Genomic DNA, 57,671 nt, shown 5'->3' with positions numbered 1-57,671 from the left:
TGCATATTTTTCTTTTAGCTTAAGATTTTTCTTTATTTTCGGTAAGTTGCGAACTCAAAAGCAATCCCAGTTTTGTCGTCGATGTGTTGTTCTGATGCCACTTTTTGAAAGTCCGCAGGAATTTCAGGATAGAAAATGTCTCCATCAACATTTAAATCGATGTGTGTTAATTCTAGACGATCGGTGATATTAATGGTTTGTTGAAAAATTTCTCCACCGCCAATAATAAAAATAGTATTTGGCTTTTCTGAAGATTTAACATCGTCCATAGAGTTTTTTAAGGCTTCTTCAATTGAATGAGCTACTTTAACACCTTCAAAAGACCAATCGAGATTACGCGTTACAACCCAATTGACACGCTTAGGAAGTGGGCGACCAATTGAGTCAAAATTCTTACGACCTAATATAATCACTCCACCTTGAGTGATTTCTTTAAAGTGCTTTAAATCGGCAGAAATATGCCAAGGAAGATCGTTATCTTTCCCAATACAACGTTGGTTATCCATTGCAACAACATGCACAACCTCTAAATTTTGGAAAGTCATAACGTTAAAATCCAAACCATAAAAAAAGCAATATCCAAATTCGGCTTATTAAAAAGCTGAATTTGGATATTGTAACTATAAAATCTTAAATTAAATAGCTTCTGTCTTTTTTAAGGTAAAATCAATTGTTAATATTGATTTTAACTATTTGTAATTTAATATAAAAATTAAACAGCAACAGGGGCTTTAATTGCAGGATGTGATTCATAACCTACAATTTCAATATCTTCAAATTTAAAATCGAAAAGATCGGTGATTTCAGGATTGAGTTTTAATTGGCACAGACCCATTGGTTCACGTGTCAGTTGCAACTGCGCTTGTTCGAAATGGTTGGCATACAAATGTGTATCCCCACCGGTCCAAACGAAGTCGCCCACACCAAGACCACAAACTTGTGCAATCATGTGTGTTAACAGGGCATAGCTGGCAATGTTAAACGGCACACCTAGGAAAACGTCAGCACTACGTTGATATAATTGGCAAGATAATTTTCCGTTTTGAACAAAAAATTGAAACAAGGTATGGCATGGTGGCAATGCAACATTACCTGCCTCATTTGGGTTCCAACCAGACACGATTAGACGACGAGAGTTAGGATTGGTTTTGATTTCATTGACCAACCATTTGATTTGGTCAAAACCATCTTGTTCATATAGGCCATCGGCTTTTTTGGTCGCCCCGAAATTACGCCATTGATGACCATAAACAGGACCTAATTCACCGGCAGGACGACCAAAACGAGCAGTTTGTTCTGCTGTAGACCATTCATCCCAAATCGAGACTTTGTTGTCTTGCAAATATTGAACATTGGTATCGCCTTTAAGGAACCACAACAGTTCAATCACGATAGAGCGGAAATGAACTTTCTTGGTGGTCAGTAAAGGGAAACCTTGAGAAAGATCGAAGCGCATCTGATGACCAAATACAGAACGTGTTCCCGTACCCGTACGGTCGCCCTTGTCGCCGCCGTTGTCGAGAATGTGTTGTAAAAGGTCTAAATACTGGCGCATGTCTCTCTCATAATTTGCTAAATTTCTTGTGGCACATATTAGCTTGTTTTGCGTGTGGAAGGAACTGTGATGGGCGCTTGAATATAGTCAGGTTTAAAAAATCCAAAACATACGGTGTTTATTTGGTGATGAGAAAATTTTGCAGGCAACAAGCGCTGGATTTTCTGAGTTGAAGACGTCTATTCATAACAACTACATCAAGCGTTAACGAGACAATATGTCTGTTAAATCAAGCATGAGCTTAGAAGACTTAAACTTTATTGTTTACTTATTAAGCGATGTTCCATTCGCAGCGGTGAAAAAAAATACAGATAAGTTTGATTAAAAAATAAACGTGATTTTTCTCATTATGAAGAGGTGATTTTGAACAACTATTTTTGATTAAAAGTTTGATATCAAAAATAAATCTATTTGAATTAAAAATAGACGGTCGTATTTAATTGTGAAGATTTGTTTAAGAAATCTTAAATTTTTTACATGAAAAAACATGATTTACGCGGTACTATCACCCTCGTTAAAATTTTTGAATGCCTAAATATAGGCGGGAGTGTGGGTTAAAGAATGGCTTATGATCACAATGTAAACTTGAGTGAAGTGCATGCTCCAGTTCAGGCAAATATCATAATTCGTTCTCAGGCGAGTAAAAATACGGGCAAGTCCAATACCACTCAAAAAGCAGCGACTAAAAATGTGGTATCCCGCAATGGTCAGCGTATTGATATCGATCGTTTGACTGGATTTTTACAAGGCATTACCCGTCAAAGCAGTACTCAGAAATGTGCCCGCAGTGTTCGTCTAGCACTTGAGTCCGCTGGGGCACGTTTTAATGGTCATCCCGTTGCCGCAGCAGATTGGGGTAGCACATTACAAAAAATTGGTTATCAAAAAATTAATTTAGCGTTTGATCGACCAAAGAAAGGCGATATTTATATTATCGACCGCAATCAAAGTAGCCGTTATGGTCATATCGCAGCATATTCAGGTAAGGATTGGGTGTCTGATTATCGTCAAGCGGGTTATGCGGTCTATCGAACTCCAAATGTGAAATACAGCTATTACCGCTTAGCGGATTAACAGCCCATGGCTGCAAAAAGGTTAGTCTTCAAACCTTTTTGCACGCTGACTGTAGATCGAGACGATAAATAATCCAATTGCCGCAAAGCCCATACATTGCAGCGCTAAAATCCAGCGTTGCTCATTGGGTAGAAAATAAATTAAGCACACTAAACATAAAATTGGCAAACTAGCCAAACCCCATTTTAATGACGGAGACAGTGTTTTTAGTTTGTCTTGTCTGAGCTTATAAAGCAGATCAATCATCAAACCAATGGCTAAACTTATGCCCGCAAAGCGGGGATCAAGTTGTTTTTGTTCAGCGCATAGAAAAATAAGCACACAGGTACTGATACAAATGAAGAGCTTGATTTGTCGGTTACAGCACTCAGAGTACCAAAACGTCAGCATTTAAACTTTACCTTGGGGTGAAGTTTTCTCGTTTTTATTCAGTAGAGAAATCGGGGAGAGCAGGCAGATCGCCAAAGCCATAAAGCCAATGCCTTGAGCACCCGGAATCAAAATTTCACCCTTATTCATGTTGATAAAAACCAATGCTAACAGCAGTGCAATCGGTATCCAGGTCAATAAACGATAGAGCAAACCTGTTGGGTTTTTTGCTGCAAAATGAATCTTGCAATAACGACAAATCAGGAAAATGACGCCTGTACCCATGAACATTAGAATGGCTTGAAGTGTTAGGGGTTCCATCCAATACAGAACACTGGTCAGTACGACCATCGCAATAAAAAACAAGATTTTTTTAAGTACAGAAACGCTGGGGTTAAACCAAAATTCAAGCATGGATCGATAGTTTAAAAATAAGCTGAATAAACTTTAGCACAGATCAGTTGTCTAATTCAGTCACTTCATGTGCAGTAAATACGTATGAAGGGATAAATTTCAGCGCATAAAAAAGCGAGGCTTAGACCTCGCTTGCTTAAAGACAATTATAAAATATTAATGATTTTTTTGTGGACCCCAGTCATAGATTTTTTTCTGGTAGGCATACCACATCATCCATAGTCCAATCAGAATCATCGGAACTGTCAGGAACTGACCTTTACTCATCCATCCGATGAACAGTTGACCATTGTCCGGCTCACGGAAGAATTCAACGGTGAAGCGTGCGATTCCATATCCGATGAGGAACAAGGCTGAAACGGCATAACGTGGACGAGGTTTTGAACTAAACCACCACAGCACGATAAACAGAATTAAACCTTCACAGAGGGCTTGATAGAGTTGCGACGGATGGCGCACCAACTGAAGTGGATCGGTCGGGAAGATCATGCCGAAAGCAAAATTAGGATCGGTCACTGCACGACCATACAGTTCGCCACCAATAAAGTTACCAATACGACCAAACATCAAGCCTGTCGGAACGCAGGGTGCAATAAAGTCGAGGGTCTGGAACCAGGTCATTTTATATTTCTTGCACCACAGTAACATGGCAATCATGACCCCAAGGAAACCGCCATGGAAGCTCATGCCACCTGTCCAAACTTGGAATAGCCACAGTGGGTTGGCAAGGAATTGATCGAAACCATAAAAGAAGACGTAGCCAAAGCGTCCACCAATCACGACACCCAATGCACCGTAGAAAATCAGGTCAGAGACCATTTCTGCGTTCCAGCCGTCACGTTGTTTTGCACGGTAGGTTGCCAAGCCCCATGCAAATAAAAAGGCCAATAAATACATCAGACCATACCAGTGAACTTGTAGTGGCCCCAGTGATATCGCCACAGGGTCGATATTTGGATATGTCAGCATTGCTGTTCCTTGTCATTATGTTTTGCACAGATTTTAGCTGAATGCGCTGAAAAATGTTGTACATTCAATGTGTAAAGATATTGAGAATTGAATATGTGCATTGTGGCTTTTGCTTGGCAGGTCTTGGATGACATGCCACTCTGCCTGATTTCGAATCGTGATGAGTTTTATCATCGACCGACGACAGGCCTAAAGCAATGGGTAGATAGTCCGATTATTGCAGGGCAGGACTTACAGTCTGGTGGAACATGGATGGGGATAACCGCTCAAGGGCGTTGGGCGATTGTGACCAATTTTCGTGATGGCCGTGATCAGACTACATATCCCACTTCACGCGGCGCTTTGATTCAGCAATTTTTAGAATCAGAGCAAACACCCATTCGGTTTGCGCAAGCACTTGAACAAGTCCAATGTAATTATGCCGGCTTTAATTTATTCGTTGGCGACGCCACTCAAGCCGTTTATATGAGTAATCGCGGTGAAGCGCCACAAGTCTTAGCCAAAGGGGTGTATGTCACGTCTAATGGTTTAATGACTGAACATTGGGAAAAGACCCGACATTTACGTAAACGTTTCACGCAAGAATTTTTGCCGATGCTACAAAGCCAGCAACCACAGGCGGACATAGATGCCGCTGCGTGGGATATTTTGGAAGATGAACGTAAAATCATTCCAGCGCTGTTACCCAATACTGGGATTCAGGCGGAAATGGAACATTTGTTGTCTTCAACCTTTATTCAAAGTCCGGTGTATGGCACACGTTGTTCAAATTTATTGTGTATGCGGGATTCACAGTGGCAATGGCAAGAAAAACAGCAGCAGGGTGAGCAACAAGGACAGATCACACAGATAGAAGTGCATTTAAAGCAATAAAAAAGCCGACGATTCGTCGGCTTATTTTTTAGAGTTTTTTTATGCGGTTTTTTGCGTTGGCTGAGCTTGTTCTACCGCTTCGCCAGCTATCACACCACCATTTTTACGGGTGATGACAACGGTTGCAGAACGTGGGCGTGAGGTCGCTGCAGCATTGGTTTGTGATGCAGGCCAGTGGCTGGTCGGTTCAGCATAGGATGCTGAATCTTCGCCGGGATGTTGCACATTGATAAAAATCGCTTTGTAGTCAGGTGTCATCGTCACACCTGTGATTTCACATTCTTTAGGTCCAGTCAGGAAGCGACGTAAGTTTTCATCATTCAGTTTTGCACCCACAATGGTTTCTTGACCCGATGAGGTCGTAGCTTTTGTGCCATCACCGACTTGACCTGGAAGTGCAGCAAGCATCATACAGTTGGTGGTATCGGTATAAGCACCGTCATCGGTTTGAATCCATAACACACCACGTGGGTCGAACCACATCCCATCAGGTGATGACAAGTCATTATTGTCATTTAGACCAGATAAGTTAATGTTGCTCGCCATTTTTGCTTCAGCACCAAACAGGTAAATATCCCAAGTAAAGCTGAGTGCTGTGGTTGTATCACCATCTTCACGGAAACGGATAATATGACCGTTGACATTGCCTTTACCACCTTCAGGGTCGGTGTAGTTACGAGGGTTGGCAGCATCTAGTGCATGCGTCGTACCACGGTTCGAGTTATTGGTGAGGGTCACATAGACTTCACCATTGTCTGGATGCACAGCGACCCATTCAGGGCGGTCCATTTTGGTAGCACCGACAGCATCTGCGGCAAGACGTGCGAAGGTCAGAACATCTGCTTGTGAGCTAAACGGATACACGCTGTTGCTTTGGTTTAAACCATTGACGTTATAGCTCAATTCAATCCATTGACCTTTGCCGTCGTTGTTAAATTTGGCAACGTATAACTTACCGTTGTTCATGTATTTGTCGCCCGCGGCATAGCCACCGTTGACATCTTTTTTATTCCATTTTTGGTCTGATACAAATTTATAGATGTATTCACCGCGCGAGTCATCGCCCATGTAAAACGCAAGGTTGTCATCTTCACGTAAGCGACTTGCACGGCAGTCTTCATGTGCAAAGCGACCCAGTGCTGTACGTTTTACGGGGTTTTCACGACGGTCAAATGGGTCGATTTCGACAATCCAACCAAAGGTGTTTGGACCATTACGATAATCTTCTGCTGCCTGAGTACCGGTAACATTCGCTGACCAACGGTCATATAAATCTTGTGACTCATTACTTCCAATCGCCGTTTCCCAACCATAGCGTGAGTTTGCACCCGCTTTTAGGCCATAACGGTTGAGTGCCACAATTTCAGCAGGACTACGTTTGGCATCATCTGCTTTCGCACGAGCGAAGTAACCAATGAAGTTTTCTTCTGTCGTCAGGTAAGTGCCCCAAGGGGTATAACCATTACCACAGTTGTTGTGTGTACCACGGGTTTGTTGACCATTGGCTGAAAACTTCGTACTGACTAAGCTTGAGCCTGCAACAGGGCCTTTAAAGTCCATTACGGTCGATGCGGTAATACGACGGTTAAATGGAGAGTTTTGTACCAGTTTAACGGCTTGAGTCTTGCTGTCTTTTTCAATTTGAATCACAGAAACACCGTGTGCATTGACTTCACGGATAACTTCATCTTCAGGGCGACGGTCATCTACTTTGGTTGGGCCTTGTGGGTGTAAGAAGGTTGGATTGATGTATTCATGGTTCATCACCAACAAACCTTGGTCAGACTGTTTGGCATCATAACGTCCAGAGGTGATATTTAAACCAAAGAAGCTCATACCGTCATGGCAGTCACCAGAGCGGAATTGGAAGCTCGGGCCAGAAGGAACATTGTTATCATCCCATGCTGGGTATGCAGGGTTAATCGAGTCACCCATCGCATATAGCACATGCGCTTGATAGCCTTCAGGAACGGTCACGATATCGTCTAAATTCTTTTTCACTGGTGTGAAATTGAATTTGGTCGGTTTTTGATTTGGATCGGTAACTGGTGGTTTGGTATTGCTATTTGAACCTGAGTCATTGTCATCATTACACCCCGTTAATGAAGATGCCAATGCAAGTGCGACGGCACCACTCGCAGTCTTGGTAATCAAGCTACGACGGCTGATGCGCTGTTCTAAAATGTCACGAAAATGAAGGTTATCCGAAGTGTTGTTATCAAGTTCTTGATCTTCGTTATATGGCATGTTTGTCATGAATTTAAATCCTGGCAAAGGTGTGCTGGGTAAAAGTTGATCACATAAAACTATAGATAAAATATGACAATGCTTTGAAGCTAATGTTGCAAACTGATGAAATAGGCGTTTAGATTTCGCTGCATGAAAATTGCAAAACATTAAATGGGCGCATAAAAAAAGAGGCTATCTCAGCCTCTTAGGTGTAAAACTCACCAAAATTGTCGAAACATCAGTCTACTTAAGTTGTAGATGCACGTCGTTTTTCAATCAGCTTGCCAAAGAATAAACCCAGCTCAAAGAGCATCCACATGGGAATGGCCAGCATGATCATCGAAAGCGCATCGGGTGGCGTGGCAAACATGGCGACAAAAAAACAGCCAACGATAATAAAACGACGCTTCTCCACCAAGGTTTGAGTAGACACCACCCCGATCAAAATCAAAATTAATGTGATGATCGGAATTTCAAAGGTCAATCCAAACACCAAAAAAAGCTTTAAGCAAAAACTTAAATAACTATTGATGTCCGTCATCGGGGCGACCGTTTCAGGCGAAACACTCATAAAAAAATGTAGGATGGACGGCAGGGCAACCCAATAGGCAAAGGCAATACCGACATAGAAGAGGACGATGCTGCCGAATAATAAGGGCATCGCTAAATACCGCTCTTTTTCATACAGTGCAGGTTTGATGAAGGCCCAAAGTTGATAAATCACGAAGGGCATCGCGAGCATTAGCGCGACAAAGAAATTCAGCTTAAACGGCGCCATAAACGTGGCGGTCACATCCGTTGCGATCATGGATGAGGTCATCGGCAACTGCGCACGCAGAGGCTCTGACATCAATTGATAGCTTTGATTGGCAAAGGGCAATAAACAAAAGAACAGAATCAAAATGAGTCCTGTAATTTTGATCAAATGCCGACGCAAAATCACCAAATGTTTGGTGATTGGCATTTCTTCCAAATCAGGCACAGTGTTCTGTGAATTATTCAGTGAAAGATCTGTCATACGGCCACCTGATATTCTGCTAATGCATCGGTCGAACTTAATGTAGGAGCTTGGTCTGTTTTAATCTCGTGCTTTTTTTTCATTTGGGGTGTAGCCACGGCAAAGATCGTGCTCTGACCACGTACGATGTACTGATAACGTGGGGATAAATTTTTATTGTCAGGTAGGACGGCTTCTTGTTGTTTTTGCGCAGTCTGTTCTATGGGGTGTTGCGTTTGTTGTAATTCATTCATCTGCGCTTGCATACGCGCTTCGAGCTGTTGAATACGTTGCATTTCTTTTTGCATTTCTTCACGAAGTTCGGACATGCGAAGCTCACGATCAATATCTGTTTGCACGTTACTGATCAGTCGTTTAACTTTCCCGTACCATTTACCTGCAAAGCGGATACCTTCAGGCAGTTTTTCTGGGCCGAGTACGATCAGCGCAATAATGCTGAACACCAGTAATTCGCTAATACCAATATTAAGCATTATGACAACCCCTTAGCTTTGAACTGAGGAATTGGTTTTATTTTGAGCTTCATGCTCTAGCGTGCGAGGCTCATTAAGCTGCGTATTTGCTGCGTCTTCATCACGCATCGATTTTTTGAAATCTTTGACCGCGCCGCCGACATCTTTACCCAAGTTTTTTAGCTTAGAGGTACCAAAGAGTAAAATCACCACAATTGCAAAAATCAGTACATGCCAAATCGATAGTCCAGCCATCTTGTTATCCTCTTGTTGGTTTGCACAACATTTCAGCAGTTGTAGATGACAGTGAAGTGACCAAGATGTTGCAGTTTAAAGACAGCCGCGAAGCTTATGTTCAGTGTTACTATGCATGGATTGAGCAGTGAGGGTGGTGTAGTGGCGTTTCTTCTTCCGATATTGGGTTTTTTAAGTGGCCTCGGATTGGCATCATTATCAGGAACCGCATCGCTCAAATCGATTTTTTCTAGCTTACTTGCACGCTGTTTTATTCCAGCCGTAATCATCTACAACATGGTGTTCTATCAAGCAGGCAGTTTAGCGCTGATGCTCTTTAGCTTTAGTGTTGCCGTGCTGATGTTTTATTTATTTCGCTGGCTGTTAAAAGATAGTTTACGTGCCTTGTGTGTCAGTTATTTGAACTTGGCTTGGCTGGGTTTTCCTTTTGCATTAGCATTGTTCGGCCCTGAAATTAGTGCAGCGATGGTGGCTTTGTATGTCGGTGGTTCTATCTTTGGCAATATGTGGGCTGTTACAGCCGTCAGTTCAGCCCAACTACCATGGTCGAGCGTGATTCAAAAAGTGGCGATGTCACCGCCTGTATTTGCCTTGATGATTGCAGGTGTCTGTCGAATAGTTGGATTACAACATTTAGAAGAACATCAGATCTTAGATTGGCTGTATCAGGCTGCAAAAATTGGAATGAGTTTCACAGGAATGTGTGTCTTAGGCATGTGGCTGCGCCAAACTAAGGTACAGTGGCGTGATCTGATGAACAGTAGTCGTATTTATGCGATGAAACTCACCGTTGGCGCGGTGATCTGTGGTTTGAGTTATGCCTTTCTTCCGATTCCCCAGATCGAGAAATATATTGGGGTGATGTTCATGCTGTTCTGCTTACCCCCTGCAGCCAATATTGTGGCTTTAGAAACGCATTATCAAGGAACAGGCACTTCGGCACGTTATATTGCTTCAGGTACGATTATGAGCTGCATCGTCGTTAGTATATATGGGTTAATTTTGCATCTTTTTTCGCTTTAAAATGAAAAGTGAATTATAGATGCCCGCATAGGGCGACTACTTGAGCTGTTTTCGAATCTGCCAATCACGCACGAGGGCGTATATCATTGCGATACCTATCAGGCCTGGAAATCCAACCTGACCTTGCGACAGATTAAGCATGATCGACAGCACGATCACCACTGCAAAAATAGCGTAAGTGGTACGAAAGCCTGAGGTGAGCGGGTAGGTTAGTTGCGCATGGCAATGAGGGCAGCTTATTTTTTGAAAACCAAGAAATGAGCGTGTTGGGATTTCAGTTGAAGTGTGATGGCAAGCGTTGCATATGATCTGTATCGGTTGAAGTGCCATAATTATTCTATTTTTATTCAGGGATTGGAGTTAATCTTTGGCATTAAGATTAACTCCAATTCAAATTATTTCAAACTTGCTTTAAATAATTTCATCGCCTGACCACGATGGCTGATTTTATTTTTTTCTTCTTTTGATAATTCAGCACTAGAAACGTTTAGTTCAGGCAGCCAAAACAGTGGGTCATAGCCAAAGCCATTTTCACCGCGTGCTGCTTCCATCACTTCACCGCGCCAAATCCCTTGGAAAATTTGTGGGAGTGGGTCTTCTGCATGTTGGACCAAAGCCAAGACACATACAAACATCCCTTCGATGGCTTCACCCTCTTTACGGAGTGGTTTGAGGTCAGCAAGCAACTTGGCATTGTTAGCGGCATCATTGCCATGTTCACCTGCATAGCGCGCAGAGTAAATCCCTGGTGCGCCACCGAGTACAGGAACGCAAATGCCAGAATCATCTGCAATGGCTGGCTTGCCTGAAATTTTCGATGCGTGACGCGCTTTGATAATGGCATTTTCAACAAAGCTTAGACCGTCTTCGATGGCATCTTCAATGTTCAACTGACCTTGTGGAATCACTTCAACAGGAAGATTAAGCTCGGCAAACATTTTTTCAAATTCTGCAATTTTGCCTTTGTTATTACTTGCAAGCACCAAAGTGCCTTGAGATAACCAATCAGTTGAAGCCATGTGAATATTCACCATAAAACAAGATTTGAGGCTATTTTAACAAGATGCTGTGGCTGACAGGCAATAAAAAAGCACCCGAAGGTGCTTTTTAAGATTCAAAAAACTTATTGCGCTTGAATCCATTTGTCTGCACGGTCACGTGCTTGACGAATTTGGTCTTGGCTTAAGTTGGCTGCCAAAGCGGTTTTCTTACCTTCAGACAAGCTAATCACTTTGTTGTCGAGCATGCCATCACGAGTAGAAAGCTCATACCATTGGTATGCACCCATGTAGTTTTTCTTTTGCTCTTCCATCATGGCTAAGTTAAAGCTTGCGCGGTTATCACCACGGCTGGCTGCTTTTTCGAAATATTGACGAGCAAGCGCTTCATCTTTTTTAGTCCCAATGCCATCAGCGAGCATACGACCCACATTGAGCTGAGCTGCAGATAAACCTTGATCGGCAGCAGCTTTGTACCATGCAAAAGCTTGACGTTCATCTTTTGCAACGTCTTTACCTTGTTGATATTTAGTGCCTAAGTAAAACTGAGCACCAGGCTGACCTGCTTTAGCAGCTTTACTTAAGCTGTGAATATCCATAATTGAATATTGTGCAGCTTGGCTAGAAACTGAAGATGATGGAGCAACATAATCCGCATGGGCTTGTATGCTAAAAAGTCCAATCAGTAGCGTCGTGCTTAATAATAATTTTTTCATAGAGCGCTCACTCGATAAATTGCGACTTCACCAAATAGATTTGGGAGACGTTTACTCAGTAAACTATCTTGTTGATCCCCATTCACGGCAAGTCGGTTAATAATCCGGATGTTATTTTCAGCACACAGCGCTTCAAAATCACGGAAAGTACATAAATGAATATTGGGCGTGTTATACCACATATAGGGTAACGCGTCTGAAACAGGCATCATTCCTTTTAATGCAAGGAAAGAACGAGTCTTCCAATGTGCAAAGTTTGGAAAGGTGATAATGGCCTGTTTCCCCACACGCACCATGTCTCTTAAAAGAACGTCTGGTGCATCTACAGCTTGCAAGGCTTGTGCCATAACCACATAGTCAAAAGACTGGTCGGCAAAGCGACTTAAACCTAAGTTCAAGTCCTGTTGGATGATATTTAACCCGCGACTGACCGCAATTGCAATCTTTTCTTGATCAATTTCTAAGCCATATGCACGAATATTGTGCTTTTTGCTCATATGTGCAAGCAGTTCACCGTCACCACACCCTAAATCGAGTACGCTTGAATCTGGTTTAATCCAACGTTCAGCCAGTTGATGATCAATACGCATTAGTTGGTCTCCTTCGGTGTTTCTTGCAGGTGTTTTACACCGCCTAGGAATGCACGTAAGCTTTTCACATATAACGGAATCGGGAACAAGAAAGAGTCATGACCTTGTTCAGCATCAATATCCACATAGCTCACAGGCTTATGATTACTAATTAATGCATCTACAATTTCTTGCGAACGAGCAGGGGTAAAACGCCAGTCCGTTGTAAATGAAACAACTAAAAATTGACACTTGGTTTTAGACATCGCGGTTTTTAATGATTGCTCATATTCACGTGATGGATCGAAATAATCTAAAGCCTTGGTCATGATCAAATAGGTATTGGCATCAAAGTTACGGCTAAATTGCTCACCTTGATAACGCAAATAACTTTCGACTTGGAATTCGACGTCAAAGCCATACATAAATTTACCTGACTTTAAGTCACGGCCAAATTTTTGTTTCATGGCTTCTTCAGAGAGGTAAGTGATATGACCGACCATACGGGCCAAGATCAAACCTCGCTTAGGATAACTATCATTTTCTAAATAGCGACCATCATGGAAATCAGGGTCAGACAAAATCGACTGACGCGCCACTTCGTTAAAGGCAATGTTTTGCGCAGACAGTTTTGGTGTACTGGCAATAATCACGCACTTTTGTAAACGATCTGGATAGTCCACAGACCATTGTAGAGCTTGCATGCCGCCTAAAGAGCCGCCAATCACCGCATACCACTGCTGAATTTCTAAACGATCAGACAACATGGCTTGGGTTTTGACCCAGTCACGGACAGTCACTAATGGGAAATCAGGACCATAAGGGCGATTGTCATTTTCAGGATTTGGAGAGGTCGGTCCAGTAGAACCGCTACAGCCGCCAATATTATTTAATGCTACGACAAAGAATTTTGACGTATCAATGGCTTTGCCTGGTCCAATACATGCGTCCCACCAACCCGGTTTACGGTCATCTTCATGATGATAACCTGCTGCATGATGATGGCCTGACAGTGCATGACAAATCAAAATTGCATTAGATTTGTCTGCATTCAGTTCGCCATAAGTTTCAACCATGAGCTCAAAACGTGGGAGTATGCGATCGCATTCGAGCTCTAACGGCTCTTCAAAAATAAACTTTTGTGGGGTAACTAAGCCCACTGAGTCAGCTGGAAAAGACACAGGAATAATTCGCCTTAAATCTTTAGTATGAATAATAAAAGGATACCACTTGAGGGTATCCTTCTAAAGTCATTTTATTGCTATTTGATATTTATAGCATTGAATTAGACTGCAGCAGCAATCACTTGTTCAGTACTCAAAACACCTTGTTCAATTAAACGGTTAGTGCTGGCAATAATCGCCTCGATAGATGCGGTCACGATGTTGTCATGCACACCTGCGCCGAATGCAGACTTACCTGTACCTTTCACTTGAAGCTCAATCAACGCCAAGGCTTTAGCATGTGCGCCTGAACTGATGCTACGTTCTTCATAGTTCAAGACATCAATCGGTAACTGCAAGGCATTTAAGATAGCAGAGATTGGGCCGTTGCCTTCACCACGTAATTGCTGGATCTCACCGTTCACTTCGACATCAAGCTCAATGACTTGTTTGCCATTTTCATCATGTAAGCGGTAGTTTTTCGCCGCATAATGCGTGTCTTTGGCAGCCACATACGTGTCTTTAAATAAAGACCAGATTGCTTGCGCAGAAATCTCGGTACCGTCTTCATCTGTTTTTTGCTGTACGATTTGCGAGAACTCAATTTGAATACGACGAGGCAACACCACGTTGTAATTTGATTCTAACAAGTACGCAATACCGCCTTTACCAGACTGTGAGTTGACACGAATCACGGCATCATAGTCGCGGCCCAAGTCTTTCGGGTCGATTGGCAAATAAGGCATATCCCACATTTCTTCGTTCTTTTGGAACTCGAAACCTTTTTTAATGGCATCTTGGTGTGAGCCAGAGAACGCGGTGAAGACCAAATCACCAGCATACGGATGACGAGGGTGTACCGGCAAGCCTGTGCATTCTTCAATGATTGAAATGATTTCGTTAATGTTTGAGAAATCTAAGTTTGGCGCAACACCTTGGGTATACATGTTCAATGCAATCGCTGCAACGTCCACGTTACCTGTACGTTCACCGTTACCAAACACACAGCCTTCGACGCGGTCAGCACCAGCCATAATGGCCAACTCAGAAGCGGCAATACCACAGCCACGGTCGTTATGACAGTGCACAGAAATAATCACACCGTCACGGCGTTGAATGTTACGGTGCATCCATTCCACTTGGTCTGCATAGACGTTCGGACCTGAAACTTCAACCGTTGCAGGCAAGTTTAAAATCACTTTGTTCTCTGGAGATGCTTCCCAAATTTCAGTGACCGCATCACAGACATCTTTAGCAACTTCTAATTCTGTTGCAGTAAAACACTCTGGACTGTATTGGAATACAAATTCAGTTTCAGGCTGTTTTGCAGCGTATTCTTTGACTTTCGTTGCGGCATTAATCGCTAATTGTTTTGCACCAGCAACATCAACATTCAACACTTTATTGCGGAAAGTTGGAGAATTTGAGTTGTAGATATGCACGATTGCGCGTTTTGCGCCCTGCAATGATTCAAATGTGCGTTGAATCAGATGATCACGCGCTTGAACCAAAACTTCGATGTACACATCATCAGGAATATGGCCGCCTTCGATCAACAAACGCGTGAAATCGAAGTCGATTTGTGATGCAGAAGGGAAGCCGATTTCAATGTGTTTGAAACCAATTTTCACAAGCATTTGGAACATTTTGAACTTTTGTTCAATGTTCATTGGCTCGAAGATCGCTTGGTTACCGTCACGAAGGTCGGTACTCATCCAGATCGGCGCTTTATTGATTTCGTTATTTGGCCATTGACGGTCTGGTAAGTCTACACGTTGGTACATGCGACGGTATTTTTTGCTTGGATCTGCCAACATCATGTGAAAACTCCTTATAGCACCGTGGATAAATGTCGTGGATAAACGGCAAGGTACTACTTATATAGATTGTGTCTATTCTAGCAATTTACAAGTTTAATTTCGGAGTCTTTAGCCGAAAGTCGAAATAAATCTGTAAAGATTCACATGACTTAGCTTTACCGTAAGCTCGTAAATGTATAACTAAATATTAGTCCATATATTCCGGAAATAATTTCCTATTTTTGCGTCAAGATGCCATTACTGGAAAATATTTTTCTATAAAATTAGCTTTTTTGAAAAATATAATCTTTATTAATCTCATCGACGGTGGCTGTTCCCATCAATGCCATCGTAATCTCAAATTCTTCTTTCAGTATTTTGAGTACATGTGCAACGCCTAAAGCGCCCGCAGTCGCTAAACCATAAATGCAGGGACGTCCGACTAATACGGCAGACGCACCCAAGGCTATCGCTTTAAACACATCTGAACCACGACGAATACCACCATCATATAAAACTGGGAAATCCTGAGGCACAACATTTTTAATCAGTTCTAAGGCGGTGAGAGGGGGAATGCAACCATCCAGTACGCGCCCACCATGATTCGACACAATAATGCCTTGTACACCGTGTTGCAGGGCAAGTTCAGCATCATGTGGACTAACAATGCCCTTTAAAATAATTGGTAATGAGGTTTTTTGACTCAGCCAAAGGATATCCGCCCATGTCGGTGCGATTTTCATCAGACCGTTAAATACGGGATGGTCGCCATCATTGAGCTCAGGCAATGGGATATGTGCAGGGGTATGTGGATGCTGCATGCCTTCAGGCAAATGAAAAAACACTCGACGTTCACGGTCACGAATCCCTGTATGCGGGGAATCAATGGTGACTACAATCGCTGTGTAAGCATGTTCTTCTGCCATCTTGACCAGTGATAATGACTTTTCGCGCTCACCTTGCCAATACAATTGGAACCATTTGTAAGGATTGTCCTGCTTTAACTCACGCATATCTGTATTGGTAAACGTGCTGAGGATCATATTGCTGCCAAGGACTTCGGCGGCGAGGGCTGTTGCAGCTTCAGCATCAGGATGAAATTGTTGTTGATGACCTATCGGGGCTACAAAAATAGGATGTGGGAAACGTTGCCCTAAGATTTCGATTTGGGTATGACCTTGGGTTAGATCTTTCAGCATACGTGGTAGCAGTTGTATCTGTTCAAACTGAGACAAATTGCCACGGACACTGTGTTCATCCATCGAGCCGCCTTGCAAGTACTGCCATACCATGTTGGAAAGGTGTTTTTCAGCCTCGACTTCATAATCTGCAATCGTTTGCAAATGAGCTGGAATCTGAGTGAGTGGCGCTAAAATGTTGTGATCAGTCATTGTCAGTTTGTCCATGTCTATTGACCTTAAGCTTTAAATTTCGGCCCATTTGCGGATAAGGTTGTGATACAGACTAGTCAACTTGACGACTTCACTATGTGCATCACCCAATTGCATACGCAAATTTTGAATGCTTTGATCGAGATTAAATAACATGTGACGCTCAGCATCTTCACGGATCATACTTTGCAACCAAAAAAATGACGCAATACGACAGCCTGCATACACAGGAGTAACTTCATGAACACTGGTAGATGGATACAAAATCAAATCTCCGGCAGGCAATTTCACTTCGTGGTAGCCATAGGTATCTTCTACCACAAGTTCACCACCCTCATATTCTTCGGGTTCACTTAGAAAAATCGTGCAGGACAAATCGGTACGAATTTTTTGATTGCTGTCAGGCATCCAGCGAATGGCATTGTCGACATGGAAACCAAACGTTTCACCATTTTCATAGCGGTTAAAATAGGGCGGCAAAATATTGAGGGGGAGAGCCGCTGATGTAAAAAGCGCGTGTTGTGACAATTCATGCAGAATAATGTCACCTAAATGCTGTGTTAATGGATGGTCTATATCTAGCTGTTGGTTGTTTTTTACATTTTTAGACAGTGAGCCCGTAGTTTTTTGACCATTAATCCATTCTACTTTTTGCATTTCTGTGCGGAAGTAGTTGACCTGTTCTTTACTCAATACATTTGGGATATGGTGAATCACGGCCTAACCCTTTGGAACTGTAATATTAATGTTTTGATCATATACAAAAATAGCCTCGAAGCGAGGCTATTTGAGTCAATACTATAAATTATTTATGGTATTTATTTTTTCTTAGTATTTGAAGTTTACAGACAGAACTGCGCTGCGACCTTCTGCTTCAGTGGCATAGTGAGATGCGTAGGCTTTAGTGAAATAACGTTTGTCAGAAAGGTTATTTACATTCAACTGTAAATCCACATTTTTGTTAACAGTATAACGCGCCATAGCATCGTAGCGTACATAAGATGGAGCCCATTTGATGTTTGCAACATCACCATAAACTTTGTCTGAATATACTGCACCACCACCCAAAGTTAATTGCGGCAATATCTTATAGGTAGTCCATAATGTTGCTGCTTGTTTAGGTACATTAGGCATTTGGTTGCCATTATAAATGGAATTATCTGTACAAGTTGCTGTTGAACCTGAACCACGGCATGATTTACCATTTTTTGTTAATTCACTATTAAGATAAGTATAACCTGCCGAAATATCCCATTTATCGGTAATTTGACCATTTAATCCTAATTCAACACCATCAACTTTACTTTCACCTACATTCGCATAAGTTGTTGGGTCAAGTTGTACACGAGTATTTTGTTTTTCAGTACGGAAGATCGCTGCTGTTAAATTCAAACGATCATTTAACAAGTCCCATTTAGTACCCAACTCGTAAGTTTGTGCTTCTTCAGGATCGATCATTTGGTTATTAGCATTTATGGTTTCGCTGTTATCTCCCCAACCAGCATTTAAGCCAACAGGACTGGCAGAGGTAGCATAACTTGCATAAATTGAACCATTTTCAACAGGTTTAAAGGTTATACCTGATTGATATGTAAAGAAGTCTGAATCATTGTTAGCTGTATATGCAGCAGCTGAAGATGTAGCACGAAAGTTTTGTGCAGCTTCAAACTTGTCCCAGCGCACACCAAGATCAAGTAACCATTGTGGTGTGATTTCAATACTATCTAATAAATATACAGAAGTGCTTTCAACCGTGGCATCAAAGTCTTGGCGGGCTTCTAGACGATCTAAAAATGGTTTTTGAGTTGGATTGTTTAGAGAAGTACACCAATTGCTTGAGAGGTCTTTACAGTCGCTGTAAAACCCCGTTGAGGAAACTTTGCCATCTTTACTGTTAATGATGTTATAACCACCTTTGTCAGTTTCTTGCTTGCTATATTCAGCACCGACATTAAAACTGTGATTAATGGCACCTGTAGCGAATTTACCTGTCAATGCTAATTGATTTGTAAAGGTATCGCTATCTGTGATGGCAGAGTTTTGACGATGCCATACTTTGCCATTGGCTACATTGCCTTTGGAGTCATCAGGGTTTGTCCAAACATAATCATTTTTAGATTTGCTGTACATTGCAGTGTTTGTGAGGGTTAAGTTGTCAGTTAAATCATGTTCTAACTTGATTGTTCCTGCTTGGTTTTCTTGTTTTTGGAAGTCACGATCTTTCCAACCATAATAAACGCCTTGTTTTACTTCCGCAGGTTTACCCTGTGGTTTACTTAAACCAGCATCCCAATATGGAACACCTGAATCTGGAGTGTCATCCGATTTTAAATAGTAATAACTTAAAGTTGCACGAGTAGGGGTGTCTAAGCCAAAAGTAATACTAGGGGCAATACCTGCACGTTTGTATTCAGCACCGTCAGCTTGACCTGCTTTCTCATTCATGTGTCCCATAACGGCAACACGTGCAGCAATCCCATTGCCAAAATCTTTATTGCCATCTAGTGTTACACGTGCATAAGCATCTGTACCGCCAGCAACAGTACCTTCTAAGTGGTCGCCTTTTTTAGCCACTTTAGAAATCATGTTGATGCTACCGCCAACAGTACCTGCACCACCCATAGCAGAAGCAGAACCTTTGGTGACTTCAACTTGTTCTATGGCAAACATTTCACGGTTTTGTGAGGTTGAATTACGAATACCATCTAAATACATTGAGCTTTCAGAGTTATAACCACGAATAAATGGACGGTCGCCATTTGGATTGCCACCTTCACCAGCACCGAGGGTAATTCCAGGTACTGTACGTAAAGCATCACTTAAAGTTGTGACTTGCGTGTCTTCAATCAGTTGCTTAGAAATCACTGATACTGATTTTGGTGTATCAAGAAGGGGAGCAACAAATTTAGCATTCGCAGATTTATCAACTTTTAAGCTTGGTGCTTTTTCAGCAGCAACTTCTTGGTTAATCGTTGGAAGTTGAGTAACTTGCTCTTGTGCGATTGCATTAACGGCAATAACAGAAAGAGAAGAAGCAATTGCTGAAGAAACAATTTTCTTACGTGTTTTAATGAAGGCCATTTCGAACCCGATTTGGAATAGTGAATTTGTATGCGAATAATAATGATTCTTATTTTTTCTTACATCTTTATGTAATTGTAAATGGCGATAAATAATCGTATCGTGATAGCCCTATTTAATGTAATGATATAACAAGTATTAATTAAGACCATGTTTTTATTGGTTATTGATAAAATGTATTGTTTCTTTATGTTTAATTGAGATTATAAATATAGACATGATTGTGAATTAAATAAGAATAAATCGTAAAGTGTTGATGCAAAAAAACCTGCCGAAGCAGGTTTTTTAGTTTTGTCTTTTATAAGTACTAAAAGTTAGAAATCATAAGAAATGGATAACCAGTAGTTGCGACCAGCTAAGTAAGTTCCAGCCATTGAAGAACCTATTGTCATGTAGTCATAGTACGATGCCTCTACATTTTGGCTATTGATATAAGTTCCATTGCTTGTGAAGTCTTTATCTAATAAGTTATTTACAGAACCATTAATACGAATATTGTCGTTAAGGTTATAACTTGTACCGAGGTTAAATAAATTATACCCCTTCAACTTATTGCCAGTTGCAGCATAAATGATGCCAGCATCACCAGCAGTTTGGACTGTACTATAACGTTTACGATCAGATTTATACTCATGCTGTAACCAAACATCGAGTGAAGGATTAATATGCCAAGTAGATGTCATATTAAAAGCATTTTTGGGTACGTTATTTAGGTACGAGCCTTTATTTTCACCTTTTGTGATCTCACTTTCCATATAGGTATATGCAGCTTTAATATCCCATTCAGGGATAATGCTGTATTTCAAGCTAACTTCAACGCCCTTAGTTTCTGCTTCATTGGCATTAATACTTTGTGAAAAACTATCTTGAGTAATATGGGAACCATAGCTGACACAACCTGCTTGGTTTGGATTTGTTTCAGAGTAACAGTTCCAAAGGTCAGCTCCATCAGTTATCAGGTCTTCAATTTTATTAAAGAATGCCGTTGTCGTTAAGTCAAAGCTACCTTTGTTGTAATTAAAGCCTAATTCATAGTTAGTGGATTCTTCAGGTTTAAGATTAGGAGAGCCGACACCAAAAGTTGCACCTTGACCACTAACACTAATCACGCCATTGTGTAATGCTTTTGCAGAAGGTGCTTTGTAACCCGTACTTACACCACCTTTCAGTGTTAGATTTTCATTAGTATTCCAAACTAAATATGCTCGTGGGCTGAAGTGACCACCAAAACCTGAATGATCTTCATAACGTCCACCTAAAGTTAAAGCAACTGAATCTAAAAGGCGCCATTCATCTTCAGCGTAGAAAGATAATGAGTCTTTTTTGAATTTTGAACCCACGCCCGCAATATCGTCAGCAATTTCTGCTTCTTTATATTCGGCACCTACTGTGATTTTATGATCTGCAATAGGCATGACGATATGTGTATCAGCAACAAAGTCAGTGTTTTCTAATGTACGATCTGTACCTGCAAATGCATTTAATGGGAATGTGTTTCGTGGAATAGTCCGGCCTACGGTTTCAGTAGTTGTATGGCTTACGTAAGATGACCATTTACCAAAATTATAGTTACCCTCATGTCCAGCAGAAATTTGATCACGGTTAAATTCTAGTTCGTCTTTATAACCATTAGCACGGCTCGGTGTGTCTTGAGTGCCCAGTCGATTATCATCATTTTTATAGTTTTGACTTGAATGGAAGCCATCTAACCAAAAACTATTTTTATCATCTAAGTTAAAGGATAATTTACCACCAAAATCAAAATTATCTGCTTCACTTGGGCGTGGGTCACGGCCAGATGTACCTGGAATACGTTCAGATTTTTGACGGTCTAAATAAGAACCGCGTAGCTGCATCCCTAATCGTTCGCTTATAAGAGGGCCATTTAAAACAAAACTGGTTTTTGCTGAGTCGGCTTCCCCATTATGTTCCATGAGGTTACCACTCACAGTAACATTACCAGTCCATGTATCAGACACTTTTTTAGTAATAATGTTGATTACACCACCCATTGCTTCTGAGCCATAGCGAGTAGCCATAGGACCACGAATGACCTCAATACGCTCAATTGCAGCAAGGGGTGGTAAGTAACCATTTGATGATTCACCGAAACCATTTGGAGTTACGTCAGAAGATGTTGTTTGGCGACGTCCATCAATTAAAACCAAACTATAGTCATTACCTAGACCACGCATTTTTACGTTTAAGCCGGATGTTTTACCAATACCGTCACGAATATCAATGCCCGGAATGTCAGCTAGTAAATCTGCAATGCTAGAAGCATTTTTCTTTTCTATGTCTGCTTTTGTAACAACACTGATTGAAGCAGGAGCATTCTTGATCTTTTGTTCAAAGCCCGCTGCAGAAACAACAATGGTTTCCATCTGTTGAGCTTGAGATTCAGTCGTTTCAGCATGTGCGAAACTCGTAGTAGTTACAATTGCCCCAAATAAAGCAGCGGAAAGAGGGTTGAGATTAAATTTACTCATAAAAGAATTCCAAATATGGACAAGATAAATATATGAAAATAAATTAAAAAAATATCATTAAGAATAATAGTGAGAAAGTTTCTCATTTTCAATGGTGAATTAAAAAATAATCAATATTTCTTCGAAAAAAGCTGAAAAATTCTAAAAATAAGAAGGGCATCCATGCCTGAATTTATAGTGTTATAATCCATTTTTGTATATCTTTAATTGTTGTCATATAATGTGGCACTTTTTTTTAAAACTGTTTTAACTAACAAATTATCGAGGAAGCCATGCAAGTAACTTCTGAAGCGGTTTCGGGCGTTGCCCGTCGTTTAAATGTATCTGTACCGACGAGCCGTATTAACGAGCAGTTTGAAGCTCGCTTGAAACGCACTGCCAAAACTGTGAAGATCAACGGCTTCCGTCCAGGTAAAGTACCTGTAAACGTTGTTCGTCGTGAATACGGTGCTGGTATCTATCAAGAAGTTGTAAACGACATCATTCGTGACACAGTATTCGAAGCGATCCAACAAGAAAAAATCAATGCTGTTGGTATGCCAAACATTGAAAAAACTGAAATGAAAGATGATGCTTTAGTTTATGAAGCAACTGTAGAAGTTTATCCAGAAGTTGAAGTTAAGTTCGAAGGTCTAGAAGTTGAACGTAAAACAACTTCAGTTGACGACAAAGACGTTGAGAAGATGATTGAAAATCTTCAAAAACAACGCGCTTCATGGGTTGAAACTAAAGGCATGGCTAAAAAAGACATGCAAGTAACTTTCGACTTTGAAGGTACTGTTGATGGCGAGAAGTTTGAAGGCGGCGCTGCTGAAGACTTTAAACTCGTACTTGGTTCTGGTCGTATGATCCCTGGCTTCGAAGACGGTATCGTTGGTATGAAGAAAGGCGAAGAGAAAGTTATCGATGTAACTTTCCCTGAAGACTACCAAGCTGAAAACCTTGCTGGTAAAGCTGCTCAATTCAAAATCACTGTTAAGCTTGTTGAAAAACAAAAACTTCCAGAAGTTGATGCTGAATTCTTAAAAATCTTCGGTCTAACTGAAGAAGAAGGCGTTGAAAAACTGAAAGCTGACGTGCGTAAAAACATGGAACGTGAAGTGAAAAACGGTCTTCGTAACCAAGTGAAAGGTGCAACTTTTGATGCGCTTGTAGCTGCAAACGAAGTAGAACTTCCAGAAGCAATGGTTGCTCAAGAAATTGACCGTCAACGTCAACAAATGATCCAACAATTCACTCAACAGTTTGGTGCTCAAGGCGCTAAAGCGTTTGATTCAAGCATGCTTCCAGATGACCTATTCAAAGAGCAAGCTGAAAAATCAGTTAAACTTGGCGTATTAGTCAGCAAAGTATTAGCTGATGCTAAAATTGAAGTTGATGCTGCACGTGTTGATGCTTACATCGAAGACATGGCTTCTTCTTACGAAGATCCTAAAGAAGTAATTGAATACTTCAACAACGATAAACAGCAACGTGCTCAAATCGAAGCTGTTATTCTAGAAGACCAAGTTGTAGATCACATCTTAGCTTCTGCTAAAGTAACTGATACAACTGTGAGCTATGAAGACTTATTGAAAGAGCAACAAGCTCGTCAACAAGGCTAATTTCTAGCTTTCAAAAAAAGGCGCATTAAGCGCCTTTTTTTATCGAAATTTGCCCCCAAATAAGTTGTCCTGATTTCACAATGCTTATGAAAAAAATATCTGTTATTTAATTGGGAATCTTTTGCAATTTCGACAAATATCCCTCATATTGTGAATTATGGGTTGAGTCAGAAAAATTTAGGAATAAATAACGTATGTATGTTCCAACAATTGAAAACGCACTAGTGCCAATGGTGGTAGAACAGTCATCTCGTGGCGAGCGTTCTTTTGATATTTATTCACGCCTTTTGCGTGAACGTGTGATTTTTTTAACCGGTGAAGTTGAAGACAACATGGCAAATTTGATTGTTGCCCAAATGTTGTTCTTAGAAGCAGAAAACCCAGATAAAGATATTCATTTATATATCAACTCACCAGGCGGTTCGGTTACTGCGGGTATGGCGATTTACGATACCATGCAATTTATTAAACCTGATGTTGTGACTTACTGCATGGGGCAAGCAGCATCGATGGGTGCATTCCTGCTTAATGCCGGTGCTAAAGGCAAACGTTACTGTCTTGAAAATGCCCGTGTCATGATTCACCAACCACTCGGTGGTTTCCGTGGTCAGGCATCTGACATTGAAATTCATGCACGTGAAATTCTATTCATTAAAGAACGTTTAAATCGTTTAATGGCAGAGCATAGTGGTCAAGACTACGAAACTGTTGCTCGAGATACTGACCGTGACAACTTTATGACAGCGCAAGCTGCGAAAGAATACGGTCTTGTGGACGAAGTTTTATCTAAACGCCCATAAGTTTTAAAGAATTAATTATTGGAGTGAATATGTCCGAACATCCTCAAGGACAAAAGCATTGTTCATTTTGCGGTAAAACGCAGTCTGAAGTCGGGAAACTGATTGCAGGTGAGGACGCGTACATCTGTAATGAGTGTGTGGACGTATGTCTTGACCTAGTTCAGACCAGTCAGCAAGTTGAATCAAATGACTGGGCAACTCGTCCTTTACCAAAACCGCATGAAATCCGTGCTGCGCTTGACCAATATGTGATTGGGCAAGATGTTGCGAAAAAGACCCTCTCTGTTGCGGTATACAACCACTATAAACGCCTAAAAGTTGGCACCAGTGGTAAAAAACCAGAAGACGGAGTAGAGATTTCGAAAAGTAACATTATGTTGGTTGGACCAACAGGTTCAGGTAAAACACTGCTTGCTCAGACACTTGCGCGTCTTTTAGATGTGCCATTTGCGATGGCAGATGCAACGACTTTAACTGAAGCAGGTTATGTGGGTGAAGACGTTGAGAACATTGTTCAAAAACTCCTTCAAAAAGCCGATTACGATGTAGAAAAAGCACAAAAAGGCATTATCTATATCGATGAAATCGACAAAATTACCCGCAAGTCTGAAAACCCATCGATTACTCGTGATGTATCGGGTGAGGGTGTTCAGCAAGCGTTATTGAAAATGATCGAAGGTACGGTTGCGTCGATTCCGCCTCAAGGTGGTCGTAAGCATCCGCAGCAAGAATTTATTCAAATTGATACTTCAAATATCCTGTTTATCTGTGGTGGCGCATTCTCTGGTCTAGAGAAAATCGTACAGCAGCGTCAGGAAAAAGGAGGTATTGGCTTTACAGCTGAAGTGCGTAAGAAAGATGAAACTAAAAAATTATCTGACTTATTCCGCCAAGTTGAAGCGACAGATTTGGTTAAATTCGGTCTGATTCCTGAATTTATTGGTCGTTTGCCAGTCATTGCTACCTTGGAAGAACTCGACGAAGAAGCATTGATGCAGATTCTGACAGAACCAAAAAATGCATTGACACGTCAGTACCAATATTTATTTGAAATGGAAAATGTTGACCTTGTATTTGAAGACTCAGCATTGCGTGCCGTGGCTAAAAAAGCCCTTGACCGTAATACAGGTGCACGTGGTCTACGTTCGATTTTAGAAAATTCATTGCTTGAAACGATGTATGATCTACCAAGTCGTTCAGATGTGGGTACGGTTGTCGTCAATGAAGCGGTGATTAATGGTGAAGCGGAACCTGAATTTAAATCAGAACGTCAACCAAAGAAAACTGAAGAAGCTGCACCGAAGTCAGATTTAAAAGTTGTGAACTCTAAATCTGCTTAAGCGCTATTCGTCTGAAACGTGTGTAAATCCAAGATTTGCACACGTTTTTTATTTCCAAAAATAAAAGCAGAATGTTAATCTCAGCAGGATGGCGTGGATGCCTGAATGTAAAAAACTGAAAACAAAAGTGTAAAAATAAAAAAAGACGCAGTGAGGGATAATCATGCGTGGAGTTGCAATTCTACTTTTAAGCAGTGTAGCGCTGCTGGGTTGTCATGGAAAATCAGCCATTGAGCAAACGTCATTGGCTTCGACATTAAAGCCTGTGGATCCTGAAAGTACACCGGGTCATATTGAGCAATATCGATTGGGTATGTTTACCATTGGTGGTTGGGTCAATCAGAAACAAGGCCGACATTTTCAAGAAGTGAAAGCTCAGCATGACCAAGCAGCGATTGTGTATTTATATCGTCCAGACAGTAAGTGGAACCGCCAAGAAATTGTGGCCAGTAGCTTATTTCTGAACAGTGAGCGTATTCCAAGTTTATTGAATAATCATTATTACTGGGTGGAGTTACCGGCAGGGAATTACCGCTTATCGTCCAGTCGCCCTTTGGGGGTGAATCATTTTCAAAAGCCTAAATATTTAGACTTTGATGTTGAAGCAGGTCAAACTTACTTCATTAAATATGATGAAGAGAATTTATCCAGTAAAAGAACGGTTTCAGGGCCATTGCTGCTCATGCCTGAAAAAATTGGTCGAAATGAAATCGCATTTACAGAGTTGAAATCCAACAGTTTTAACTTTGTGGCAGAAGATCAAAACACTGGAAAAGTGCGGAAAAGTGCGCAGAAGTTGAAGGCACCTCATTATGATCCTGCGGAAGATGTGCAGTTGACCAAGCCTTTTAAACTGTGGAATCCATTAACTTGGTAGAATCTAAACAGTGACAATAAAAAAGCACCCGATGGGGGTGCTTTTTTAGATCTTGAATGTGGTGAAATTAGTTCGCAGCAGCATCAACTACTGGGATTTTACCAATTTTTGCTTGCCAGATTTTTGGTGCAGTCGCGTGTACAGAAGTACCATTTACGTCAACAGCTACAGATACAGGCATGTCTTTTACAACAAATTTGTAGATCGCTTCCATACCTAAGTCAGCAAATGCTACAACTTCAGCTTCACGGATAGCCTTCGATACTAAGTAAGCAGCACCACCGACAGCCATGAGGTAAGTTGCTTTGTTGTCTTTGATTGCTTCAACAGCAGCAGGACCACGATCAGCTTTACCAATCATACCGAACATGCCAGTTGCTTCAAGCACTTGACGTGTGAACTTATCCATACGTGTTGCAGTTGTTGGGCCAGCAGGACCAACGACTTCGTCACCGACTGGATCAACAGGGCCAACGTAGTAAATAAATTTACCTTTTAGGTCAACTGGAAGTTCTTCACCTTTGTTTAACATGTCAACCATACGTTTGTGCGCAGCGTCACGACCTGTATAGATTGTACCGTTAAGAAGTAGTGTGTCACCTGGTTGCCAAGAGTTCATTTCTTCTTGAGTGATGTTATCTAAGTCAACACGTTTAGACGTTGATGAATCCCAAGTCACTGCAGGGTAGTCTTCAAGGCTAGGCGCTTGAATATGCGCTACACCTGAACCGTCTAATTGGAAATGCGCATGACGAGTTGCAGCACAGTTTGGAATCATACCTACTGGTTTACCCGCAGCGTGACATGGGTAGTCTTTGATTTTGATATCAAGAACAGTCGTTAAACCGCCAAGACCTTGAGCACCAATACCTAAAGCATTTACTTTTTCGAAGATTTCGATACGAAGTTCTTCGATTTGGTTTTGTGGGCCACGACGAAGTAATTCGTCCATGTTGATTTCTTCCATCAATGCTTCTTTAGCAAGCATCATGGCTTTTTCAGCAGTACCACCAATACCGATACCGAGCATACCAGGAGGACACCAACCTGCACCCATTGTTGGAACAGTTTTAAGTACCCAATCTACGATAGAGTCAGAAGGGTTAAGCATTGCAAGCTTAGATTTATTTTCTGAACCACCACCTTTAGCAGCAACAGTAATATCAACTTTATTACCCGGAACGAGTTTGTAGTGAATTACAGCAGGGGTGTTGTCTTTGGTATTTTTACGACCAAAAGCAGGATCAGCTAATACTGATGCACGAAGAATGTTTGAGTTTTCAAGATAACCTTGACGTACACCTTCGTTGATTGCATCGTCTAGGCTCATGGTTAAATCAAATTTAACGTCTAAGCCCACTTCAAGAAATACGTTCACAATACCCGTATCTTGACAGATAGGACGATGGCCTTCTGCACACATACGAGAGTTAATTAAAATTTGTGCAATCGCGTCTTTTGCGGCTTTGTTTTCTTCACGGTCATACGCACGGCTCATCGCTTGGATGAAGTCCTGTGGGTGATAGTAAGAAATGAACTGAAGCGCATCTTTTACCGATGTGATCAAGTCATCTTGCTTGATAATAGTTGTCATACAAATATCTCTTGAGCGGGCTGATAGCTAGCGGGCTAAATTATAAGACAAAAATACAGTTGTGTGGGTATTTCGCTTAATCTTTGGCCGAAAGTTTAATAGGCTTAAACAGCGCCATATTTAACTGTCATAAATGGCCTGAAAATGACATTTTAACTGTCATATTTCATGAAATATTTGTCACATAACTAGAGGAGGAGATATGTTTTAATTTTTAAGATATTGAAAATAAACAATATTTATTATTTTTGAAAATTTTATATTTGTCATATAACTGTCATATAACTTTTACATAATGACGTCATCAAAGTTAGAGTGTGAATTATATGGTTACTCCAGTGTTGTCAGTTATTGGTTTTTCTCTATTTATCGCAGCAACTTGGTTCTACGGTCAACAAGAAGATCAAGCCTAAAGCTTTATCTTCTTTTTTTGCTTTAAATTTTATAAAAATAATATTCTTCTTCAAATCTTCAAATCTTCAAATCTTCAAATCTTCAAATCTTCAAATCTTCAAATCTTCAAATCTTCAAATCTTCAAATCTTCAAATCTTCAAATCTTCAAATCTTCAAATCTTCAAATCTTTAGTTTCAATGATCAATTTTGTGTAAAAGTGCTTTAAAATTGAGTCTAAACGCGACAACATTTGATTATTTAACATATTGCCAAACATCAGGATCTTCATAATTTTCATCGATATGGTAGCCTTGTACTATAACTTCTTTTTCATCAATTTCTCTTGATTTTTTATTTCTTATCAGCTCATTTGTAAATGCTTGTTCTAACTCTTTTGACGTCATTTTGTAAGTATCAATATTATTCTCTGAATCATCCATTGAATTTCTTTCATCATAACGAATCGTATTGAAAGCATAACGAACCATATATTGTTCTTTACCATCTTCAGTTTTTTGAGTTTGTTTTATACTCAGATCCAAAAGGATACCATTGGCATATAATCGGTAGCCAATAGAGTTCCCTCCAACTGTATTGATTATTTTTTTCCATTCTTCATAATTAAAGATATAAGTCGGGTCAATGACATCACCTGATTTCATTAGATATCGAATATTATCTTCCTTTGCTATTCGTGCAGAAAAACGATAGAAATAATTTTTCCATTCGGCCTGATTTATACGTTTCATTAAGTCAACATAAGCTTGGTGGGCTTGTTCAGGACGTACAAATTCTTCTTTGTTTAGCCCTGCATTAACATCAAGCCCTTGTATTCCATCCTCATTATTAAACGATGTTCCTAGAACTGAAAATACATGATCTATCACTAAGCTATTCTCACCATTTTCAACTTTAATCTGACCTAAGTTGGGCGGTGTAAAATCTAACTCTTTAAAACTTGCTCCAGATGGATGACTATCGGGATGCCCAAGATTATGTTGAGAAAAATCTTTAAATCCTTGTTTGCCTAAATGTAAACTAAAACGCAGTTGATTCATGACATTATTCTCTGTATTTTTTGCACTAGGTTGACAAGCTGAAAGGAGATAACCCACCATAAAAATAACAATGCAGTAATTAAATTTTTCCATCATTACTATCCTTTCCAACTGTAAAATTAGCTTTGCTATCGCCCCATTTCGCAATAATTTTTAGTTCTTCTTCTAAAAAGTATCTTCCTTTATCACTTTGCATTAAACGATGATATTTTTCTGCTGCTTTTTTAATCCATTCCATACGGCTATCATAATTGGCGACTTTAGTGTTTGATAATGGTTCGCTGTATACTGTTTCTGGTACCTTATCGAGTACACCGGCGTGTCGCCCCTGATATTCTCTTTCCATGTTTTTGATATTATAAGAACTCGGCAGAATACTTTTCAATTTTGGTAGATATTCAAAAGCACTTTTAATTTCTAAAGTGCTTTTAAGTTTTTAATTATGGGTAAACAATTTGACCAAGGAACGTTTATAACTTCTTCTTTAATATGAGTAAATTTGGAAACATCACGTTGAGTTCGGCATTGATTAAAAGAGGATGAAGACATGCTCAAAGCATAATGCCAAGGTGCAATATCCATAAATAGCCATAAGTTACCTTTTGCAAAAGTATGTACAGGATCACGAATTACCCCTAGTGGAATCCATTTATATCCCCATGCAGTTAAACCATGTTTAACAATGGCAGCTAAGATTTTTTGAAGCAAATGCACCTAAGCCCATCCAATAGTAACGACCAACTAAATCCTTGTTTCCATGTTTTTCTTTTTCTAGATAAATATTGGCATAAACTGAAGCAAGACGTCACGCCCTAGCTTCATATCCAGGCTCTAATTTATGTAAATTTTTCCTTTTATTTTTTAAATTAGATATGTGTATCAGAGCTTTGATTTCTTTTTTTAAGCGAAGAATGAATATATTATTGGTCATGTACCAAATACTCAAAATTCAGCCATAGAATTTAAAAGAAATTTCCACTAATTCTGAGCCATTTTTAATATAATGGAAGTTATATAAAACAAAAAACCACCCAATCTTTCGAAAGGGTGGTTTAGAACTCGAAACTAAAATTAAGCTTCTTGCTGTTCAGACTGAATTGCCGTTAATGCAATGGTAAACACGATGTCATCGACCAATGCGCCACGAGACAAGTCATTTACAGGCTTGTTTAAACCTTGCAGCATTGGGCCAACACTGACTACATTTGCAGAACGTTGAACTGCTTTATAGGTTGTATTACCTGTATTTAAGTCAGGGAAAATAAACACATTGGCACGACCAGCCACTTTAGAGTCAGGTGCTTTAGAGCGTCCCACACTTTCCACCGATGCAGCATCGTATTGAAGCGGGCCATCAATCAGTAAGTCTGGGCGGCGTTCTTTGGCAATACGTGTTGCTTCAGCCACTTTTTCGACATCTGCACCTGCACCAGAAGTACCTGTTGAATACGAAATCATTGCGATACGTGGGTCAATACCAAAAGCTTTTGCTGAATCTGCAGATTGAATCGCAATCTCTGCAAGCTGTTCTGCATTCGGATCTGGATTAATGGCACAGTCACCGTACACATAGACTTCATCTGGTAGCAGCATAAAGAACACAGAAGAAACCAATGAATAATCAGGTGCAGTCTTAATCAATTGGAATGCTGGACGCACTGTATTCGCCGTAGTATGTACTGCACCAGATACAAGGCCATCCACTTGATCGAGTGCAAGCATCATGGTGCCTAAAACCACGGTGTCTTGTAGCTGTTCGCGTGCTTGTAGATCATTGAGTTTGCCTTTGCGCAGCTCAACCATTTTAGGCACATAGTTTTCACGAATCAGATCTGGATCAATAATTTCCAAATCATGTGGAAGTTCGATGTTACGTGCTTTTGCAACTTCAATCACGGCTTCAGGTTTTGCCAATAAAATACAGTGTGCAATGCCACGAGATTGACAAATGGCAGCCGCTTGGATGGTCCGTGGTTCATCACCTTCAGGTAGAACAATCCGTTTTTTCGCAGCAATGGATTTTTGTACTAATTCATGACGGAATGCAGAAGGGGACAAGCGTGGTTGATACGAACCATTCAATACTTCAGTAATCCACTCAGCATTAATGTGGCTTGAAACAAAGCGAGTCACTTGCTCTGCACGTTCTACGTCATCGACAGGAATTTCATTGCCTAAATTTGAAAGTTGTTGTGCCGTTTCAAAAGTGCTTAAAGGCGTATGTAAAATCGGTAAGCCTTGCTTAATCGCTGTTTGGCAGAAATCTAAAACTTGTGGGTTCGGTTGATGATGTTCAGTCAAAACCAAACCGGCAAGTGGAATACCATTGCTACTTGCAAGGCTTGAAGCCAACAACACATCAATACGGTCAGAGGCGCTGATAATCAGTTCACCTGCCACAAATTTGTGAAGTTCATGTTCAATATTAGATGCAACTAAGCTGCTATGTAGTACGCGGCGATGAGCAGCATCGCCTTGGTTGATCCATTCTGCTTGAATATGCGTCGCCAAGTCAGACATGCGCGGTACGCTGAGCGTATTACTAAATGGAACGAGACCAATAACAGGTAGCTGTGTAGAACCAATTTGCGGATTACTTTGTTGTAATTCGAGTACAAATTTATTGGTATCACTGATTAAACGCAGATTTGGATCAAGCGTGACAGGAATTTGCGCAGATTCTTCTGGCAAACCACGTGTGCGCATAAACAAAACGCCCGCAGTACGTTCAGATGCTGCACCACCGAATTGGCGTAGAGAACTGTCAATTTTCTCAGCCGTTTTCGTGGCATTTTGAATATCTGCTGTGCTGACAATAATTACTTTAGCATCAAGAGCTTTTGCTAATGTCGCGTTCAGTTCTGAGGCAAAGTTATCTCGGCTGTTTGGAACCAAGCCTTCAACAATAATCAGATCATGCTTTTTTGCAATTTCACGGTGCAAACGAACTGCTTCTTCGAGCAATTCATCACTTTCATCATGACTCAGTTGTTTCACGATGGTCGCATGATGAATGGGTTCTACCGTTTCATTATTAAATAAATGACGATAGAGAGCCGTTGTACGGTCCACTGTATCTGCGACATTTTCCTGTGAAAATGGTTTCAGAAAACCTGCTTTGACCCCTTGGCATTCCAAAGCATAAATTAAACCTAAGCATGCAGATGTTAAACCTACACCTTCCCCAGTTGGCACGAGTAAAATTGTTTTCATACGGTGTCTAAATTAAAGCTAAAAATTAATATTGAAGGCGAAGGGGCTGATGCGATTGCTTATGCAATCGCAGCTTCAGCATCAGGCTTTTTTGTAGCAGACGCTGTCACCTCGTCTACAACATGCTCAGTTTCTTTGGCAATACGGCCTTCTTCATCGGTAGGAACAACCCAAATTTGTGGGCCAGTACCGTGGTCAATACGACCTTCCGTACCGCGTTTTAGGTTGTCATTTAATTCTTTACTCAGGTTGAAACCAAAGTGTGGTAAGTATGAAACCGTTTTTTCACGAATGTAGGCAGAATTTTCACCAATACCACCGGTAAAGAATAAACCGTCAATACGTGGTAGACCACAGCTGAGACCTGCTAAAGATTTTGCTAAACGGTAGCAGAATACTTCAATGGCAAGCGCGGCATCTTCGTTGCCTTGTTCCGATGCTTCGATCAATGTACGCATGTCATTTGAAAGATCAGACAAACCGAGTAGGCCTGATTGGCTGTTCAGCATTTTGTCGATTTTGTAGATATCCCAACCTAAGTTGCTCGCAAGGAAGCTGTGAATACTTGGGTCAACATCACCACTACGTGTGCCCATCACCACACCTTCAAGTGGAGTCAGACCCATTGACGTATCTACAGATTGACCATTCCAAATCGCACAAGTCGAGCTACCATTGCCTAAGTGAGCAGTTAACCAGCCACCTTGTTTAAAGCTGCCTGCCAACATTGAGCCACGCTCAGATACGTAGGCATGGCTAGTACCGTGGAAGCCATAACGACGTACGTTATGTTGTGTGTACAAGAATTTTGGTAATGCATAACGGTATGCATGAGACGGCATCGTTTGGTGGAATGCTGTATCAAATACGGCTACTTGCGGAAGTTCAGGGAACAAACGCATGGTTGCTTCGATACCCACCAAGTGAGCAGGGTTATGCAATGGCGCAAGCGGTGTAGCTTCACGAATACGTTCAATTATTTCTGGTGTTAATAGCTCAGCTTTGGTTAATGTACCGCCGTGTACCACGCGGTGACCAATCGCTTGAGGATTATGGTGAGCCAAACGCTCTAAAATAGTTTCGAGGGCTTTTTCATGGTCAGCATGTGGAATAGACAGCTCAAGCGCAGCACCACCCGTAGTGACCCCTTTAATACGTGCATCAGCAGAACCTAGGTTCTCGGCCAGACCAAAAATACGATCTTCACGGCGCTCAGAAACTAACGCATATTTGATAGAAGAAGATCCGCAGTTAATTACTAATACTGATGTAGACACGTTTAAATACCCGAATTCTAATTGAAATACTTATCCATAATGTTGATCTGATTGCAGTTGTATTGATTGATGCAATTTAGATCTGTGATGATGTTTTATCATGGGTTTTTTTATCGTCCTAGATAGACTTTAGGAGATTAGACTTAAGCACTATCGACCCTGAGCACAATAATAATTAAAATTTATCAGTTCATAGTTTTCATTTATTAATAAAATAGTCCTCAAAATTTATACGATTTAAGGGATATACATAGAACATAACATGCGTTCGCTGCGCTGTAATCCTCAAATTGTTGCAAAAAAACAGGTAAATTTAACTTTTCTCATTCTTCTTAAGCATTTAATTGTCAAAAAATCTATTTTCGATTCTATATCCTGTGTTTGCAGGCTTATATTTCAATATGTGAACCCTGGGTCTAGTTTTTTAAATTGCCATAAAAAAAGCTGTGCCTTTAATCAGAAAAGCACAGCTTTCATTGTCTTATTGGGTGTTATTGGCGAATTTGACCATCACCAAATACAATCCATTTTTGAGAAGTCAGACCTTCAAGACCGACTGGACCACGTGCATGGATTTTATCGGTTGAAATACCGATCTCAGCACCAAGACCATATTCAAACCCATCTGCAAAGCGCGTTGAGGCATTGATCATCACTGAACTCGAATCTACACGCGCTAAGAACTGACGCGCCAAACTGAAGTTTTCGGTAATGATTGAGTCGGTATGGTGTGAGCCATATTTGTTGATGTGCTCAATCGCTTCATCTAGGCCTGTAACGACTTTCACTGCCAAAATCGGGCCTAAGTATTCGGTATACCAATCTTCTTCAGTTGCAGGAACAATCGATTCACCCAAAATGCGCTGCGTTTCAGCACAGCCACGAAGTTCAACTTTTTTCTCCGCATAAAGTTCAGCAATGCGTGGTAAAAACTCTTCAGCGACATTTTCATCGACAAGTAAGGTTTCCATGGCATTACATACGCCATAACGGTGTGTTTTGGCATTGAGCGCAATAGGTAATGCTTTTTGCAAATCAGCCTGAGCTTCCACAAAAACATGGCAGTTACCATCAAGATGTTTGATGACCGGCACACGTGCTTCATTGGTAATACGCTCAATTAAGCCTTTACCACCACGAGGTACGATCACATCGACATATTCAGGCATAGTAATTAATTGGCCAACCGCAGCACGGTCTGGGGTATTAAGCACTTGAACGGCATGCTCAGGTACACCTGCAGCAGTTAAGCCATGTTGAATCGCTGCCGCAATTGCTTGGTTAGATTCCAACGCTTCAGAACCACCACGTAAAATAATCGCGTTACCTGATTTAAGCGCTAAAGATGCGGCTTCAAGGGTTACATTGGGGCGAGATTCGTAAATCATGCCGACAACACCTAGCGGCACGCGCATTTTGCCCAGCTGAATACCTGTCGGACGAAAGGCCATATCGGTTATTTCGCCAATCGGGTCAGTCAGTGCGATCACATCTTTTAGACCTTGGAGCATGCCTTTAAAGCGTGTGGGGGTAAGTTCTAAGCGATCAAGTAGAGCACTATCCAAGTTGTTGTTATGCGCTTTGGTCATATCCACTTGGTTAGCTGCCAAAATTGCAGTTTCACTGTTTTGTAAAGCAGTATAAATTGCTGATAAGGCATTATTTTTAGTCTGGGTAGAAGCCCCTGCGAGCACACGTGATGCTGTGCGTGCTTGCTGTCCTACCGTTTGCATGTATTGTTCAATAGACTCTTGCATAGCGGTTTGATCACTTAGAAATTTCAACTCGATATTAACAGCCTGTGACTGAACAATGAAGCACTTAAGTGCATATTCGACTGTACTTGCTGACCAGAATTAACATTTTGAAATTGTTTTTAGAGCAAAAGTAGATAAGCGGCGGGGATATCAGTTGCTTGTAAAATGAACCTCTGTATAGAATGAAACAATAGCGACATTGAAGTCGTACAAATAACGATTAAAGAGCAGGACGCTAAGTCGAGCAGAGTCTCTAAATGAATTCCTGACAATAAAAATAAGGCAGGAATGGAGGAAAGGAATATGAATTCCATTATCCAAATGGATCCCACCGTACAGGAAAGTACGCATTACAGTTTTTTCGATCTGTATGACAAGCAAAGCTTTAAACAGCCTGCCAGAACGACATGGATTGATGGCTGGAAGGTCGAATATATGGCCATTGCACAACCTGAAACCATTCATCGCACACCGATTGTTATTATTGGTGGGGCATTTCAAAACTTTAATTCCTACAAATATTGTGTCGAACAACTATTTGCGGCAGGCCCTATTATTTTAATTGATTTACCCTCCATGGGCTCAAACCAGCAAATTACCAATGTCGATACTGCGGTGTCAGCAGGTACTTTAGAGTTGGGTGATCTGGCGCAGATGTTGGGCGTTTGGTTGGATATCGTCGGGCTAGAAAAAGTATCCGTGATGGGGATGTCACTAGGTTCAGTGGTGGCAGCAGGACTAGCGGATCAACGTCCTGAATTGATTGATCGCATGATTTTAATGGGCGTGATGCAAAAAACGCGCAAGAGCTGGCGCATGTTGCTTGAAGAATCCTTGCACTTAATGAAAGAACAGCGCATGGATGAATTTGGTCAAGCGGTGATTTTGTATTTGGTCAATCATGCCAAACTGGATGTGACGCGGATGTCACCGACAGCGAAGCGTTTGTTCTTTAGACAAATGGCTGAATTCACCAATACCGAACAAGAGCGTTATGACATTAACTGTAATCGTTTGCTGCGTTTGCAAGACGTGCCGATTCCACAGTGTGATGTATTGGTGTCATGCGGGCAGTACGACAGTTTTACTTTGCCACATGAAAATGCGGGCTTTGCATTGCAATGTCCGAATATGCAATTTGCTATGATTGCCAATGCGGATCATTTACCGCAGTTGCAACGCCGTAAGGAAACCATGAATTTGTTTGCAACTTATCTACGCGGTGAGTCTATTCAGCAGTTGGACGGGATCATTCCAATGAGCCGTGAGCAAATGCAAAATATTGAACGCCGTGGCGAAGCGCGTGTAAGTGTACAACAGCCATTCACGCATTTATCTCATCGCCATTCAGACCTTGTGGTTGATACTCAAATTATGGATTTAAATTATTTTGGTGTGTTGTTGAATGTGCAGGCTGAAATGTTGGACTCCATGCACGCATATCCACGAGATTTGGCTTTACATCTAGAAGACGAAGAAGGTGAGTTTAAAATTGAATGTCTCATCTTTGACGTTGTGGATACACAGGTTCGCGCTTTGTTTAAGCATGGTAGTTTTGAGTTGGCGGAACGTTTATTGCGCTTTGTACAACGCCAAAAAGAAGATGTGTTGTTATTAGAAGCCGTCAGTTAAAACATGAACATATAAAAAACAGCGCGTTAGCGCTGTTTTTTTGTTTTGGCATGCACCATCCAAACTAAATCTCCACAGTGCTGCTCTGCATCGTGGAAGGGAATCACTTGTTCATGTTGCTGTTGTGGAAAGTATAAGGCCGGCTGAACGACGTCTACTTCTTCAAATCCTGTATGACTGAAGAACTGCTGTAATTCAGCAGGGGATTGAAAATGAAAAGTAAAAGCGCTGCGAGACATGACTTTAAGTAATTTACTACTGGCCCAAATAAAACGTGCTAAACGGTTTTTCACGGGTTCTGGATAGATGTCGGTCAGATAATGTAATTCCTGAAACGAGGCGCCATATTCGGTGATACCTTGCAATAATTTATTCAGCAGCGTTTGATCAAAATAATTAATCAGACCTTCGCTAATCACCACCAAAGGACGTTCAGGGTCAAAACTCTGAAAAATACGTTCAAAATCTTGAGTGAAAATGTCACCAGTTAAGACCTCAGGGGCATGCGGGTCAATCTGTTTGAGTGCCTGTGTTTTGATTTTTGCCATATCTGGCAAGTCGAGTTCACGATAGTCAATTTCAGGATGTTTGGTGCGAAAATTCCAACCGCGCGGGGAGAGGCCACAAGCAATTTCAAGGACTTGTAGCTGAGGGTGTTGGGCAATGAGTTGATCTAAATGTTGATCGATCATGGCATGACGCTGTTTGAGTGTCGAACGCATGCTGCTGCCCACATTCTTTTCTGCCCAGCTTTCTAAGGGGTGGACTAAACGTGCTAAAAATTTGCCTTTACGTGTGGCAAAAACGGGATGCGAAATCCCCATGCTGTACCAAATATAGCCGGTGTAATGGGCAGTAAAGGAAATGTGTCGATGTTCCGATAAACTTTGTGTCATGTCGTCCTGACCTAATGTTGTTTTTATTGGCAATTTTTGTATAGCGCCGAAGCACTTATTTTGACTTCATCATAAATCAAAAAGGAGCACCTTGTCGTGCCCCTTTTTATGATTTTAAAAGGTTGTGGATTAGCAATATTGATTTTTAAAATCCACGATACGGTTACGCACATTTTGCCAGTCCGCCCCGAGTTCAATGCTTTGCCCAATCTCAATTTGTGGAATTTTTCCGCGCATACGTTCTAGGCGTTCCTGATTTGGGAGGGCCAAGTTTTGAATGCCATCAAGCGCAATGCATGCAGATTCACGGTTATTACATACAAGGCCCATATCACAACCTGCATTTAATGCTGCTTGGATACGAGCATCTGCGCCGCCAGCGACACAAGCGGCTTGCATGCTTAAATCGTCTGAGAATAAAACGCCATCAAATTGGAGCTCTTGACGTAAGACTTTCTGAATCCAATACGGTGAAAATCCAGCAGGATTAGGATCGATATTTTCATAAATCACATGCGCAGGCATTAAGGCATCAAGCTGTGGTTGCAGTTGAATAAAGCTTTGCATGTCTTTTTGGTAGATTTCTTCATAACTACGATGGTCAATAGCAGCAGCGATATGTGAATCTGCTTTCACCGAGCCATGGCCTGGGAAATGCTTACCTGTAGATGCCATCCCCGCACGTTTCATACCTTTTAAGAAAGCACTTGCCAGTGGAATGATGTCTTGCATATTTTTGGCAAAACCACGGTCACCAATCACATCACTGACATCATTTAGGTCCAGCACTGGTGCAAAACTAAAATCGATGCCGACCGCAAGGACTTCAGCTGCCATCAACCAGCCACATTGTTCAGCCAGTTCAACAGCTTTTTCAGGTTCAGTTAAGTAAAGTTCTCCAAACTTACCCATAGCTGGTAGGAGTGTGAAGCCTTGTTTTAAGCGTTGTACACGACCACCTTCCTGATCGACGGCAATTAAAATATCAGGACGAATTTGACGCATATGGTCGGTCAGGGCACGAACTTGTTCAGGAGATTCAATGTTACGACCAAATAAAATCATGCCGCCAACTTGTGGTGCCTGTAATAGTTCAATATCTTCTTGGGTGAGTTCTGTGCCAGCAATGTCGAGCATTAATGCGCCAATCATATTCGGTGTCCGTGTTGGAATTTTTAAGGAAAAACAATACCTGAATTCTGCAATGATTTGCTACACTTTGTCAGCAGAGAATATGATAAAACTACACGACATAAACATATTAAGTTGTTTAAGATTTTGAATCTATTCAATTCAGGTCGAAAACCAACACGGTAATATTGGTCTTAATACCAAGGAAGTACAAATTATTTATGAAACTTCAAACATTAGCTTGTGCCGTTGCGATTGCGACAGGTGGATTCTTTTTCACTCATGTGGTGAATGACGCAATTGCTGCCAATAATACAGAAGCAGTGAGTGCGGGTACTATTCAACCCACTCAAGAACAAGCCTTGGTCTCACGTCAGCTTGCAACATTGGTAGACCGTCAACACTATTTAAATCAGCGTTTAGATTCCAATACCTCTAACCGTATTTTAGATTTTTATATTGATAGTTTAGACGCTGAACATACGTTGTTCTTGGCATCGGACATTGAAAATTATAAAAAACGTTATGGCTCAACTTTTGGCGCAAATCTCAAAGCGGGCAATTTAACAGGGCCGTATGCCATTCATGCGCAATATCGTGAGCGCTTAAAACAGTTCTACACCTATATGTTGGAAGAGCTGAAAAAGCCACAAAATTTAAATCAACCGAATAGCTACATCGAAACCGATCGTGAAAAAGCGCCATTCTTTAAGTCGACAGAAGAACAGCGTGCGCATTGGAATAAAATGTTGGTCTCTCAGCTGATCAATTTAACCATCAGCAAAGAAGAAGAGAAAGCCAAACAGAAAGCCTTAAAAGATGACCCAACACTGGCAAATGGTCAAGATTTAACTGGTCCGGAAGATTTAACACCTGAACAGACTTTAACCAAGCGTTATACGCGTCAGTTAGAGCGGATTAGTCGTTTAAAAAGCGATGATGTGCTTGATAAAACTCTGAATGCCATGATGTTGACGTATGATCCGCACAGTAACTATTTTCCGCCTGTAGATGCGATGGAATTGAACCGTCAAACCACGCTGCAATTGGAGGGGATTGGGGTGTCGATTCGTCCTGAACGTGGCAACGAAGACTACACCAAAATTGAAACGATCGTGGAAGGTGGTCCAGCCAGCAAATCAGGACAAGTCAAGTCGGGCGATCGCATCGTTGGTGTTGCTCAAGATGGCGACAAAATGGTGGACGTGATCGGCTGGCCGAGCAATGAAATTGTCGGACTGATTCGTGGTAAACGTGGCACCAAAGTGACTTTACGTTTATTGGGTGCTGGTGCGTCCATGAATCAAGCGCGAAATGTCACGATTGTACGTGATGTAATTCAAGAAGAAGATGCAGGCGTGCGTTCACGTACCGTTGAAATTGAACGTGATGGCAAAAAACATAAGTTTGGTGTGATTGAAATTCCATCGTTTTATTTAAATTATCGTGCACGTCGTGCGGGTACAGACTACCGTTCTGTGTCGGAAGATACCAATAAAGCCTTAAAAACATTAGATGCGCAAAATGTTGAAGGCATCATCATTGACTTGCGTAACAACCCAGGCGGCTCACTTGAAGAAGTGGCACGTATGCTTGGACAAGTGATTAAATCAGGTCCAGTGGTGCAAATCCGTGATGGTAATGGCAATGTCAGCGTGTTTGAAGATGATGATGGTGGCGCGCAAACTTATGCAGGCCCATTGGCGGTATTGATTAATTTGGCTTCGGCTTCTGCGAGTGAAATTTATTCTGCTGCGATTCAAGACTATGAGCGTGGTGTGGTGATTGGTAGCACCACAACGGGTAAAGGAACAGCGCAGGTACAACTTGACTCTTTAGCCTATGGTCAAGCAACCTTAACGCAACGTAAATTTTACCGCGTGACTGGCGGCAGTACCCAAAATAAAGGGGTCGTACCGGATATTAAGCTGGTTGATATTTACAATGAAGAGTTTGGTGAACGTAAAGCGAAAAATGCTTTACAGTGGGATACCATTCCTACAGCACCGTTTAAACGTGAAGGCTCGATCCAAGCCTATGTTCCCGATTTGATTAAGTCATCTCAGCAACGTGTCAGCATTGATCCGCAATTTAAATATTTAGAACAACGTACTGCGATTGCGAAAAAGACAGAAGAGCAAAAGCGTGTGGTGCTTGACTTAGCGAAGCGTAAAGCCGAGCTGTTGGCACTAGAGCAAAAGTCTTTGGATGCTGAAAATCAGCGTCGTAAAGTGGTGGGTCAAAAACCTTATGCCAACTGGGAAAGCTACCAAGCGTCTATGGATGCATTGGTGGAGGCACGTGCAAAAATGAAGGCAAACCAACGTCCAGCACTGCCTGAAGAAGAAGTCTTTGTGACGGAAGCAGCAAACGTGCTAATGGACTATGCCAAATTACAAGGCAAAACGCATACAACAACAGCCAAAAAGTAAGTAATTCATCCATAAATAACATTGAGATGATTGCTTGAGTTTTTGACAGAAAAGATGAATTTATCCATTGAGAAATAGCGAGCTACGGCTCGCTATTTTTTTGTGAGTAGGGCGGTGTTCGATTTAAATCTAGAAAGCAATCTATAAATGATTCTAACTTATTCATTTTATTATGGTTAGAAACTGTTCTAAAATAAAAACTACCTGATGCATTTTTTATCAAAAGTTTAAGTTTTAGTGAACTTCATCAAGCTTTCTTTTTTTAAATTAATCAGTTGCTTAAAATCTTGAAAGAAAGACTTGACCATTATCGTAGACTAATAGATTCTAAGGGAAAATAAGTAAGTAATTGAAAACGTAACAAGTTAAAGGGAAGAGATAGATTGGGTAATTCGGTTAAAGAAAGTGCCACGATAACCTAAGCGGAACGCTTGATATGACCCATATTCATTATGATTACAATCTGGTCGTTGGTTCAATCGTAGTTGCACTATTAAGTTGTTACTTAGCTGTTTCACTCGAACAAATGTTGTTCCGTGGAACGCGACCAAGATATGAAAATGTCATATTATTATTCAGCGGTGCAATTTTAGGTGCTGCGATTTGGTGCATGCATTTTGTAGGCATGATGGCCAGCCATTTGCCTTCAAATTATAGTTTTGATACCAGTCTGACCCTAACTTCCTATTTTATCGCCTTTGTCGCGTCCACTTTTGCCGTGTGGCTGACCACTCGTCCGACCTTACCTTTTCCGCGTTTAATTTTAGGCTCCGTGTTAATGGGACTTGGCATTTCCGGCATGCATTATACCGGCATGCTGAGTTTAGACGTTCAGGGTTATGAGCAACGATACGAACCTTTAATTGTTATCTGTTCAATTTTAGTTGCGATCTGTGGCTCGTGTTTGGCATTTTGGCTAACGTTTAAAAATAAATACTCGCCAAAACGTAACATCATGAATGCCTTTGTTGCGGTCATGCTGACTTTTAGCATTGTCGCTATGCATTATATTGGTATGGCAGCTGTTGATTTTGTACCGCTAAACTCGATGGATGTATTGGTTGCGGCTCAAATTAACCATAATTTATTGCTATTTATTGTCTTATTTGTCACCAGTTTATTGTTGATGGCGGCCTTTAGCGTTGCAGTACTTGAGCAACGTTTAGAACATCGCAGTTTGCAGTTGATGCGCGCAAATCGAGAACTAGCCAATCAAGCTGTACAGGATAATTTGACCCGTTTACCTAATCGACTATTTTTGGCTGAATATGCACATTTTCTATTTACAGAGCATCGCTTAAGACAAGATAAAATTGCTTTTATTTATATTGATATCGACCGTTTTAAAGCGGTCAATGATGTGTTTGGACACCATGTGGGTGATCAACTACTGATTCAAATTGCTACGCGTATTCACCGTTTAATTAATGATAAAGCCAAATTGCTACGAATCGGTGGGGATGAGTTTCTGATTGTACTTGAGTCGGCAAGCAATGATTCTGCCACAGCAATGTCTGAAAAAATATTGGAATTGATGCAAGAAAGCTTTTTGATTGCAGGTAAGGAAATTAACATTTCAGGCAGTATTGGTATTGCGATGTACCCTGAACATGGTGCGAACTTACAAGACCTACTGATCAATGCAGACACCGCAATGCTGAGTTCAAAGTATCAAGGGCGTAATACCTATTCATTTTTTAATTATACCGCCGACCAATTTGAAGAAAAAAGTCAGACGAAACTGATCAATGATTTGTATAAAGCGGTAGAAGAACAACAGTTTATCTTATTTTATCAGCCAAAATTTAATGCCGCTGATCGTGAAATTTGTGGAGTAGAGGCCTTAATTCGTTGGAATCATCCAACTCTAGGTATGTTGACGCCAAATAAGTTTATCAATGGTGCAGAAAAAACTGGACTGATTATTGCCATGGGCTATTGGGCGCTTGAAGAAGCCTGTAAGCAAATTCAGCACTGGGAAAAGCTGAATATGCCGTTGTATCCTATTGCGGTCAATTTATCAGCGATTCAGTTTGAACATAAACACTTATTTAGTACTTTAGAGTCGCTTTTTGCACGGTATGAAATCAACCCGTCACATTTAATTATTGAAATTACCGAGTCAACAGCGATGCATCATATCGATGCCAGTATCTTGACTTTTGAACATTTGAGAAAGATGGGAATTAAAGTTGCGATTGATGACTTTGGGACGGGACATTCAAGTTTCTTGTATTTAAAAGAACTGCCTGTAGATGAGCTGAAAATTGACCGTGAGTTTATCCGTAATTTGAGCGTCGGTTCTAAAGAAGAAATTATTTTAGAAAGTATTATTCACTTGGCAATTCGACTGGGTTTAACGGTCACTGCAGAAGGTGTAGAGACAGAACAACAAGCAGAAATTTTAAAACGTTTAGGTTGCCAACAGTTGCAGGGCTATTTGTTAGGAATGCCGATGCCAGTGGCACAGCTTGAAGAACGCATGAAAATGAAAGTTGAATAAAGTCCTCGTAGTCTGATCGCATTGCCAATGAGTGAGAAAAAAAGACAGAGAAATGCTTTATATCGTCGATAAAAACAGGTCGTCATCCAATGTAAAACATCAAGACACGCCACGCTAAGATTTTGACTCAACCCGATGTGGTTGATTATTTTTAATGGTCAATCTGATACAATATCGCCAATTTTCCATATTGATCAGATCTGATCTTTTGCACTGCGAGTTTTGCAGTAGGTGTCTTTCATGAGTTTTAAAGAAGAATTAGCGACACAGGTCGCTCAGCGACGTACTTTCGCTATTATTTCCCACCCCGATGCCGGTAAAACCACAATGACAGAAAAACTGTTGTTATGGGGACAGGCGATTCAGGTTGCAGGTATGGTAAAAAGCCGTAAATCTGATCGTGCGGCAACGTCTGACTGGATGGAAATGGAAAAAGAACGTGGGATTTCGATCACCACTTCGGTTATGCAGTTCCCGTTTAAAGACAAGATGATTAACTTGCTCGACACCCCAGGGCATGAAGACTTTTCTGAAGATACCTACCGTACATTAACTGCCGTTGACTCTGCACTTATGGTGATTGATGGTGCAAAAGGTGTCGAAGATCGTACGATCAAGTTGATGGAAGTGTGTCGTATGCGCGACACGCCGATTATTTCATTCGTCAACAAAATGGACCGTGAAATTCGTGAGCCATTAGAACTGCTTGATGAAATCGAAAACGTATTAAAAATTAAATGTGTTCCGATTACTTGGCCACTGGGTACAGGTCGTGACTTTGCCGGTGTATTTAACCTACTCGAAGAAAAATTCTACGTTTATAAGGCAGGTTTCGGTTCAACCATTACGGATATTGAAGTCCGTGATGGCTATGACTATGCAGATTTGCGTGAAAAAGTCGGCGATCTCGCTTGGGCAGCATTTGAAGAATCATTGGAATTGGTTCAAATGGCCAATGAACCTTTAGACCGTGATGAATTTTTGGCAGGCCGTCAAACGCCAGTCCTGTTTGGTACGGCACTCGGTAACTTTGGTGTAGACCATGTTTTGGATGCATTTAGTCAATATGCGCCTGAACCTAAAGCACATCCGACGCAAGACCGCAAAGTTGAAGCGACTGAAGAAGGCTTCACAGGTTTCGTCTTTAAAATTCAAGCCAATATGGATCCAAAACACCGTGACCGTATTGCATTCATGCGTATCTGTTCAGGTAAGTATGAAAAAGGCTTGAAAATGAAACATGTGCGTCTAGGTAAAGATGTACGTATTAGTGATGCTTTGACGTTCCTTGCCGGTGACCGTCAACATCTTGAAGAAGCATGGCCGGGTGACATTATCGGTTTGCATAACCATGGTACGATTCAGATCGGTGATACCTTCACTTCAGGTGAAGATTTACACTTTACCGGTATTCCTCACTTCGCACCTGAAATGTTCCGTCGCGTGCGTTTAAAAGATCCATTGAAGTCAAAACAGCTACAAAAAGGCTTAAAAGAACTTTCAGAAGAAGGTGCAACTCAGGTCTTTATGCCACAAAACAGTAATGACTTAATCGTGGGTGCTGTGGGTGTACTTCAGTTTGAAGTCGTGGCTTATCGTCTGAAAGAAGAATACAAAGTTGATTGTATTTACGAGCCTGTAAGCATCAATACCGTACGTTGGGTATCGTGTGATGACGAGAAAAAATTCAACGAATTTAAGAAAAAAGCACACGACCAATTGTCTGTCGATGGCGGTGGTCATTTAACTTATCTTGCACCAAGTCGTGTGAATTTACAGTTAATGCAAGAACGTTATCCGGATATCGTGTTCCGTAATACACGTGAACACTAAGTTATTCTTTTACAGAAATAAAACAGCTTCTTCGTGAAGCTGTTTTATTTTGTGGTAGAGTTTTTAAATCCATACATTACGCAATCATTTGGTCGTTTAGGACATCATGAAAATATTCAAGGATGCTACAGTTTTTGTACTTTTGGGGAGTGTTTTGCTGCTCAGTGCATGCGATTCAGGAAAAGAAAATAAAGCGACAAAGCCGGCCGATGATGGCGCTTCTGAAGCGACCGTAATCAATCCAGATGTTTTGCCCTATTTAAATATCCAAGAGCAAGCCGCAAAAATTGCCAAACCGTTTTGTGAAAATAAAAGTTGTATTGATTTAGAGATACAAACCATTCAAACCGTGGATACATGGTTGAATGGCTGGATTGAAAAGAATCAGGCCAGCGTCGTACAAGATCAGATTGCATTAAAGCAAAATATGAATCTCCAACAAGCTGTCGATGCGTATGTGAAAAAATCAGATGCTTGGCAAGCAGAGTTTAAAACCAATAAAGCCTATGAATTGGCGATGTACACACGAGTTCCATATCAACGGAATCAATATGTGTTGCTGCAAATCGGTGTCGATACCAAACAGGAAAATATCACGGTCAAAGAGCGTTATTATTTTTTTGTGGCAGACCGCCGTGCGAAAAAGAATCTTAAACCTTTAGATATTATTGATGCAAAGCAACAGCAAAATATGGATGCTATTGTGCAGCAAGCCTATAGCAAATGGTTAGATGAACAAGAGGTAGATGTCAAAAAATCGGCACCGAAAAAACTCTATTGGGGCCAAGCAGATTGGTTCTTTGATCAAGAAGGTGTCGGTTTGCATTACCGTACAGATGAAATTGTCAAAGATAGTACACAACTGGATATTTATCTCAGCAAAGCGCAAACACAACAAGTATTGAAAGCTGACGTTTATCAGCATATGTTCTAAACAACGAAAGTATTTAATTTGATGAGATATTTACCGAGATAAATATCAATTATTCGAAATGAAAGGTTGAAGCAATGGTGCAAAAAAATAAAATTTGGGCAAGCTCAATATTGGCAGTTTCTGTTGCATTCACGGCGTGTCAGCCACAACAAGCTGAACCTGAAAAAAAGCCGGATCAAGCCAAAACTGAACAGCCAGATTTGAGTGCAAAACTGATTGGTGATGCGGAAAAATTACAACTGAATTTACCTGAATGTGATGGCGGGGTCTGTCCTGAAATTTCAGTTGAACGCTTAAACAGTAATCAAGCCTTTATTGATGAATTTATTGATGCGAAAATCTTAAAACAGTTGGGAGAGATCCTGTCTGTTTCGCCTTTAGAAGATAAAACGCTGAGCAAAGACGCTCCCGCTGCAAGTGAAGTACCTGCAGCGTCTGAAGCAAAATCTGCTTTGGCAAAGGTTGAAACGCCCAAATTAAAATTGGAAAAAGCCACGCAGCCTTATATGCAAGCATTTTTAAATTTAGATAAAGAGTTGAAATCTTTAAGCGCCAATCAGCAAATCAGTTTGATGATTAAACCTAAAATATTGAATGCTGAAAAACCCTTGGCAACAGTGGTTTTAAATACCAGCTCATATTTAGGTGGGGCGCATGGTTCTTCTGCACAGCAATATTATAACTTCGATTTAAGCACTCAAAAATTGGTACAGCTCAATGACATATTGCTGCCCAATCAACGTACTAAACTTGAAAAGCTGGGCTATGAAGTCTTTAAAACTTGGGTGAAAGATGCCAAGTTGGCGGACAATGTTCAAGAATATGAACAGATTTGGAAATTTAAACTGTCTGAAAACTTTTATCTAAGTCAGCAAGGTCTAATTTTGCAATATGCCGAATATGAAATTGGGCCATATGTGGCGGGTTTACCACGTTTGACCATTCCGTATGATCAATTGCAAAGTATCTTGAAAAAGCAATATCTACCAGTAGTTGAAGCTGCTGAAGCCTCAGCCGTAAAAGTAAATTAATTAGTTCAATGACTTACTCACTGTTTGATACGCATACGCATTTTGATGTTCCTGATTTTGACGTTGATCGGGAACAGTTGGCGCATGCTGCCAAACAGGTGGGTGTCGATGCTTTGGTATTGATTGGTTTTGTGCAGTCACGTTTTCACGATTTGCTGCAAACCCAAGAGTTTTTAGATCGTTTATCCAATGCTCCCAAAAGCTATTTAGCCCCCGGCTTACATCCGTTTTATATTGAGCAACATCGTACAGAACATTTGTTCGATGTGGAACAGCTGCTAAAGCAGCATGATTGTGTCGCTATCGGTGAAATAGGTTTAGATACCTTTTTGAAACAGCATAAACAGCCCGAACTTTTTCAAAAGCAGCAGCAGTATTTTTCCGCACAACTTGAATTAGCACAGCAGTTTGATAAACCCATTTTGCTGCATATTCGCAAATCCCATGCGGAGGTGCTTTCGATGTTGAAAAAGCATCAATTTAAGCTCGGTGGTATCGCACATGCATTTAGTGGTGGTGTTGAAGAAGCGAAGGCATTTACCAAGCTAGGTTTTAAAATTGGTGTAACGGGGCAAATCACCAATCCCAATGCAAAAAAATTACATCAAGTGGTTCAGACTTTAGGGGCGGCACATTTGGTCTTAGAAACCGACTGTCCCGATATGACACCCTTATGTTGTCAGCATTCGACGGAAGGGCGTACTCGTAATACGCCGGTCAATTTGCCCTATGTATTGCTGGGTTTGGCTCAGAGCTTAAACCGTACTGAATCTGAGATTGCACAGATCTTATGGAGAAATTCATTACAAGCATTGCATTTGGACGCTTAAGCGGCCAATAAATATTGACGCTGCTTGATTGAATCAGGTTTTCTCCACATTGTTTATACAATGATGGTTTTCTAAAAAAAGGCGCATTATGCAATTTCTAAAATGCTTTAGACTTGGCATTATGCTGTTAAATTATTTTGAGTGAGTTTCACATGGCACAAGGACTATTGGCTGGCAAACGCTTTTTAATCGCGGGTATTGCAAGTAAGTTATCAATCGCATTTGGTATTGCGCAAGCTTTACATCGCGAAGGTGCAGAACTGGCTTTTACTTATCCAAACGAAAAATTAAAAAAACGTGTAGATGATTTTGCTGAACAATTTGGTTCAACTTTAGTTTTCCCATGTGATGTCGCAGTGGACGCTGAAATTGATACCGCTTTTGCTGAACTTGCTAAACATTGGGATGGTCTAGACGGTGTTGTGCATTCAATTGGTTTTGCACCGGCACATACTTTAGATGGCGATTTCACTGATATTACCGACCGTGAAGGTTTTAAAATTGCTCACGACATCAGCGCATATAGCTTTATTGCGATGGCTCGTGCGGCAAAACCTTTATTGGCTGCACGTCAAGGTTGCTTATTGACGCTGACTTACCAAGGTTCTGAACGCGTAATGCCAAACTATAACGTTATGGGTATGGCAAAAGCGTCACTAGAAGCAGGCGTACGTTATTTGGCAACAAGTCTTGGTGCTGAAGGTATTCGTGTCAATGCGATTTCAGCAGGTCCGATTCGTACCTTAGCGGCTTCAGGGATTAAATCTTTCCGTAAAATGTTAGACCTAAATGAAAAAGTCGCACCACTTAAACGCAATGTCACCATTGAAGATGTCGGTAATGCAGCATTGTTCCTTTGCTCGCCTTGGGCAAATGGTATTACAGGTGAAATTCTGTATGTTGATGCAGGCTTTAATACTGTAGGTATGAGCGCTGATCTAATGGCAGATGCTGAGTAATTTGCTCCTCCCTTTTTAAAAGGGAGGGGGGGAGGGATTTTGTTAAGTAGAAGTAAATCCCCCTCATTCCCCCTTTTAGTAAAGGGGGAAGCTAAAAGGTAATAAAAAAGACCGCTAAAAGCGGTCTTTTTTAGATTTAAAGATAAGCGATTAAGCTTGGCCTTCAGCAGCAGTTTGCGCACGTTGCAAATTCGCTTCGAATTCAGCATCGAAGTTAATTGGTGTAAGCAATAATTGTGGGAAGCTGCCTTTAGTCACCATATCGTTCACTGCTTCACGTAGGAATGGGAACAAGATATTTGGGCAGTAAGCACCAAGAATGTACGGAAGACGTTCTTCTTCAACGCTATCGATCAGGAAGATACCTGCTTGAGTAACGTCAACGATAAATGCAGTGTCACCCGCATTGTTTGCTTGAACGACAACTTTGAGTGAAACTTCGAAGTGTGTTGGATCAACTTTTTCTGCAGAAGAAGAAAGGTTGATATTTAGTTCAGGCTGCCATTCTTTAGTAAATACTTGAGCCCCAGGTACTTCGAAAGAAATATCTTTAGTATAAATACGCTCTAATGCCAATTGTGGTTGAGCTTGTTGTTCTTCACTCATTGTTTATTCCTTAATATGAGGTGACGATTTATGTTTAAAATTAAGATAGCATGCCGTCGAGTTTGCCTTCACGCTCTAAAGCATAAAGTTGGTCAAAACCGCCAATAAACTGATCATTAATAAAAATTTGAGGAACGGTACGGTGGTTGGTGCGTTGCATCAATTCAACACGTACTTCAGGCGCTTCATTTGATAAATTAATTTCTTTATAAGCCACGCCTTTACGCTCTAGGAGCTGTTTTGCACGAATGCAGTAAGGACATACAGTTGTTGAATAAATCGTAACTTCAGCCATGTTAATCTCCTAAGAAGCGCTTATTTGCTTTTAACTAAAGGTAAGCCTTGAGCTTTCCAGTTGCTAATGCCGCCATCTAGACGGTATGCATCAGCATGACCGACTTGTTGCAATGCAGAACCTGCCACTTGACCAAGGTTACATACAAAAACCAACGGACGATCAGAAGTTTTTAACTCTTCAATGTGTTTTGTAATTTGGCTATAGGGAATATTACGGCTACCGCTAATATGACCTTCGCGGAAGTCTTTCGCATCACGTAAGTCAATCAATTGAGCATTTTTAGCTTTAACTAAAATCCCTAAAGATTGAGGTGAAATTTTGCGACCATTACGCTGGCCTTCAAGAATAAAGAACAGCACGACCAATACAGCCAGCGTTCCAAATAAGAAGGGGTGATTCCCCATAAATTCGAACCAACGTTCCACAATTCACCTAACTACAATTTTAAATTGCCAAGAGTATAGCCCATAAATATGGTGATCAAAATCACCCCTTCAAGGGCATGAACAGAATAAAAATTAATTTTTTTGCTGCGCTTCCGTGATTTCGTCGATCAGACGTAAATAACTGTCTAATCGGCGCGGCAAAATTTCGCCATTTTGAGCCGCCATTCTAAGCGCACATTGCTTTTCATGTTTATGCGTACAGTTACGGAACTGACAATAACCCAAATGTGACTCGATCTCAGGGAAACCTTGCTGAACTTTTTCCAGTTCTAAGTGCCATAAACCAAATTCACGAATTCCAGGTGAATCAATCAATGCAGAACCTTCACCAAACGCAATTAAGCGCGTAGACGTGGTAGTGTGCTGACCGAGCGCGGAGTTTTCCGAAATAATATTGGTTTTTTGCGCAGCATCCGGAACAATGGCATTAATTAAAGTACTTTTACCAACCCCAGACTGACCTACAAATGCGACAGTTTCACCTGAAAGTCGAGCAGAAAGTGCGCTTAAGTCACCATCAGATTGGGTTTGCATGACCTCGTAGCCCAAGTCACGATATTCTTGTAATAGCGTTAAGATCGGGTCATTGTCTTTAAGCAAATCGGATTTATTTAAGACCAATAATGCTGGAATATCGGCATCTGCACAGGCCACCAAATAGCGATCTATCAGGCCTGGCGCTGGCTCAGGAAGCGGTGCAAATACAATCACAATCAGGCTGACATTGGCTGCGACAGGTTTCACTTTGTGATAACGGTCAGGGCGTGTCAGTAAAGATTGGCGTGGATGAATCGCGGTAATAATCCCCAAACCTGTGATCGGGTCAGCTTGCCATTTGACACGGTCACCCGTCACCAATAATTCGAGATTGGTACGGGTATGGCAGCGCCAAACACTGCCTAATTCGATGGGTTTCCAATGTGGTTCAGGTTCACCAGCTTGCACAATAGGTTTTTCAGGATGTTGGTCGGGTGTAGACAGCGCTTGAACTTCAAGTTGACGACCATAATGTTGGACGACCAAGCCTTCCAAATCTGCAGAAGTATCGATTTCTTCCTGACGAGATTTATGTTGCTTCTGAATGCGACGTTGCTGCTGTTCAGTCAGTCGGCGCTTACGAATTAAAGCCATTCATATCCTAAAAAACCATGAAAACTAGATGGCAAAAATAGCATGAAAGCAGGGTCTATTTACAGCGCAAGCCCAATAAATTTGCTACTATGTTCATTTTTACAGCCTAATAAGATTGCACATTTATGAGCAGCACACCTGATACACGCCTGATTTGGATTGACCTTGAAATGACAGGTCTAGATACAGATAACGACCAGATTATTGAAGTTGCAACAATTGTGACGGATGATAATTTAAATATTCTGGCGGAAGGGCCTGTGCTTGCGGTACATCAGTCTGACCGTGTGCTCAATGCGATGGATGAATGGAACACTCGCCAACATGGTCAATCAGGTCTGATCGAACGTGTACGTCGTAGTAAATTGACAGCACAAGATGCTGAACAGCAAACTTTAGAATTTTTGAAAAAATGGGTAAATCCAAAATCATCACCGATGTGCGGTAACTCAATTTGCCAAGATCGTCGTTTCTTGCATCGTTTAATGCCTGAAATGGAACAATACTTCCACTACCGTAATCTCGATGTATCATCAGTGAAAGAATTGGCGAAACGCTGGCGCCCAGAGATCATGGGTGGCTTGAAAAAGAATGCCTCACATTTAGCGATGGATGATATCCGTGACTCCATTGCAGAACTCAAATACTACCGTGAATATTTCTTTATTATGAATAAAGACTAAGGTTGTAAGATAGAAAAAGAGGCGAAAGCCTCTTTTTTTTATCCGAGATATTTTCTCTATCGTTGATAGACGTTGGCTTGATGAATCTCGAGAAAACTTGCAGGTTGAGCCAAATCAGTGAAGCCAAATTGGCGGTATAGACCATGTGCATCCGCCGTTGCAAGTAACATGCGTCTTAGATCTGCGGAGCCACATTTTTCAAATAAAGTACTCACAATCAATTTTGAATAGCCTTTGCCTCGATGCTCATCGGCGACATAAATATCGGCTAAATAAGCAAAAGTTGCATAATCCGTAATGGCACGACCAAAACCGATGAGTTCATCATCGAGAAGTAAGGCCACGGCCAAAGAGTTTTCAATCGCTTTTTTCACCACATGTTTCGGAATGTCTTTTGACCAATAGGTATGGCTTAAAAAGCGATGCACGGTGTCTAAATCCATTTCATTTTTGTCATCGGTGATTTTAAATTATTTGGCAGAGGATGGATGTCCATGGCAATACACACTTGAGCTTTTGATCTATGGTTATATTTTTAAAGCAGATCTCCGTTCGCTGTAAATGTTTATTTTGATGGATTTAGACCTGATGCGAATGCCGCTCTGTTGCGCTGTCTGCTGAATTGCGTTTTATCAAAGAAAAAAAGCAGTGAATTTGCTAAAATGGCGGCTGATTTAACTCTGCCTCCAAACCTATGACTGAACTGCTCCAAGATGATGAATATGACCGCCGTTTTGCTGGCGTAGCCAAAATATATAGTGATGAAAGTTTTCATCATTATGAAAAAAGTCATGTCATGGTGATCGGGATCGGTGGTGTAGGCTCATGGGCGGTAGAAGCTTTAGCGCGTACTGGTATTGGTGAGCTGACCTTGGTCGATATGGATGTAGTTGCTGCATCGAATATTAATCGACAATTGCCTGCCATGAGCACGACACTGGGACATGAAAAAATTGAAGTGATGGCAGAGCGCTGCCGTGCGATTAATCCCCGAATCAAAATAAATTTGATTGATGATTATCTCACACCCGAAAATGTCAAAGAAATTTTGGCAGGTGCTCCTGACCTAATTTTAGATTGCATTGATGATGTGAAGGCAAAATTTGCCTTAATGCTACATTGCCGTTTTAATAAAATTCCGTTGATCGTTTCGGGTGGAGCAGGGGGTAAACTTGATCCGCTGAAAATCCGAGTCGCAGATTTATCAAGAACAGAGCAAGACCCGATGTTAGCTAAATTGCGGACACAATTACGTGGCAAAGGCATTTGTAAAAAGCCGAAAGAAAAGTTTGGCATCACCTGTGTTTATTCAATTGATAATCCATTTTCCAGTGCTGATGTTTGTCCAAGTGCAGGCTTACGTTGTGGTGGATATGGTTCAGCAGTAGTCGTGACGTCCAGCTTTGCGATGGTGGCTGTGTCAGAGGTGCTCAAAAAACTTGATGCAAAACGAGCAAAAGCATGACAGCTATCTCATTTTGAAAAAAATAAAGCACCGAATTCGGTGCTTTTTTTGTATATAGAATTAAAATCAGACACAATGTTGGAATAATTAAAATATTGATTTTTTTGGGGCGAGTATGTGGTTTTTACTGATACTAATTTTGGGGATGGGAGCACTTGCGTTTTGGATGTGGAAAAGACCCGATCCAGTGAAACGCGATCAGGCTAAAGCGGTTGGGCATGACTTGTGGATAGACCAATTAGATGCGCAGCTGAAATTCGCAGAACGCTTAATGCTTGATGCACCAACCGACTATGCGCGTGCCTATGAGTTGTATCAAAATTTAGCCAAACAGCATGAAATTCCGCAGGCCTATGTCGCTATGGGGCAGATGCATTTACAAGGCTTAGGCCGAGAAGTCAGTGTGGAAAATGCGCTGGCTTTATTGGAAAAAGCCAATAGTTTAGGTAGCGATGATGCTGCATATGTGTTGGGGCAAGTTGAAGAAGGTATCTATGGCGGTGTGCCCAATATTGAAAAAGCGCAATACTGGTATCGACATGCGATTTCACGCGGTCATTTGGATGCACAATATCGACTCGCCGAACTAAACCCAGAAGATCAGACACATGCCGAGCAGCAACATTTAGATTTGTTGCAAAAAAATGCGGACAATGGACATGCCAATTCACAGTATCAATTGGCACAGTTCTATTTAAAACAAGCCACGCCAAATATTGCTCTGGGATTGGAATATTTACTGAAAGCCGCCCAACAAGACCATATGGCGGCTATTCAGCAATTGCAGCAGTTCTATGCTCAAGGAAAGTATCTTGCGCAAAATGATGAAAAGTCATTGCAATATTTAAAGCGAGGATTGCTACTCGGGCACCAGCAGCAGTTGTATGAATATTATCAAGCAGTATTGATGGGTAAAATCGACGTCGATCAGCGTCAGCGGGTTTATCATGACCTTTTGCAGCAGGCCAAAGAGCACAAAGTTGCGGCAGCCAGCCGATTATTAGGCATTGCACATTTTCATGGTTGGTATTTGGAGAAGCAGGAAACTTTAGGTTTTCGCTTTCTGACCGAAGCTGCTCAACTTAAAGATGCTGAAGCGATTAGTCTTATTGCCGCACTGTATTTTGAAAAGTATTTGGTTAGTGATGATCCGCAAAAAGCATTTGAGTTATATCAAACAGCGTATCAATTCAAACCATTATTCATTAACCAAGTCGGTTTGGCCCTATGCTGTCTACACGGCGTCGGTGTTGAGCGAAATATCAAGCAAGCGCAGCAACTTTTAGTTGAAGCGGCAAGACACTTAAATGATATGTCCATTACGTGTGTCGCGGATCAAAACTATGTGATTGGACGGTTTTATGCATTGCCAGAATATCCTTTAGCACATCGTGATCAGTGTCTGAGTTATCTGGAAAAAGCCGCAGAACAAGGTTCGCAGGATGCTGCTTGGTATCTCTACCGTTTAGCCGTGGACAATATCTTGCCTGATCTACAATTTGATGATGCTCAAACACAGCGGGCATTGTTGAAAGCGGCAAAATTAGGTCATTCTGATGCACTCACGCAACTGGGTGTGGTTAATTTAAAAGGACAATGGGGAACACAAGACTTCCAACAAGCATTGCAATATTTCTCGCAAGCGGCAGCATTGGGAAATGCGACTGCCTTGTACCAGCTCGGTGAAATGTCAGAACATGGTTTGGGTGTACAGCAAGATTTATCCCAAGCGCATAGCTATTATGTACAAGCGGCTCAAGGGATGAATGCTGCGGCATTAACGCGATTGGGTTATTTCTATATTCATGGCATGGGCGTAGAGCGTGATCTTAAAATTGCACAGCAATATTTGGAAAAAGCGGCTTTGCAAGGCTATGTTGAAGCACAAGAACAATTGGAGAATATTCACGCATTTTTAAATGCCAATTAATCGTGATGCAAAGCAGTAAGGTGGTATGAAGAGACCTGAAGTTTAGTTTGATGGTCTCTACATTTATTTTAATACAGAAATAAATAGAGTAAAAATAACATAAAGAATTGATGTGGAAATTTGAATTTTTACTTACATAAAACCCAAAAAAGCAGGCAAATTATGCCTAGAAAAATATGAGTTTTTTTGATTAAATACCCCGCATATTTTATAAAAATCTGATTTTAGATAATAACGATGCTGAACAATATATATTCTGCAATTGAAAAATTGGGCATTAGTCCACAAAAACGTGCTTTGCATATTCAATTTTCCAATACCACGCTGAATGAACAAGTATTCTTGCAACGTATTGATGGGGAACATGCCTTAAGTGAAGGTTTGAATGTTCAGCTCATCTGTCTCTCAACTTCTGCCACCTTAGAACTCAAACAATTTATTGGTACACAAGTCGCAATCGATCAGGTAACCGATGCGGGTCAACTTTTTCGTATTACCGGGATCATTACAGAAGCATTTCAAGGCCAAAGTGATGGTGCATTAACGCTATATAAGTTGACCTTAGAAGATGCAACGGCA

The 57,671-nt window shown here is 41.1% G+C and carries 51 protein-coding genes and 1 pseudogene (1 of these 52 running past the window's edge); 19 read left to right on the top strand and 33 right to left on the bottom strand.

All coding sequences use genetic code 11. The annotated features are described in order from the left end of the window. The 3 genes from FTT88_RS09685 to thyA all read right to left on the bottom strand — a co-directional run. On the bottom strand, positions 1–5 hold the 5' portion of the coding sequence (locus tag FTT88_RS09685) for a DUF4105 domain-containing protein (protein ID WP_180004563.1). The gene continues 1,066 nt to the left of window position 1, outside the view; only the first 5 of its 1,071 coding nucleotides appear in the window; it begins with the start codon at positions 3–5; the stop codon falls past the left edge of the window. A 27-nt stretch (positions 6–32) separates the two neighbouring features. Then, positions 33–545, bottom strand: a complete 513-nt coding sequence (locus FTT88_RS09680; protein WP_180004562.1) for a dihydrofolate reductase — start codon at positions 543–545, stop codon at positions 33–35. A gap of 167 nt (positions 546–712) precedes the next feature. Beyond that, entirely contained in the window at positions 713–1,555 is an 843-nt protein-coding gene (gene thyA, locus FTT88_RS09675) for a thymidylate synthase (protein ID WP_078189681.1), read from the bottom strand. A gap of 561 nt (positions 1,556–2,116) precedes the next feature. Here thyA and FTT88_RS09670 point away from each other — a divergent pair. Then, positions 2,117–2,629, top strand: coding sequence for a peptidoglycan amidohydrolase family protein (locus tag FTT88_RS09670; protein WP_078189680.1), 513 nt, complete (start codon positions 2,117–2,119; stop codon positions 2,627–2,629). A gap of 21 nt (positions 2,630–2,650) precedes the next feature. Here the strand turns inward: FTT88_RS09670 and FTT88_RS09665 are convergent, their stop codons facing one another. From FTT88_RS09665 to lgt, 3 genes are all read right to left on the bottom strand, one after another. Further along, the gene (locus FTT88_RS09665; protein WP_373683054.1) at positions 2,651–2,950 is read right to left on the bottom strand and encodes a hypothetical protein; all 300 of its coding nucleotides are present in this window, start codon (positions 2,948–2,950) and stop codon (positions 2,651–2,653) included. Positions 2,951–3,019: 69 nt separating this feature from the next. Further along, entirely contained in the window at positions 3,020–3,412 is a 393-nt protein-coding gene (locus FTT88_RS09660) for a hypothetical protein (protein ID WP_180004560.1), read from the bottom strand. A gap of 156 nt (positions 3,413–3,568) precedes the next feature. Further along, entirely contained in the window at positions 3,569–4,381 is an 813-nt protein-coding gene (lgt, locus tag FTT88_RS09655; protein WP_078189677.1) for a prolipoprotein diacylglyceryl transferase, read from the bottom strand. Positions 4,382–4,474: 93 nt separating this feature from the next. On the opposite strand from lgt, the gene FTT88_RS09650 reads away from it, so the two are divergent. Further along, positions 4,475–5,254 (top strand): NRDE family protein, encoded by a 780-nt coding sequence (locus FTT88_RS09650; protein WP_180004559.1) that lies wholly within the window; start codon positions 4,475–4,477, stop codon positions 5,252–5,254. A gap of 39 nt (positions 5,255–5,293) precedes the next feature. On the opposite strand, the gene FTT88_RS09645 is transcribed toward FTT88_RS09650, so the two are convergent. From FTT88_RS09645 to tatA, 4 genes are all read right to left on the bottom strand, one after another. Continuing rightward, the gene (locus tag FTT88_RS09645; RefSeq protein ID WP_180004558.1) at positions 5,294–7,510 is read right to left on the bottom strand and encodes a PhoX family phosphatase; all 2,217 of its coding nucleotides are present in this window, start codon (positions 7,508–7,510) and stop codon (positions 5,294–5,296) included. Between the two features lie 220 nt (positions 7,511–7,730). Further along, the gene (tatC, locus tag FTT88_RS09640; protein WP_180004557.1) at positions 7,731–8,501 is read right to left on the bottom strand and encodes a twin-arginine translocase subunit TatC; all 771 of its coding nucleotides are present in this window, start codon (positions 8,499–8,501) and stop codon (positions 7,731–7,733) included. Next, positions 8,498–8,974: a Sec-independent protein translocase protein TatB gene (gene tatB / locus FTT88_RS09635; protein ID WP_180004556.1), complete on the bottom strand. Its 477-nt coding sequence runs from the start codon at positions 8,972–8,974 to the stop codon at positions 8,498–8,500. The genes tatC and tatB overlap by 4 nt, the downstream gene beginning before the upstream one ends. A gap of 12 nt (positions 8,975–8,986) precedes the next feature. Then, positions 8,987–9,208 carry a Sec-independent protein translocase subunit TatA gene (gene tatA, locus FTT88_RS09630; protein WP_078189673.1) on the bottom strand — a complete coding sequence of 74 codons (222 nt, stop codon included), beginning with the start codon at positions 9,206–9,208 and terminating at the stop codon, positions 8,987–8,989. A gap of 141 nt (positions 9,209–9,349) precedes the next feature. Here tatA and FTT88_RS09625 point away from each other — a divergent pair, with 141 nt between their 5' ends. After that, positions 9,350–10,231, top strand: a complete 882-nt coding sequence (locus tag FTT88_RS09625; RefSeq protein ID WP_180004574.1) for a permease — start codon at positions 9,350–9,352, stop codon at positions 10,229–10,231. A gap of 36 nt (positions 10,232–10,267) precedes the next feature. Here FTT88_RS09625 and FTT88_RS09620 read toward each other — a convergent pair whose 3' ends face one another. The 10 genes from FTT88_RS09620 to FTT88_RS09575 all read right to left on the bottom strand — a co-directional run bounded on the left by FTT88_RS09620 (position 10,268) and on the right by FTT88_RS09575 (position 22,437). After that, positions 10,268–10,561, bottom strand: coding sequence for a hypothetical protein (locus tag FTT88_RS09620; RefSeq protein WP_180004555.1), 294 nt, complete (start codon positions 10,559–10,561; stop codon positions 10,268–10,270). 65 nt (positions 10,562–10,626) lie between these two features. Then, positions 10,627–11,250: an RdgB/HAM1 family non-canonical purine NTP pyrophosphatase gene (gene rdgB / locus FTT88_RS09615; protein ID WP_078192870.1), complete on the bottom strand. Its 624-nt coding sequence runs from the start codon at positions 11,248–11,250 to the stop codon at positions 10,627–10,629. Between the two features lie 104 nt (positions 11,251–11,354). Then, entirely contained in the window at positions 11,355–11,945 is a 591-nt protein-coding gene (locus FTT88_RS09610) for a tetratricopeptide repeat protein (protein WP_078189669.1), read from the bottom strand. Beyond that, positions 11,942–12,535, bottom strand: a complete 594-nt coding sequence (gene metW / locus FTT88_RS09605; RefSeq protein ID WP_067763682.1) for a methionine biosynthesis protein MetW — start codon at positions 12,533–12,535, stop codon at positions 11,942–11,944. Before metW ends, FTT88_RS09610 begins: the two co-directional genes overlap by 4 nt. Next, entirely contained in the window at positions 12,535–13,695 is a 1,161-nt protein-coding gene (locus FTT88_RS09600; protein WP_168377871.1) for a homoserine O-acetyltransferase, read from the bottom strand. The genes metW and FTT88_RS09600 overlap by 1 nt, the downstream gene beginning before the upstream one ends. A 104-nt stretch (positions 13,696–13,799) precedes the next feature. Continuing rightward, a complete protein-coding gene (gene leuA, locus FTT88_RS09595; RefSeq protein ID WP_111884051.1) occupies positions 13,800–15,497 on the bottom strand; it encodes a 2-isopropylmalate synthase in 1,698 nt (565 codons plus the stop codon). Positions 15,498–15,760: 263 nt separating this feature from the next. Continuing rightward, the gene (locus FTT88_RS09590; protein WP_180004554.1) at positions 15,761–16,867 is read right to left on the bottom strand and encodes an alpha-hydroxy acid oxidase; all 1,107 of its coding nucleotides are present in this window, start codon (positions 16,865–16,867) and stop codon (positions 15,761–15,763) included. Positions 16,868–16,900: 33 nt separating this feature from the next. Further along, entirely contained in the window at positions 16,901–17,584 is a 684-nt protein-coding gene (locus FTT88_RS09585) for a Fe2+-dependent dioxygenase (RefSeq protein ID WP_180004553.1), read from the bottom strand. 111 nt (positions 17,585–17,695) lie between these two features. Continuing rightward, entirely contained in the window at positions 17,696–19,948 is a 2,253-nt protein-coding gene (locus FTT88_RS09580; RefSeq protein ID WP_180004552.1) for a TonB-dependent siderophore receptor, read from the bottom strand. Between the two features lie 314 nt (positions 19,949–20,262). Next, positions 20,263–22,437 carry a TonB-dependent receptor domain-containing protein gene (locus FTT88_RS09575; RefSeq protein ID WP_180004551.1) on the bottom strand — a complete coding sequence of 725 codons (2,175 nt, stop codon included), beginning with the start codon at positions 22,435–22,437 and terminating at the stop codon, positions 20,263–20,265. Positions 22,438–22,709: 272 nt separating this feature from the next. On the opposite strand from FTT88_RS09575, the gene tig reads away from it, so the two are divergent. From tig to FTT88_RS09555, 4 genes are all read left to right on the top strand, one after another. Beyond that, positions 22,710–24,041 (top strand): trigger factor, encoded by a 1,332-nt coding sequence (tig, locus tag FTT88_RS09570; RefSeq protein WP_078192708.1) that lies wholly within the window; start codon positions 22,710–22,712, stop codon positions 24,039–24,041. A 194-nt stretch (positions 24,042–24,235) separates the two neighbouring features. Next, positions 24,236–24,841: an ATP-dependent Clp endopeptidase proteolytic subunit ClpP gene (clpP, locus tag FTT88_RS09565; protein WP_078192707.1), complete on the top strand. Its 606-nt coding sequence runs from the start codon at positions 24,236–24,238 to the stop codon at positions 24,839–24,841. A 29-nt stretch (positions 24,842–24,870) separates the two neighbouring features. Next, the gene (gene clpX, locus FTT88_RS09560; protein ID WP_078189661.1) at positions 24,871–26,181 is read left to right on the top strand and encodes an ATP-dependent protease ATP-binding subunit ClpX; all 1,311 of its coding nucleotides are present in this window, start codon (positions 24,871–24,873) and stop codon (positions 26,179–26,181) included. Between the two features lie 163 nt (positions 26,182–26,344). After that, complete coding sequence (locus FTT88_RS09555; RefSeq protein ID WP_180004550.1) at positions 26,345–27,058, top strand: DUF2846 domain-containing protein; 714 nt, start codon at positions 26,345–26,347, stop codon at positions 27,056–27,058. Positions 27,059–27,125: 67 nt separating this feature from the next. Here the strand turns inward: FTT88_RS09555 and FTT88_RS09550 are convergent, their stop codons facing one another. The 6 genes and pseudogenes from FTT88_RS09550 to FTT88_RS09525 form a co-directional block, all read right to left on the bottom strand. Then, a complete protein-coding gene (locus FTT88_RS09550; protein WP_078189659.1) occupies positions 27,126–28,652 on the bottom strand; it encodes a fumarate hydratase in 1,527 nt (508 codons plus the stop codon). Positions 28,653–29,301: 649 nt separating this feature from the next. Then, entirely contained in the window at positions 29,302–30,201 is a 900-nt protein-coding gene (locus FTT88_RS09545) for a hypothetical protein (RefSeq protein WP_180004549.1), read from the bottom strand. Next, positions 30,185–31,036: pseudogene (locus tag FTT88_RS09540) on the bottom strand (DUF2515 family protein). The gene FTT88_RS09545 and the pseudogene FTT88_RS09540 overlap by 17 nt, the downstream one beginning before the upstream one ends. 140 nt (positions 31,037–31,176) lie before the next feature. Then, the gene (gene pta, locus FTT88_RS09535; protein ID WP_180004548.1) at positions 31,177–33,318 is read right to left on the bottom strand and encodes a phosphate acetyltransferase; all 2,142 of its coding nucleotides are present in this window, start codon (positions 33,316–33,318) and stop codon (positions 31,177–31,179) included. A 59-nt stretch (positions 33,319–33,377) separates the two neighbouring features. Beyond that, positions 33,378–34,595, bottom strand: coding sequence for an acetate/propionate family kinase (locus FTT88_RS09530; RefSeq protein WP_078189653.1), 1,218 nt, complete (start codon positions 34,593–34,595; stop codon positions 33,378–33,380). Positions 34,596–35,086: 491 nt separating this feature from the next. Continuing rightward, complete coding sequence (locus FTT88_RS09525) at positions 35,087–36,352, bottom strand: glutamate-5-semialdehyde dehydrogenase (RefSeq protein WP_078189652.1); 1,266 nt, start codon at positions 36,350–36,352, stop codon at positions 35,087–35,089. Positions 36,353–36,655: 303 nt separating this feature from the next. Here FTT88_RS09525 and FTT88_RS09520 point away from each other — a divergent pair, with 303 nt between their 5' ends. Beyond that, complete coding sequence (locus FTT88_RS09520) at positions 36,656–37,984, top strand: alpha/beta fold hydrolase (protein WP_180004547.1); 1,329 nt, start codon at positions 36,656–36,658, stop codon at positions 37,982–37,984. A gap of 26 nt (positions 37,985–38,010) precedes the next feature. On the opposite strand, the gene FTT88_RS09515 is transcribed toward FTT88_RS09520, so the two are convergent. Both FTT88_RS09515 and nagZ read right to left on the bottom strand, forming a co-directional pair. Continuing rightward, positions 38,011–38,880 (bottom strand): class I SAM-dependent methyltransferase, encoded by an 870-nt coding sequence (locus tag FTT88_RS09515; RefSeq protein ID WP_180004546.1) that lies wholly within the window; start codon positions 38,878–38,880, stop codon positions 38,011–38,013. A gap of 129 nt (positions 38,881–39,009) precedes the next feature. After that, the gene (gene nagZ / locus FTT88_RS09510; protein ID WP_180004545.1) at positions 39,010–40,032 is read right to left on the bottom strand and encodes a beta-N-acetylhexosaminidase; all 1,023 of its coding nucleotides are present in this window, start codon (positions 40,030–40,032) and stop codon (positions 39,010–39,012) included. A 200-nt stretch (positions 40,033–40,232) separates the two neighbouring features. Here nagZ and FTT88_RS09505 point away from each other — a divergent pair, with 200 nt between their 5' ends. The 7 genes from FTT88_RS09505 to FTT88_RS09475 all read left to right on the top strand — a co-directional run bounded on the left by FTT88_RS09505 (position 40,233) and on the right by FTT88_RS09475 (position 50,533). Continuing rightward, positions 40,233–42,443, top strand: a complete 2,211-nt coding sequence (locus tag FTT88_RS09505) for a carboxy terminal-processing peptidase (protein WP_180004544.1) — start codon at positions 40,233–40,235, stop codon at positions 42,441–42,443. Between the two features lie 436 nt (positions 42,444–42,879). Then, positions 42,880–44,946, top strand: a complete 2,067-nt coding sequence (locus FTT88_RS09500) for an EAL domain-containing protein (RefSeq protein WP_180004543.1) — start codon at positions 42,880–42,882, stop codon at positions 44,944–44,946. Positions 44,947–45,186: 240 nt separating this feature from the next. Beyond that, the gene (locus FTT88_RS09495) at positions 45,187–46,779 is read left to right on the top strand and encodes a peptide chain release factor 3 (protein ID WP_078189646.1); all 1,593 of its coding nucleotides are present in this window, start codon (positions 45,187–45,189) and stop codon (positions 46,777–46,779) included. Between the two features lie 106 nt (positions 46,780–46,885). After that, positions 46,886–47,713 (top strand): hypothetical protein, encoded by an 828-nt coding sequence (locus FTT88_RS09490; protein ID WP_180004542.1) that lies wholly within the window; start codon positions 46,886–46,888, stop codon positions 47,711–47,713. Between the two features lie 74 nt (positions 47,714–47,787). Continuing rightward, a complete protein-coding gene (locus FTT88_RS09485) occupies positions 47,788–48,744 on the top strand; it encodes an RsiV family protein (RefSeq protein ID WP_180004541.1) in 957 nt (318 codons plus the stop codon). Positions 48,745–48,752: 8 nt separating this feature from the next. Then, positions 48,753–49,574, top strand: a complete 822-nt coding sequence (locus FTT88_RS09480) for a TatD family hydrolase (RefSeq protein WP_180004540.1) — start codon at positions 48,753–48,755, stop codon at positions 49,572–49,574. A 152-nt stretch (positions 49,575–49,726) separates the two neighbouring features. Beyond that, complete coding sequence (locus tag FTT88_RS09475) at positions 49,727–50,533, top strand: enoyl-ACP reductase (protein ID WP_078189642.1); 807 nt, start codon at positions 49,727–49,729, stop codon at positions 50,531–50,533. 150 nt (positions 50,534–50,683) lie between these two features. On the opposite strand, the gene secB is transcribed toward FTT88_RS09475, so the two are convergent. The 4 genes from secB to rsgA all read right to left on the bottom strand — a co-directional run bounded on the left by secB (position 50,684) and on the right by rsgA (position 53,014). Next, a complete protein-coding gene (gene secB, locus FTT88_RS09470) occupies positions 50,684–51,139 on the bottom strand; it encodes a protein-export chaperone SecB (protein ID WP_078189641.1) in 456 nt (151 codons plus the stop codon). Between the two features lie 40 nt (positions 51,140–51,179). Next, positions 51,180–51,434 (bottom strand): glutaredoxin 3, encoded by a 255-nt coding sequence (grxC, locus tag FTT88_RS09465; RefSeq protein WP_078189640.1) that lies wholly within the window; start codon positions 51,432–51,434, stop codon positions 51,180–51,182. 20 nt (positions 51,435–51,454) lie between these two features. Further along, a complete protein-coding gene (locus FTT88_RS09460) occupies positions 51,455–51,862 on the bottom strand; it encodes a rhodanese-like domain-containing protein (RefSeq protein WP_078189639.1) in 408 nt (135 codons plus the stop codon). A gap of 93 nt (positions 51,863–51,955) precedes the next feature. Further along, positions 51,956–53,014 (bottom strand): ribosome small subunit-dependent GTPase A, encoded by a 1,059-nt coding sequence (gene rsgA / locus FTT88_RS09455; protein WP_180004539.1) that lies wholly within the window; start codon positions 53,012–53,014, stop codon positions 51,956–51,958. A 125-nt stretch (positions 53,015–53,139) separates the two neighbouring features. On the opposite strand from rsgA, the gene orn reads away from it, so the two are divergent. Further along, a complete protein-coding gene (orn, locus tag FTT88_RS09450; RefSeq protein WP_067763591.1) occupies positions 53,140–53,697 on the top strand; it encodes an oligoribonuclease in 558 nt (185 codons plus the stop codon). Between the two features lie 56 nt (positions 53,698–53,753). Here orn and FTT88_RS09445 read toward each other — a convergent pair whose 3' ends face one another. Next, complete coding sequence (locus FTT88_RS09445) at positions 53,754–54,140, bottom strand: GNAT family N-acetyltransferase (protein ID WP_180004538.1); 387 nt, start codon at positions 54,138–54,140, stop codon at positions 53,754–53,756. 251 nt (positions 54,141–54,391) lie between these two features. Here FTT88_RS09445 and FTT88_RS09440 point away from each other — a divergent pair, with 251 nt between their 5' ends. From FTT88_RS09440 to FTT88_RS09430, 3 genes are all read left to right on the top strand, one after another. Then, complete coding sequence (locus tag FTT88_RS09440; RefSeq protein WP_180004537.1) at positions 54,392–55,162, top strand: ThiF family adenylyltransferase; 771 nt, start codon at positions 54,392–54,394, stop codon at positions 55,160–55,162. A 115-nt stretch (positions 55,163–55,277) separates the two neighbouring features. Further along, positions 55,278–57,092: a tetratricopeptide repeat protein gene (locus FTT88_RS09435; protein ID WP_180004536.1), complete on the top strand. Its 1,815-nt coding sequence runs from the start codon at positions 55,278–55,280 to the stop codon at positions 57,090–57,092. 237 nt (positions 57,093–57,329) lie between these two features. Further along, a partial coding sequence (locus FTT88_RS09430) for a contractile injection system protein, VgrG/Pvc8 family (protein WP_257233031.1) occupies positions 57,330–57,671 on the top strand: 342 nt, incomplete at its 3' end.

It is taken from the genome of Acinetobacter sp. YH01024 (assembly GCF_013420195.1).
GTDB classification, from domain to species: Bacteria; Pseudomonadota; Gammaproteobacteria; order Pseudomonadales; family Moraxellaceae; genus Acinetobacter; species Acinetobacter amyesii.
This window is presented reverse-complemented; position numbering and strand designations above follow the sequence as displayed.

Coding starts and splice junctions, on each gene's coding strand:
- FTT88_RS09495 (WP_078189646.1), top strand. CDS start 45,187: ATGAGTTTTAAAGAAGAATTAGCGACACAGGTCGCTCAGCGACGTACT.
- FTT88_RS09650 (WP_180004559.1), top strand. CDS start 4,475: ATGTGCATTGTGGCTTTTGCTTGGCAGGTCTTGGATGACATGCCACTC.
- FTT88_RS09575 (WP_180004551.1), bottom strand. CDS start 22,437: ATGAGTAAATTTAATCTCAACCCTCTTTCCGCTGCTTTATTTGGGGCA.
- clpP (WP_078192707.1), top strand. CDS start 24,236: ATGTATGTTCCAACAATTGAAAACGCACTAGTGCCAATGGTGGTAGAA.
- FTT88_RS09500 (WP_180004543.1), top strand. CDS start 42,880: ATGACCCATATTCATTATGATTACAATCTGGTCGTTGGTTCAATCGTA.
- pta (WP_180004548.1), bottom strand. CDS start 33,318: ATGAAAACAATTTTACTCGTGCCAACTGGGGAAGGTGTAGGTTTAACA.
- rdgB (WP_078192870.1), bottom strand. CDS start 11,250: ATGGCTTCAACTGATTGGTTATCTCAAGGCACTTTGGTGCTTGCAAGT.
- FTT88_RS09515 (WP_180004546.1), bottom strand. CDS start 38,880: ATGACACAAAGTTTATCGGAACATCGACACATTTCCTTTACTGCCCAT.
- FTT88_RS09485 (WP_180004541.1), top strand. CDS start 47,788: ATGGTGCAAAAAAATAAAATTTGGGCAAGCTCAATATTGGCAGTTTCT.
- tatC (WP_180004557.1), bottom strand. CDS start 8,501: ATGACAGATCTTTCACTGAATAATTCACAGAACACTGTGCCTGATTTG.
- FTT88_RS09525 (WP_078189652.1), bottom strand. CDS start 36,352: ATGCAAGAGTCTATTGAACAATACATGCAAACGGTAGGACAGCAAGCA.
- lgt (WP_078189677.1), bottom strand. CDS start 4,381: ATGCTGACATATCCAAATATCGACCCTGTGGCGATATCACTGGGGCCA.
- secB (WP_078189641.1), bottom strand. CDS start 51,139: ATGAGTGAAGAACAACAAGCTCAACCACAATTGGCATTAGAGCGTATT.
- FTT88_RS09590 (WP_180004554.1), bottom strand. CDS start 16,867: ATGACTGATCACAACATTTTAGCGCCACTCACTCAGATTCCAGCTCAT.
- grxC (WP_078189640.1), bottom strand. CDS start 51,434: ATGGCTGAAGTTACGATTTATTCAACAACTGTATGTCCTTACTGCATT.
- rsgA (WP_180004539.1), bottom strand. CDS start 53,014: ATGGCTTTAATTCGTAAGCGCCGACTGACTGAACAGCAGCAACGTCGC.
- FTT88_RS09550 (WP_078189659.1), bottom strand. CDS start 28,652: ATGACAACTATTATCAAGCAAGATGACTTGATCACATCGGTAAAAGAT.
- FTT88_RS09435 (WP_180004536.1), top strand. CDS start 55,278: ATGTGGTTTTTACTGATACTAATTTTGGGGATGGGAGCACTTGCGTTT.
- FTT88_RS09440 (WP_180004537.1), top strand. CDS start 54,392: ATGACTGAACTGCTCCAAGATGATGAATATGACCGCCGTTTTGCTGGC.
- orn (WP_067763591.1), top strand. CDS start 53,140: ATGAGCAGCACACCTGATACACGCCTGATTTGGATTGACCTTGAAATG.
- thyA (WP_078189681.1), bottom strand. CDS start 1,555: ATGCGCCAGTATTTAGACCTTTTACAACACATTCTCGACAACGGCGGC.
- tatB (WP_180004556.1), bottom strand. CDS start 8,974: ATGCTTAATATTGGTATTAGCGAATTACTGGTGTTCAGCATTATTGCG.
- metW (WP_067763682.1), bottom strand. CDS start 12,535: ATGCGTATTGATCATCAACTGGCTGAACGTTGGATTAAACCAGATTCA.
- FTT88_RS09680 (WP_180004562.1), bottom strand. CDS start 545: ATGACTTTCCAAAATTTAGAGGTTGTGCATGTTGTTGCAATGGATAAC.
- FTT88_RS09490 (WP_180004542.1), top strand. CDS start 46,886: ATGAAAATATTCAAGGATGCTACAGTTTTTGTACTTTTGGGGAGTGTT.
- nagZ (WP_180004545.1), bottom strand. CDS start 40,032: ATGATTGGCGCATTAATGCTCGACATTGCTGGCACAGAACTCACCCAA.
- FTT88_RS09480 (WP_180004540.1), top strand. CDS start 48,753: ATGACTTACTCACTGTTTGATACGCATACGCATTTTGATGTTCCTGAT.
- FTT88_RS09475 (WP_078189642.1), top strand. CDS start 49,727: ATGGCACAAGGACTATTGGCTGGCAAACGCTTTTTAATCGCGGGTATT.
- FTT88_RS09505 (WP_180004544.1), top strand. CDS start 40,233: ATGAAACTTCAAACATTAGCTTGTGCCGTTGCGATTGCGACAGGTGGA.
- FTT88_RS09580 (WP_180004552.1), bottom strand. CDS start 19,948: ATGGCCTTCATTAAAACACGTAAGAAAATTGTTTCTTCAGCAATTGCT.
- clpX (WP_078189661.1), top strand. CDS start 24,871: ATGTCCGAACATCCTCAAGGACAAAAGCATTGTTCATTTTGCGGTAAA.
- FTT88_RS09645 (WP_180004558.1), bottom strand. CDS start 7,510: ATGACAAACATGCCATATAACGAAGATCAAGAACTTGATAACAACACT.
- FTT88_RS09445 (WP_180004538.1), bottom strand. CDS start 54,140: ATGGATTTAGACACCGTGCATCGCTTTTTAAGCCATACCTATTGGTCA.
- tig (WP_078192708.1), top strand. CDS start 22,710: ATGCAAGTAACTTCTGAAGCGGTTTCGGGCGTTGCCCGTCGTTTAAAT.
- FTT88_RS09620 (WP_180004555.1), bottom strand. CDS start 10,561: ATGGCACTTCAACCGATACAGATCATATGCAACGCTTGCCATCACACT.
- FTT88_RS09520 (WP_180004547.1), top strand. CDS start 36,656: ATGAATTCCATTATCCAAATGGATCCCACCGTACAGGAAAGTACGCAT.
- FTT88_RS09555 (WP_180004550.1), top strand. CDS start 26,345: ATGCGTGGAGTTGCAATTCTACTTTTAAGCAGTGTAGCGCTGCTGGGT.
- FTT88_RS09610 (WP_078189669.1), bottom strand. CDS start 11,945: ATGAAAAAATTATTATTAAGCACGACGCTACTGATTGGACTTTTTAGC.
- leuA (WP_111884051.1), bottom strand. CDS start 15,497: ATGATGTTGGCAGATCCAAGCAAAAAATACCGTCGCATGTACCAACGT.
- FTT88_RS09670 (WP_078189680.1), top strand. CDS start 2,117: ATGGCTTATGATCACAATGTAAACTTGAGTGAAGTGCATGCTCCAGTT.
- tatA (WP_078189673.1), bottom strand. CDS start 9,208: ATGGCTGGACTATCGATTTGGCATGTACTGATTTTTGCAATTGTGGTG.
- FTT88_RS09545 (WP_180004549.1), bottom strand. CDS start 30,201: ATGATGGAAAAATTTAATTACTGCATTGTTATTTTTATGGTGGGTTAT.
- FTT88_RS09660 (WP_180004560.1), bottom strand. CDS start 3,412: ATGCTTGAATTTTGGTTTAACCCCAGCGTTTCTGTACTTAAAAAAATC.